Source organism: Microvirga subterranea (genome assembly GCF_003350535.1).
GTDB classification, from domain to species: Bacteria; Pseudomonadota; Alphaproteobacteria; order Rhizobiales; family Beijerinckiaceae; genus Microvirga; species Microvirga subterranea.
In genome coordinates, this window is sequence record NZ_QQBB01000004.1 from 1 (window position 1) to 55,394 (window position 55,394).

General features: G+C 66.5%; 55 protein-coding genes (1 of these 55 running past the window's edge). 32 read left to right on the plus strand and 23 right to left on the minus strand.

The annotated features are described in order from the left end of the window. Positions 1 to 138: 138 nt before the first annotated feature. The 5 genes from DES45_RS10675 to DES45_RS10695 all read right to left on the minus strand — a co-directional run bounded on the left by DES45_RS10675 (position 139) and on the right by DES45_RS10695 (position 5,286). Positions 139 to 1,026 (minus strand): NAD(P)-dependent oxidoreductase, encoded by an 888-nt coding sequence (locus DES45_RS10675; RefSeq protein ID WP_114770463.1) that lies wholly within the window; start codon positions 1,024 to 1,026, stop codon positions 139 to 141. Between the two features lie 80 nt (positions 1,027 to 1,106). Further along, on the minus strand, positions 1,107 to 2,621 hold the full coding sequence (locus tag DES45_RS10680; RefSeq protein WP_114770005.1) for a tripartite tricarboxylate transporter permease: 1,515 nt from the start codon (positions 2,619 to 2,621) through the stop codon (positions 1,107 to 1,109). Between the two features lie 25 nt (positions 2,622 to 2,646). Continuing rightward, on the minus strand, positions 2,647 to 3,126 hold the full coding sequence (locus DES45_RS10685) for a tripartite tricarboxylate transporter TctB family protein (RefSeq protein WP_114770006.1): 480 nt from the start codon (positions 3,124 to 3,126) through the stop codon (positions 2,647 to 2,649). An 81-nt stretch (positions 3,127 to 3,207) separates the two neighbouring features. Further along, positions 3,208 to 4,203, minus strand: a complete 996-nt coding sequence (locus tag DES45_RS10690; RefSeq protein WP_114770007.1) for a Bug family tripartite tricarboxylate transporter substrate binding protein — start codon at positions 4,201 to 4,203, stop codon at positions 3,208 to 3,210. Between the two features lie 57 nt (positions 4,204 to 4,260). Further along, positions 4,261 to 5,286, minus strand: a complete 1,026-nt coding sequence (locus tag DES45_RS10695) for a 4-hydroxythreonine-4-phosphate dehydrogenase PdxA (protein WP_114770008.1) — start codon at positions 5,284 to 5,286, stop codon at positions 4,261 to 4,263. A 207-nt stretch (positions 5,287 to 5,493) separates the two neighbouring features. On the opposite strand from DES45_RS10695, the gene DES45_RS10700 reads away from it, so the two are divergent. The 7 genes from DES45_RS10700 to DES45_RS10730 all read left to right on the plus strand — a co-directional run bounded on the left by DES45_RS10700 (position 5,494) and on the right by DES45_RS10730 (position 12,356). Next, a complete protein-coding gene (locus DES45_RS10700; RefSeq protein WP_114770009.1) occupies positions 5,494 to 6,195 on the plus strand; it encodes a GntR family transcriptional regulator in 702 nt (233 codons plus the stop codon). Between the two features lie 43 nt (positions 6,196 to 6,238). Next, entirely contained in the window at positions 6,239 to 6,949 is a 711-nt protein-coding gene (gene otnC, locus DES45_RS10705; protein ID WP_114770010.1) for a 3-oxo-tetronate 4-phosphate decarboxylase, read from the plus strand. Between the two features lie 4 nt (positions 6,950 to 6,953). Further along, on the plus strand, positions 6,954 to 7,763 hold the full coding sequence (locus tag DES45_RS10710; RefSeq protein ID WP_114770011.1) for a hydroxypyruvate isomerase family protein: 810 nt from the start codon (positions 6,954 to 6,956) through the stop codon (positions 7,761 to 7,763). Further along, positions 7,760 to 9,025, plus strand: a complete 1,266-nt coding sequence (gene otnK, locus DES45_RS10715; protein ID WP_114770012.1) for a 3-oxo-tetronate kinase — start codon at positions 7,760 to 7,762, stop codon at positions 9,023 to 9,025. Before DES45_RS10710 ends, otnK begins: the two co-directional genes overlap by 4 nt. A gap of 71 nt (positions 9,026 to 9,096) precedes the next feature. Further along, the gene (locus DES45_RS10720; RefSeq protein WP_114770013.1) at positions 9,097 to 10,485 is read left to right on the plus strand and encodes an NAD(P)H-dependent oxidoreductase; all 1,389 of its coding nucleotides are present in this window, start codon (positions 9,097 to 9,099) and stop codon (positions 10,483 to 10,485) included. Positions 10,486 to 10,520: 35 nt separating this feature from the next. Beyond that, a complete protein-coding gene (locus DES45_RS10725) occupies positions 10,521 to 11,498 on the plus strand; it encodes a bile acid:sodium symporter family protein (protein WP_114770014.1) in 978 nt (325 codons plus the stop codon). 99 nt (positions 11,499 to 11,597) lie between these two features. Continuing rightward, entirely contained in the window at positions 11,598 to 12,356 is a 759-nt protein-coding gene (locus DES45_RS10730) for a bestrophin-like domain (protein ID WP_114770015.1), read from the plus strand. Between the two features lie 25 nt (positions 12,357 to 12,381). On the opposite strand, the gene DES45_RS10735 is transcribed toward DES45_RS10730, so the two are convergent. Further along, positions 12,382 to 13,566, minus strand: coding sequence for an adenylate/guanylate cyclase domain-containing protein (locus tag DES45_RS10735; RefSeq protein ID WP_245571681.1), 1,185 nt, complete (start codon positions 13,564 to 13,566; stop codon positions 12,382 to 12,384). A gap of 166 nt (positions 13,567 to 13,732) precedes the next feature. Between DES45_RS10735 and DES45_RS10740 the strand changes: the two genes are divergently transcribed. Next, positions 13,733 to 14,353: a TIGR02466 family protein gene (locus tag DES45_RS10740; protein ID WP_114770016.1), complete on the plus strand. Its 621-nt coding sequence runs from the start codon at positions 13,733 to 13,735 to the stop codon at positions 14,351 to 14,353. A gap of 5 nt (positions 14,354 to 14,358) precedes the next feature. On the opposite strand, the gene DES45_RS10745 is transcribed toward DES45_RS10740, so the two are convergent. Further along, complete coding sequence (locus tag DES45_RS10745) at positions 14,359 to 15,018, minus strand: Fe2+-dependent dioxygenase (RefSeq protein WP_114770017.1); 660 nt, start codon at positions 15,016 to 15,018, stop codon at positions 14,359 to 14,361. Positions 15,019 to 15,142: 124 nt separating this feature from the next. Here DES45_RS10745 and DES45_RS10750 point away from each other — a divergent pair, with 124 nt between their 5' ends. After that, positions 15,143 to 16,006, plus strand: a complete 864-nt coding sequence (locus DES45_RS10750; RefSeq protein WP_114770018.1) for a hypothetical protein — start codon at positions 15,143 to 15,145, stop codon at positions 16,004 to 16,006. A 4-nt stretch (positions 16,007 to 16,010) separates the two neighbouring features. Continuing rightward, positions 16,011 to 17,357, plus strand: coding sequence for a cytochrome c peroxidase (locus DES45_RS10755; RefSeq protein WP_114770019.1), 1,347 nt, complete (start codon positions 16,011 to 16,013; stop codon positions 17,355 to 17,357). 4 nt (positions 17,358 to 17,361) lie between these two features. Here DES45_RS10755 and DES45_RS10760 read toward each other — a convergent pair whose 3' ends face one another. Then, entirely contained in the window at positions 17,362 to 18,588 is a 1,227-nt protein-coding gene (locus DES45_RS10760; RefSeq protein WP_114770020.1) for an MFS transporter, read from the minus strand. 251 nt (positions 18,589 to 18,839) lie between these two features. Here DES45_RS10760 and DES45_RS10765 point away from each other — a divergent pair, with 251 nt between their 5' ends. From DES45_RS10765 to DES45_RS10775, 3 genes are read left to right on the plus strand one after another with little or no spacing between them, the layout of a single operon-like run. Continuing rightward, positions 18,840 to 20,912, plus strand: a complete 2,073-nt coding sequence (locus DES45_RS10765) for an FUSC family protein (protein ID WP_114770021.1) — start codon at positions 18,840 to 18,842, stop codon at positions 20,910 to 20,912. Then, positions 20,909 to 21,109, plus strand: a complete 201-nt coding sequence (locus DES45_RS10770) for a DUF1656 domain-containing protein (RefSeq protein ID WP_114770022.1) — start codon at positions 20,909 to 20,911, stop codon at positions 21,107 to 21,109. The genes DES45_RS10765 and DES45_RS10770 overlap by 4 nt, the downstream gene beginning before the upstream one ends. Positions 21,110 to 21,121: 12 nt before the next feature. Beyond that, entirely contained in the window at positions 21,122 to 22,009 is an 888-nt protein-coding gene (locus DES45_RS10775) for an efflux RND transporter periplasmic adaptor subunit (protein ID WP_114770023.1), read from the plus strand. A 6-nt stretch (positions 22,010 to 22,015) separates the two neighbouring features. Here the strand turns inward: DES45_RS10775 and DES45_RS10780 are convergent, their stop codons facing one another. The 3 genes from DES45_RS10780 to DES45_RS10790 all read right to left on the minus strand — a co-directional run bounded on the left by DES45_RS10780 (position 22,016) and on the right by DES45_RS10790 (position 24,864). Then, positions 22,016 to 22,492 (minus strand): YkgJ family cysteine cluster protein, encoded by a 477-nt coding sequence (locus DES45_RS10780; RefSeq protein ID WP_114770024.1) that lies wholly within the window; start codon positions 22,490 to 22,492, stop codon positions 22,016 to 22,018. A gap of 28 nt (positions 22,493 to 22,520) precedes the next feature. Continuing rightward, on the minus strand, positions 22,521 to 23,522 hold the full coding sequence (locus tag DES45_RS10785) for a cation diffusion facilitator family transporter (protein ID WP_114770025.1): 1,002 nt from the start codon (positions 23,520 to 23,522) through the stop codon (positions 22,521 to 22,523). Positions 23,523 to 23,595: 73 nt separating this feature from the next. Continuing rightward, the gene (locus DES45_RS10790) at positions 23,596 to 24,864 is read right to left on the minus strand and encodes a dicarboxylate/amino acid:cation symporter (RefSeq protein ID WP_245571682.1); all 1,269 of its coding nucleotides are present in this window, start codon (positions 24,862 to 24,864) and stop codon (positions 23,596 to 23,598) included. 314 nt (positions 24,865 to 25,178) lie between these two features. Between DES45_RS10790 and DES45_RS10795 the strand changes: the two genes are divergently transcribed. Further along, positions 25,179 to 26,447: an MgtC/SapB family protein gene (locus DES45_RS10795; RefSeq protein ID WP_114770027.1), complete on the plus strand. Its 1,269-nt coding sequence runs from the start codon at positions 25,179 to 25,181 to the stop codon at positions 26,445 to 26,447. 5 nt (positions 26,448 to 26,452) lie between these two features. On the opposite strand, the gene DES45_RS10800 is transcribed toward DES45_RS10795, so the two are convergent. After that, positions 26,453 to 27,262, minus strand: a complete 810-nt coding sequence (locus DES45_RS10800) for a DeoR/GlpR family DNA-binding transcription regulator (RefSeq protein WP_245571683.1) — start codon at positions 27,260 to 27,262, stop codon at positions 26,453 to 26,455. A gap of 418 nt (positions 27,263 to 27,680) precedes the next feature. Between DES45_RS10800 and DES45_RS10805 the strand changes: the two genes are divergently transcribed. The 7 genes from DES45_RS10805 (at position 27,681) to DES45_RS10835 (ending at position 34,748) form a co-directional block, all read left to right on the plus strand. Then, positions 27,681 to 28,682, plus strand: coding sequence for an ABC transporter ATP-binding protein (locus tag DES45_RS10805; protein WP_114770028.1), 1,002 nt, complete (start codon positions 27,681 to 27,683; stop codon positions 28,680 to 28,682). A gap of 189 nt (positions 28,683 to 28,871) precedes the next feature. Further along, positions 28,872 to 30,155: an ABC transporter substrate-binding protein gene (locus DES45_RS10810; protein WP_114770029.1), complete on the plus strand. Its 1,284-nt coding sequence runs from the start codon at positions 28,872 to 28,874 to the stop codon at positions 30,153 to 30,155. Positions 30,156 to 30,225: 70 nt separating this feature from the next. After that, positions 30,226 to 31,143, plus strand: a complete 918-nt coding sequence (locus DES45_RS10815; protein ID WP_245571684.1) for a carbohydrate ABC transporter permease — start codon at positions 30,226 to 30,228, stop codon at positions 31,141 to 31,143. After that, positions 31,140 to 31,949, plus strand: a complete 810-nt coding sequence (locus DES45_RS10820; RefSeq protein ID WP_114770030.1) for a carbohydrate ABC transporter permease — start codon at positions 31,140 to 31,142, stop codon at positions 31,947 to 31,949. The genes DES45_RS10815 and DES45_RS10820 overlap by 4 nt, the downstream gene beginning before the upstream one ends. Positions 31,950 to 32,142: 193 nt before the next feature. Then, positions 32,143 to 33,072 carry an ABC transporter substrate-binding protein gene (locus DES45_RS10825; protein ID WP_425374282.1) on the plus strand — a complete coding sequence of 310 codons (930 nt, stop codon included), beginning with the start codon at positions 32,143 to 32,145 and terminating at the stop codon, positions 33,070 to 33,072. A gap of 111 nt (positions 33,073 to 33,183) precedes the next feature. Continuing rightward, a complete protein-coding gene (locus DES45_RS10830; protein ID WP_114770032.1) occupies positions 33,184 to 33,960 on the plus strand; it encodes an ABC transporter permease in 777 nt (258 codons plus the stop codon). Then, positions 33,957 to 34,748: an ABC transporter ATP-binding protein gene (locus DES45_RS10835; RefSeq protein ID WP_114770033.1), complete on the plus strand. Its 792-nt coding sequence runs from the start codon at positions 33,957 to 33,959 to the stop codon at positions 34,746 to 34,748. Before DES45_RS10830 ends, DES45_RS10835 begins: the two co-directional genes overlap by 4 nt. 3 nt (positions 34,749 to 34,751) lie before the next feature. On the opposite strand, the gene DES45_RS10840 is transcribed toward DES45_RS10835, so the two are convergent. The 6 genes from DES45_RS10840 to DES45_RS10865 all read right to left on the minus strand — a co-directional run bounded on the left by DES45_RS10840 (position 34,752) and on the right by DES45_RS10865 (position 42,228). Next, positions 34,752 to 35,042 (minus strand): hypothetical protein, encoded by a 291-nt coding sequence (locus tag DES45_RS10840; RefSeq protein WP_114770034.1) that lies wholly within the window; start codon positions 35,040 to 35,042, stop codon positions 34,752 to 34,754. A gap of 137 nt (positions 35,043 to 35,179) precedes the next feature. Then, entirely contained in the window at positions 35,180 to 36,307 is a 1,128-nt protein-coding gene (locus DES45_RS10845; protein WP_114770035.1) for a hypothetical protein, read from the minus strand. Between the two features lie 336 nt (positions 36,308 to 36,643). Next, positions 36,644 to 38,854 carry a coiled-coil domain-containing protein gene (locus DES45_RS10850; protein ID WP_114770036.1) on the minus strand — a complete coding sequence of 737 codons (2,211 nt, stop codon included), beginning with the start codon at positions 38,852 to 38,854 and terminating at the stop codon, positions 36,644 to 36,646. A gap of 428 nt (positions 38,855 to 39,282) precedes the next feature. After that, positions 39,283 to 40,578 carry a TRAP transporter large permease gene (locus DES45_RS10855; protein WP_114770037.1) on the minus strand — a complete coding sequence of 432 codons (1,296 nt, stop codon included), beginning with the start codon at positions 40,576 to 40,578 and terminating at the stop codon, positions 39,283 to 39,285. Continuing rightward, complete coding sequence (locus DES45_RS10860; RefSeq protein WP_170151463.1) at positions 40,575 to 41,078, minus strand: TRAP transporter small permease; 504 nt, start codon at positions 41,076 to 41,078, stop codon at positions 40,575 to 40,577. The genes DES45_RS10855 and DES45_RS10860 overlap by 4 nt, the downstream gene beginning before the upstream one ends. A gap of 145 nt (positions 41,079 to 41,223) precedes the next feature. Continuing rightward, positions 41,224 to 42,228 (minus strand): sialic acid TRAP transporter substrate-binding protein SiaP, encoded by a 1,005-nt coding sequence (locus DES45_RS10865; RefSeq protein WP_342633520.1) that lies wholly within the window; start codon positions 42,226 to 42,228, stop codon positions 41,224 to 41,226. Between the two features lie 174 nt (positions 42,229 to 42,402). Between DES45_RS10865 and DES45_RS10870 the strand changes: the two genes are divergently transcribed. From DES45_RS10870 to DES45_RS10880, 3 genes are all read left to right on the plus strand, one after another. Then, positions 42,403 to 43,296 (plus strand): dihydrodipicolinate synthase family protein, encoded by an 894-nt coding sequence (locus DES45_RS10870; protein ID WP_114770040.1) that lies wholly within the window; start codon positions 42,403 to 42,405, stop codon positions 43,294 to 43,296. 12 nt (positions 43,297 to 43,308) lie between these two features. Beyond that, a complete protein-coding gene (locus tag DES45_RS10875; RefSeq protein WP_114770041.1) occupies positions 43,309 to 43,989 on the plus strand; it encodes a GntR family transcriptional regulator in 681 nt (226 codons plus the stop codon). Positions 43,990 to 44,057: 68 nt separating this feature from the next. Next, positions 44,058 to 44,252 carry a hypothetical protein gene (locus tag DES45_RS10880; protein ID WP_114770042.1) on the plus strand — a complete coding sequence of 65 codons (195 nt, stop codon included), beginning with the start codon at positions 44,058 to 44,060 and terminating at the stop codon, positions 44,250 to 44,252. Between the two features lie 101 nt (positions 44,253 to 44,353). Here the strand turns inward: DES45_RS10880 and rpoD are convergent, their stop codons facing one another. Then, complete coding sequence (rpoD, locus tag DES45_RS10885; RefSeq protein ID WP_114770043.1) at positions 44,354 to 46,348, minus strand: RNA polymerase sigma factor RpoD; 1,995 nt, start codon at positions 46,346 to 46,348, stop codon at positions 44,354 to 44,356. 191 nt (positions 46,349 to 46,539) lie between these two features. Next, entirely contained in the window at positions 46,540 to 48,432 is a 1,893-nt protein-coding gene (dnaG, locus tag DES45_RS10890; RefSeq protein WP_114770044.1) for a DNA primase, read from the minus strand. Between the two features lie 197 nt (positions 48,433 to 48,629). Here dnaG and DES45_RS10895 point away from each other — a divergent pair, with 197 nt between their 5' ends. Further along, positions 48,630 to 48,902: a hypothetical protein gene (locus tag DES45_RS10895; protein ID WP_147282386.1), complete on the plus strand. Its 273-nt coding sequence runs from the start codon at positions 48,630 to 48,632 to the stop codon at positions 48,900 to 48,902. A gap of 49 nt (positions 48,903 to 48,951) precedes the next feature. Here DES45_RS10895 and DES45_RS25380 read toward each other — a convergent pair whose 3' ends face one another. Next, entirely contained in the window at positions 48,952 to 49,356 is a 405-nt protein-coding gene (locus DES45_RS25380) for a hypothetical protein (protein WP_173949325.1), read from the minus strand. A gap of 580 nt (positions 49,357 to 49,936) precedes the next feature. On the opposite strand from DES45_RS25380, the gene DES45_RS10905 reads away from it, so the two are divergent. From DES45_RS10905 to DES45_RS10920, 4 genes are all read left to right on the plus strand, one after another. Then, complete coding sequence (locus tag DES45_RS10905) at positions 49,937 to 50,146, plus strand: cold-shock protein (protein ID WP_114770046.1); 210 nt, start codon at positions 49,937 to 49,939, stop codon at positions 50,144 to 50,146. Positions 50,147 to 50,253: 107 nt separating this feature from the next. Beyond that, positions 50,254 to 50,445, plus strand: coding sequence for a hypothetical protein (locus DES45_RS25675; protein WP_114770047.1), 192 nt, complete (start codon positions 50,254 to 50,256; stop codon positions 50,443 to 50,445). Continuing rightward, a complete protein-coding gene (locus DES45_RS10915) occupies positions 50,442 to 50,819 on the plus strand; it encodes a DUF6481 family protein (protein WP_114770048.1) in 378 nt (125 codons plus the stop codon). Before DES45_RS25675 ends, DES45_RS10915 begins: the two co-directional genes overlap by 4 nt. Then, a complete protein-coding gene (locus tag DES45_RS10920; protein ID WP_245571685.1) occupies positions 50,816 to 51,637 on the plus strand; it encodes a lysophospholipid acyltransferase family protein in 822 nt (273 codons plus the stop codon). Before DES45_RS10915 ends, DES45_RS10920 begins: the two co-directional genes overlap by 4 nt. 294 nt (positions 51,638 to 51,931) lie before the next feature. Here the strand turns inward: DES45_RS10920 and DES45_RS10925 are convergent, their stop codons facing one another. Continuing rightward, the gene (locus tag DES45_RS10925) at positions 51,932 to 52,372 is read right to left on the minus strand and encodes an Lrp/AsnC family transcriptional regulator (RefSeq protein WP_210272291.1); all 441 of its coding nucleotides are present in this window, start codon (positions 52,370 to 52,372) and stop codon (positions 51,932 to 51,934) included. Between the two features lie 107 nt (positions 52,373 to 52,479). Here DES45_RS10925 and DES45_RS10930 point away from each other — a divergent pair, with 107 nt between their 5' ends. Continuing rightward, positions 52,480 to 53,055: a cysteine hydrolase family protein gene (locus tag DES45_RS10930; RefSeq protein ID WP_114770050.1), complete on the plus strand. Its 576-nt coding sequence runs from the start codon at positions 52,480 to 52,482 to the stop codon at positions 53,053 to 53,055. A 176-nt stretch (positions 53,056 to 53,231) separates the two neighbouring features. On the opposite strand, the gene DES45_RS10935 is transcribed toward DES45_RS10930, so the two are convergent. After that, on the minus strand, positions 53,232 to 53,690 hold the full coding sequence (locus DES45_RS10935; protein WP_114770051.1) for a GatB/YqeY domain-containing protein: 459 nt from the start codon (positions 53,688 to 53,690) through the stop codon (positions 53,232 to 53,234). A gap of 142 nt (positions 53,691 to 53,832) precedes the next feature. Here DES45_RS10935 and carA point away from each other — a divergent pair, with 142 nt between their 5' ends. Together carA and DES45_RS10945 are read left to right on the plus strand one after the other, a co-directional pair. Beyond that, a complete protein-coding gene (carA, locus tag DES45_RS10940; protein ID WP_114770468.1) occupies positions 53,833 to 55,035 on the plus strand; it encodes a glutamine-hydrolyzing carbamoyl-phosphate synthase small subunit in 1,203 nt (400 codons plus the stop codon). Between the two features lie 171 nt (positions 55,036 to 55,206). Beyond that, positions 55,207 to 55,394, plus strand: the 5' portion of a protein-coding gene (locus DES45_RS10945; RefSeq protein ID WP_114770052.1) for a hypothetical protein. Its footprint extends 187 nt past the window's final position; the window shows 188 of its 375 coding nt (coding positions 1-188); it begins with the start codon at positions 55,207 to 55,209; its stop codon lies beyond the right edge, outside the window.

Sequence of the window (55,394 nt, forward strand, 5' to 3'; positions counted from 1 at the left end):
TCGAACTGGTCCTGGGGGAAGCCGCTGTTCTTGAGGAACGAGCGGTAATAGAACCCCATCTTGTCCTGGCGCCCGAACCAGGCCTGGCTGCGCAGTTCCTTCTTCTTCGTCATTGTCGGGTTCTCTCTGAAAGGTCGATCAGGCCGCGATGCCGTTCAGGCGTTCGAGCTCGACCAGCAGGCCGCTGTGGTCGAGGTCGCCCGCATGGTCGATGAGGCCGCGGAACAGGTCCGCCGTGAGGGCCGTGTAGGGCACGGCATTGAGGGTGAGCCGCTCCGCCGCATAGAGCGCGTTGTCGAGGTCCTTCAGATGTGTGACGGAGCGCCCCTTGGTGACGAAGTCGCGCTCGACCATACGCTGACCGTGCAGCTCGAGGATCCGGCTTTCGGCGAAGCCTCCGCGCAGCGCCTCCCGCACCTTCGCGGGATCCGCCCCACCCCGTTCGGCCAGCAGAAGCGCCTCGGCGACCGCCCCGATGGTGACGCCGACGATGATCTGGTTGGCGAGCTTGGCGAGCTGCCCGGCGCCATGAGGTCCTACATGAACCGGGCGCCCCATGTGCTCGAGGATCGGCTTCACACGGGCGAAGGCCAGCTCGTCGCCGCCGGCCATGATGGCGAGCGTCCCCTGCTCGGCCCCGACCGTGCCGCCGGACACGGGTGCATCGATGTGCTGCACCCCACCCTCGGCGAGCCGATGCGCGTGGTCCTGGGCTTCGGCCGGGTTGATGGAGCTCATGTCCACCAGGACGGTGCCCGGCCGCAGGGCCTCCGCCACGCCCTGGGAGAACAGCACGTCGGCGACGATCCGGCCGTTCTCGAGCATGAGCACGACCACATCCGCCTCGCGGACCGCTTCGGCCGCCGTCTCGACCACGCGCGCGCCGAACGGCGCCAGGGCCTCGGCCTTCTCGCGCGAGCGGTTCCAGACCACGAGCGGGATGCCTGCATCGAGCAACCGCTTGGCCTGGCGCGAGCCCATGAGGCCGATGCCGAGAAACGCGACTGCGCCCGAACCGGATGACATGACGACGAACTCCTTCACTGGCCCGACCGTGCGGTCAGGACCTCACACGAGGATGGACGGGATGCTGCGCCGACAGCCCCTCATACGGCTGCGGATGTCGGCTTCGGACGAACCAGCTTTCCGACAGTGCCGCTGAGGAGCGGGCCGAGCGCGAGAGCAAGGCCGAGCACCATGAGGGTCGCCACGAGCCCGTTCGACCAGAAGATCGAGAGCGAGCCGCGCGACATGATCATCGACTGCCGGAAGGCATCCTCGGCCTTGTCGCCGAGCACCATGGCGAGCACCAGCGGGGCGATCGGATAATCGAGCTTCTTGAACAGGTACCCGGCGACCCCGAAGGAGAGCGCGAGCCAGAGGTCGAACGGACGGCCTGCGACCGTGTAGGCGCCGATGAAGCACACGATCACGATGACCGGGCCGATGATCGCGAAAGGGATCCGAAGGATCGAGGCGAAGAGTGGGATCGTCGCGAGCACGATGAGCACGGCCACGATGTTGCCGAGATACATGCTGGCGATCAGGCCCCACACGAAGTCCGGGCGCTCGATGAACAGCATGGGCCCGGGGTTTAGCCCCCAGATCATCAGGCCGCCCATCATTACGGCCGCCGTGGCGGAGCCCGGAACGCCGAGGGCGAGCATCGGCAGGATGGCGCTGCTGCCAGCCGCGTGATCCGCGGTCTCGGGCGCCACGACGCCCTCGGGCGCGCCGTTTCCGAATGCTTCCTTGCGGCGGGAGAGGCGCTTGGCGATGCCGTAGCTCATGAACGAGGCGGCCGTCGGCCCGCCGGGCGTGATGCCCATCCAGCAGCCGATGGCGCTGCTGCGCAGGAGCGTCAGCCAGTAGCGTGGCAGCATCCCGATCGTCTTGAACACGTCGCGCGCCTTCACGCGGGCCTTGATGCCGTCGAAGCGGAGCCCCTCCTCCATGGTCATGATCAACTCGCCGATGCCGAAGAGGCCGATGACCGCGATCAGGAAGCTGATGCCGGACAGAAGCTCGTTGAAGCCGTAGGTGAGGCGCAGGCCGCCCGATACCGTGTCCATGCCGACCGCCGCGAAGGCGAAGCCCAGCCCCATGGACACGATAGTTTTGAAGGGAGACGCGGCTCCGAGCCCGATGAAGCTGGCGAAGGCCAGGAAATAGACCGCGAAATATTCCGGCGAACTGAACCGCAGCGCGAACTTCGCCACCCAGCTCGACAGGATGGTGATGAGGATCACGCCCACCAGCGCGCCGAAGCCGGCCGACAGGAACGCGAGGGTCAGGGCCTGCGTCGCCTGCCCCTGTCGCGCCATCGGATAGCCGTCGAATGTGGTTGCGACCGAGGATGGTTCACCCGGAATGTTGAACAGGATGGACGTGGTCGATCCGCCGAACAGCGCGCCCCAGTACATGCTGGTGAGCAGGATGATGGCCGCCACCGGGTCCATGGTGAAGGTCAGGGGCAGCAGGAGCGAGACGCCGTTGGGCGCGCCTAGTCCCGGAAGCACGCCGACGAGGATGCCCAGAAGGACGCCCACCATCATCAGGGCGACATGGTACGTCGACAGCGCGACGCCGAATCCATGCATGAGGGATGCGAAATTTTCCACGGCCTGTCTCCGTCAGGGTTGGAGGCTAGTAGAGGCCAAGAGCGGCTTCGAGCGGGCCCTTCAGGATCGGAACCTGGAAGGCATATTCGAGGACGAAGTAGAAGGCGACGGCGGCCGCGACGCCGGAAGCCGCGGAGACGAGGATCCGGTAGCCTCCCTGGAACCACATGACGAAGGTCAGATAGAGCGCCGAGGCCACATACAATCCGAGCAGGCGTGCAACGATCACGAAGACGACCATCGGGATGAAGAACGATGCGACCCGCTTCGCCTGCTCATGGTCCAGGAACGTGGAGCGCAGCCCCTCGCGCCCGACCGTCGCCTGAACCAGATTGACGAGACTCGCGGCAACCACGAGAAGTCCAATATAGAAGGGAAAGGCGCCGGGCTCCGGTCCCGCATCTCCCCAGCCGATGCCGAACTCGAGAGCACCGACGACCGCCGCAAGCCCAAGGCCTGCCGTCAGTGTCGCAGTGGCGATCTCAGCCGAAAAACGAGAAATCATGGCGTCTGTCCCGGTCTCGCGAATGCCGCATCGGATTGGCCGGTGCGAGGATCCTCGCACCGGCCATCAAGAATGTCGCGATCAGCGAACGATCCAGCCTTCCTGCTCGAAGACCTTGCGGTTCTTGGCATCGTCCGAGGCGATGAAGGTCTTGAGCTCCTCGCCGGCGAGGAAGCGGTTCGTCTGCGACGTGCGCTCGATGTATTCCTTCCACTCGGGCGTCTCGCTCACCTTCTTCATCAGGTCGGCGTAGAAGGCGACCGCCTCGGACGGAACGCCGCCCGGGAGCCACACCGTCCGCGGCATCTGGAACTGGTCGATCGGGATGCCGGCCTCCTTGCAGGTCGGGATGTCGGACCAGCCCATGGTGGCCGTGACCTTCGGACCTTCCTGCAGACGCGTCGGGCTGAAGACGCAGAGCGGCGTGACCGCCCCGGCCTTCCATTGTCCGGCATTCTCGTTCGGATTGTTGGTGTTCGAGTCGATGTGGCCGCCGGCGAGCTGCACGCCTGCCGCGCCGCCGCCCTGGAACGGGACGTAGATGAACTTGGCGCCGGTCGCATCCTGAATCAGGCTGGTGAGCGTCTGGTCCGTGTCCTTCGACTGGCTGCCGCCCATCTTGAAGGTGTCGGGCTTCGCCTTCACGGCGTCGATGTAGCTCTTGGCATCCTTGTACGGCGCATCCGCCTTGACCCAGAGCAGGAACTCGTCGAGCGCCATGGCGGCGACCGGCGTCAGTTCGTCGGGCTTGTAGGCCAGCTTCGCTACGTACGGCAGAAGATAGGCGTTGTTGGTGCCGAAGGTGAGCTTGTGAGAGTCGCCCGCCGCGACCTTCGTGTAGATGAAGCCTTCCGCGCCGCTGCCGCCGCCCTTGTTGGTGACGACGACCGGCTGCTCCATCAGCTTGTGCTTGGAAATGATCGACTGCACCACGCGGGCGAAGTTGTCCGTTCCGCCGCCGGGGCTCGACGTGACGACGAACTCGACTGGCTTCGTGGGCTTCCAGTCCGCATAAGCCGCTCCGGAAAAGGCCACCGCGACGGCGGCCGTGATCATCCATGAGGTCTTCTTGAGCATCGTTCTTCCTCCCTTTGGTGTATCCGACCGATGGCGTCGGTCTTGGCGATGGATCTTTTAGGAATTCACGGCTGCCGCGAGGCTTGTCTCCGTCTCTGTCGCAGCCCGGCGGGCACGCACCTCGGCACCCATGCGGATCGCGAGCGACAGCGCCTCGCGGCTCGCGCCGAGATTGGCGATCCCGCGCCCGGCGATCTCATAAGCCGTGCCGTGGGCGGGGGTGCAGATCGGGAATTCGAAGCCGCCGATCAGCGTGATGCCGCGGTCGAAGCCCATGAGCTTCATGGCGATCTGGCCCTGGTCGTGATACATGGTCAGGACTGCGTCGAAGTCGCCGTTCTTGGCCCGCAGGAAGACCGTATCGGACGGGAACGGACCCTCGACCGCAAAACCCTTGGCGATCGCCTTGCGGACGGCGGGCTCGATCACCTCGATCTCCTCGCTGCCGAAGTTGCCGCCGTCGCCCGCGTGGGGATTGAGACCGGCCACGGCGATCCGCGGCGGGTTGAACCCGGCGGCGCGCATGCATGCATCCGCCAGCGTTAGGGAGCGCAGGATCGCCTCCTCCGAGATCACCGAAGCCACCTTCGACAGCGGGATGTGCGACGTGACGCGCGCATTCCAGAGCTTGCCCAGCACATTGAACTCGCTTGCCGCCACGGACGTCTTCAGAACGTCGCGTACGAAGCGGATCTCGTCGTCGTACCCATCGTAGGCCAGGCGCATGGCCTTCTTGTTGAAGGGGGTGAAGAACACCGCATCGGCCCGCCCCGATTGGGCCAGCAGCAGGGCGCGGCGGAAGTTCTCGGTCGCAAACTGGCCGCCCTCGAGGGTCGCCGTCGCGAGCTTCACCTGATCGGGGCCGAGATTCTTGAGGTCGACGAAGACCGGACGAGAGACCTGCTCCGGAATTCCGTCTTCCGAGCCGACCACGTCCACGTCGACCACCACACCGGCGACCTTAGCACCCTGCTCCAGGATCCGGAGGTCGCCGAAGATCACGAGGCCGGCTCCCGCGCGGAAATCCTCGGCGGCGATGAGCTTGGCGGCCAGCTCCGGACTGATCCCGGCCGGATCGCCCATCGCAAACGCGACCGTGGGCTTGCCTGAAGAATTCGATGAAGAACGAGTGCTCACAGCAACCTCTTCCTGAGTGACGTAAGGACTCTAACAGGGCAAAATTCAGCACGCAAGCATGCTGCATACAGAATTTTGTTTGCGCGTGCTCAATGCGAGGCTATATAGATCAATATATTGTCCCCCGGTTTCGTGGACTCACAGGCGGCACCAATGGATCAATCAAGAACGGACGGATCGTCCGACCTGCTGACCGAAGACCTGGACGGTCGCGGGCGCATCGCGCGGCCGAGCCTTCACGACGCCATCGTGGCTCGGGTGCGGGACATGATCATCGAGGGCGAACTCGCCGCCGGAAGCCGGATCCACGAGGGCAATCTGGGCCTCAAGCTCGGCGTGTCGCGGACGCCCCTGCGCGAGGCGTTGAAGTTCCTGGCAAGCGAAGGCCTGCTCGAACTATCCCCTGGCAAGGGGGCCGTCGTGCGCCAGTTCAGCGCGAAGGACGTGCACGACAGCCTGGTGGTGCTCGGCAGCCTCGAGGCGCTGGCGGGCCGCCTCGCCTGCGAGAATGCATCGGATGCGGAAATCCGCGAGGTGCGCGAGCTGCACGACCGCATGATCGAGATGTACGAGAAGCGGGACCGCCTTCCCTACTTCAAGCTCAACCAGAACATCCATTCGGCGATCCTCCGGCTCTCCAAGAACGAGGCTCTCGCCTATGTGCACGGCACCCTGCAAGCACGGCTGCGGCGGATCCGCTACATTGGCAACGAAGGGCCGGAGAAATGGTCCGGCGCGGTCGCCGACCACGAGGCCATCATCACCGCCCTCGAGGCACGGGATGCCGATCGCCTCGCGAAGGTGCTGGCCCATCACATGGACAGGACCTGGGAGCGCGTCAGGAACGCCATCTGAGAACCGATCCGATTCCTCAAACCAGAGGCTCCGAGGGCCCGACATGAGCAACGAGAGCGACCTTCGCGAGTCCATCTGCCTGTTCGGGCGCTCCCTGTTCGACAGGGGGCTGACGGCGGGCTCGTCGGGCAACATCTCGGTGCGGCTGAGCGATGGCGGCTGGCTGACGACGCCGACCAACAGCTCCCTCGGCTTTCTCGACCCGGCGCGCCTGAGCCGCCTCGACGCGGACGGCAGGCTCGTCTCGGGCGACGCGCCGACGAAGGAACTGCCGCTTCACTCCGCCCTCTATGCCACCCGGAAGGATGCGGGCGCGATCGTGCATCTGCACTCCACCCATTCGGTCGCGGTGTCGATGCTGCCGGACGTGAACCCGGCCGAGGTGCTGCCGCCGATGACCGCCTATTACGTCATGCGCGTCGGGCGCACGGCCCTCGTGCCCTATTATCGCCCTGGCGATCCGGCGGTCGTCGATGCGATCCGCGGGCTGGCCGGCAAGTACAGCGCGGTTCTCCTCGCCAATCACGGGCCGGTGGTGGCCGGCAAGGATCTCGAGGCTGCGGTCTATGCGACCGAGGAGTTGGAGGAGACCGCCAAACTGCGCCTGCTCCTGCACGGCCTCAATCCGCGCCTTCTCACCCGCGCGCAGGTGCGCGATCTCGTGACCCACTTCAAGCTGGACGAGGCCATCGGCGAGGACATGCACGATCACGACTGCTCGAATCCGCACAACTGCTCCCACAAGGGTGAATGACGCCATGCCGCGCTTCTCGGCCAATCTCGGCTTCCTCTTTACGGACCTTCCCGACGTCGAGCGCATCGCGGCCGCCGCCGCCGCAGGCTTCAAGGCCGTGGAGATGCACTGGCCCTATCAGGTACCGGCCGCGGAGATGCGCGCCGCTCTCGAGCGCAGCGGCGTCGCGATGCTCGGCCTGAACACGCCCGTCGGGAATGCCGCCGCGGGCGATTTCGGTCTGGGGGCTCTGGTCGGCCGTGAGGAGGAGTTCCAGCAGGCCTTCGAGCAATCGCTGTCCTATGGCGCCGCCATCGGCGCGTCGGCGGTTCACTGCATGTCGGGGATCGTGCCGTCGGATCAAGTCGCGGCGGCCGAGCGCGTCTTCGTCGAAAGCCTGATCCAGGCCGCGGACAAGGCCGAACGGGCCGGGATGACGATCCTGATCGAGCCGATCAACCACCGGGACAAGCCGGGCTATTTCCTGCACCACATCGAGCAGGCCGCTTCCATCATCGAGAAGACCGGCCGGGCGAACGTGCGCATCATGTTCGACTGCTACCACACGCAGATCATGCAGGGCGACCTGACGCGTCGGCTGGAGACCTATCTCGACGTCATCGGGCACGTGCAGATCGCCGCCGTGCCGAGCCGCGCCGAGCCCGACGAGGGCGAGATCGACTACCGCGACATCTGCCGGACCCTCGACCGCATCGGCTATGCCGGCTGGATCGGTGCCGAGTACAAGCCGCGCGGACGCACGGAGGACGGTCTCGGCTGGCTCGCCGCCTGGTCGGACGAGCATTCCACCAACCAGACCAGGACCACGCCATGAATCTCGGATGCATTGCGGACGATCTGACCGGGGCCACTGATCTCGCCCTCATGCTGGCCCGCGAGGGAATGCGGACCGTTCAGACGATCGGCGTCCCCGGCCAAGATCTCGACCTGTCGCAGGCCGACGCGGTCGTCGTTGCGCTCAAGTCGCGCACCATCCCGCCCCGCGAGGCCGTCGCACAGTCGCTCGCGGCCGCCGAGGCCCTGCGGAAGGCGGGCGCGCAACACCTCTTCTTCAAGTACTGCTCCACCTTCGATTCGACCGACGAGGGCAATATCGGTCCGGTGACGGAGGCGCTGCTCGCCTTCACGGACAGCGATTTCACCCTCGCCTGCCCGGCGTTCCCGGCGAACGGCCGCACGGTCTACAAGGGGCATCTGTTCGTCAACGGCGTGCCTCTGCACGAGAGCAGCATGAAGGATCACCCGCTCACGCCCATGCGGGACTCGAACCTCGTTCGCGTGCTGCAGCGGCAGACGGCGCTTCCGGTCGGCCTCGTGGTCTTCGAGGACGTGAATGCCGGCCCGGACGCAATCCGCAAGGCGTTCGAGCGCGAGAAGGCAGCCGGCCGCAGGATCGTCATCGTCGACGCGCTGACGGACGACCACCTGCGGGCAATCGGACACGCCGCCGCGGATCTGCCCTTGATCACCGGCGGATCGGGCGTCGCCATGGGATTGCCCGCAGCGTATCGCGGCGACGTCTCTCCGGCCGCCTCATCGTCCATCACCACTTTCGACGCGCCAAGCGGTCGGGAGATCATCCTGGCCGGCTCCTGCTCCAGCGCCACGCAGCGCCAGGTGCAGGTCGCCACGGAGACCGGGGTCCCGGCATTCCGTCTCGACCCGATGGCGCTCGCATCGGGCGAGATGACGGCTCAGTCCGCGCTGGCGTGGCTCTCCGAGCAGTCGGCGGATCGGCCCGTTCTGATCTACTCCACCGCTGCGCCCGATGCGGTGCAGGACGTGCAGCGCCGTCTTGGTCGCATGAATGCGGGCGAGGTCGTGGAACACGCGCTGGCCGACATCGCCCGGGCACTGCCGGCTGCCGGCTTCACGCGCATCATCGTGGCCGGCGGCGAGACCTCGGGCGCCGTCGTCAACGCGCTCGACGTGAAGGCGCTCTCGATCGGACCGGAGATCGATCCGGGCGTTCCGTGGACCCGGACTCTCGCCGGCACCGATCTCGCGCTTGCGCTCAAATCCGGAAATTTCGGCGCGCCCGACTTCTTCCTGAAAGCCTGGGCGATGCTGCGCTGAAGCCTGACCGGCGGCCCCACTCAACGACAACATGCTGACGGCGCCTGGCGCAGCCGTCGGGAGGACACGCCATGAACTACCACACCTATTATGCGAAGGCCGACCGCCCGGTTGAGACCTGCGTCGTCGGCACCGGAGGCTTCGGCCAGAGCTATCTCGCCCAGGCTCAGCGCGTGCCGCTCATGAACGCGCGCATCGCCGTCGACGTCACTGCCGAGAGCGCCGCCGCGGGCCTCAAGGCCGCCGGGATCGAGACCCGGAGGATTCAGGTCTGCACGACGGCTGGCGATGCAAAGGCCGCCTGGGATCGCGGCGACTACATCGCGGCGGGAGATCTCGCTGTCGTGGCCGACCTTCCCATCGACGTGATCGTGGAGGCGACCGGACAACCCATCGCCGCAGCCCGACACGCCCTCATCGCCGTCGAGGCGGGGAAACATCTCGCTCTGGTCACGAAGGAGCTGGACAGCGTGGTCGGACCGGGGCTCGCCGCGCTAGCGCGAGACCGGGGCCTGATCGTCACAACCGTCGACGGGGACCAGCCCAGTCTGCTCATCGGCCTCGCCACCTGGGCGGAGGTGATGGGCTTCGACATCGTGGCCGCCGGCAAGTCGAGCGAGTACGACTTCGTGTTTGATCCCTCGACGCGCCGGATCAGCAGCAACGGGCGCGTGGCGGACGACGTGGATCTTGCGCCGCATTGGGATCTGGGCGTGCGCCCCGTGGCAGGCATCCTCGACGCGCGTCACGCCGCGATCGCGGGCTTTCCGCAGCGCGCGGTGCCTGATCTGTGCGAACTCATGGTGGTGGCTAACGCCACCGGCCTCCAGCCGGACCGGCAGGATCTCCACGCCCCCCTCGCCCGCATCGGGGAAGTGCCGACGATCCTGTCGCAGCGCCTGGACGGCGGCATCCTGGACGGCACGCGACGACTCGACGTCTTCCATTGCCTGCGCAAGCCCGATGAGGTCAGCTTCGCGGGTGGCGTGTTCGTGGTCATCCGCTGCGAGGACGCGAAGAGCTGGGAGATGCTGGCCCAGAAGGGGCACGTCGTCAGCCGCAGCGGCGCAACCGCGATGGCCTATCTGCCGCGACACCTCCTTGGCCTCGAAGCCGCGACCAGCATCCTCGATGCGGCCATCCACAAGGTCTCCGGATACGGGACCGACTACCGGCCCCGCTACGATCTCGTCGCCGTGGCAACCGAGGACCTTCCGGCCGGAACGTTGCTGACCATGGGCGGTCATCACCATACCATCTCGGGCGTCACCGCTGAGTCCAGGCCGGCCGCGCCGCTGACGCCCGAGGCGCCGGCACCGTTCTATCTTGCGGCGGATTGTCGGCTGGCAATTTCCGTCCGCAGGGGCGAGGAGATCCGCATTCGGCATCTGGAGCTGCCCGGCGAATCCCCGCTTCTCCGGCTGCGCCGCAGTCAGGACGAGCGGTTCTTCGGGCGCTGAATACGGGCCGGCAGCCCGGCGAGCACGACGAGATCATGGCCCTCCTCTCCTCTTTGAAACCCGACCGCTTCACCCTTGCGCTGCTCGCGACGGCGACGGCGGGCACCTTCATGCCAGCGACGGGAGCGGCGCTTCCCGTCCTCAAGGTCGTCATCGCCTGCTCGATCGCGGTCCTGTTCTTCCTTCAGGGCGCGCGCCTGTCGCGGGAGACGATCATCAGGGGCGCCATTCACTGGCGCCTGCACCTGACGGTGTTCGCCGCCACCTTCATCCTGTTCCCCCTGCTCGGCCTCATGCTGAGCATGAGCCTCGAATCGGTCCTGGCGCCCGGGATGGCCATGGGCGTGCTCTACCTGTGCCTGCTGCCCTCCACGATCCAGTCCTCCATCACCTTCACGTCGATCGCGGACGGGAACGTCGCGGCCGCGGTCTGCAGCGCCTCGGCCTCGAACGTGATGGGCGTGTTCCTGACCCCGCTGCTCATGAGCTTTCTCATGAACACGCAAGGCTCGATTCCGCTGAGCTCCATCGGGGCGGTGGTGGGGCAGCTGCTCGTGCCCTTCGTCGTAGGGCATCTCTCGCGCCCATGGATCGGCGCTTTCGTCGAGGGGCACCGTCGGCTCACCAGCGCGGTCGACCGCGGCGCGATCCTGCTCGTGGTCTACTATGCGTTCGGCGAGGCCGTCGCGGAAGGATTGTGGCGCCAGCTGGGACTGCGCGACCTTGCCGTGCTCATGGTCATCAGCAGCGTGCTGCTCGCCCTCGTGCTCGTGATCACGACGGCTGCCAGCCGCCTGCTCGGCTTCTCGCGCCGGGACGAGATCGCAATCGTGTTCTGCGGCTCGAAGAAGAGCCTGGGAAGCGGCGTCCCCATCGCCAGCATCCTGTTTCCGCCTGCCATGATCGGCGCGGTCATCCTGCCCCTGATGCTCTTCCATCAGATCCAGCTGATCGTCTGCGCGATCCTGGCCCGCTCCTATGCGAGCCGCCCGACCCCGACGCCTGGAGAGTAGAAGGAACGGCCGGCCCGGTCAGAGCCCGCCTCATGCTTGACCGGATCGCCCGTCCGCTCCGATACTCCCAGGCCGCGACGGCAGACATGAAGGCTGTTCATGGGTTCGGTGCTTGCAAGCCTGTTCACGTTCATTGCCGTGTTCTGCGGCGCCATGATCGGCATTGTGCTCTCCGGCCGGCTCCCGGCGCATCACATGAGTCCCGAGACGCGAACCGCAGTCTCCGTGTCGATGGCGGTCGTCGGCACCCTCTCGGCCTTGGTCATCGGCCTGATGATCAGCACCGCCAGCACGGCGTTCAACGAGCGTACAAACGCCATCGAGGCCCTGGCGGTGGATATCGTCAAGCTCGACCGCGCGCTGCTGCGAATAGGCTCCGATGCCGCATCCATTCGCAAGGAGCTTCGAAATTACGCCGAGGCCAAAGTCGAGGAACTGTCCAGCCCGCCAAAGGTGGGCGACCTGTCGATCTCAAAGCTCGCCAATCTCGAAACGATCAGCGATCAGGTGGTTGCCCTGCAGCCCCACGACGACCGTGGCCGTCAGATCCAGGAGCAGGCCCTCCAACTGCTGGGCGCCATCGCGGACGCACGATGGCTCCTGGTCGAGAAGTCCGGCGTGACGATGCCGGCGCCGTTCCTGCTCCTCGTGATCTTCTGGCTGACCCTGCTCTTCGCCAGCTTCGGCCTCTTCGCGCCGAACAACGGTACGGTGATCGCGATCCTGTTCCTGTGCGCCATGGCGATTTCCGGAGGGATCTTCATGATCCTCGAGCTGGGCGCTCCGACGCGCGGGCTGGTCAGAGCCTCCGTCGCTCCCCTGCACTATGCTCTCGATACGATCACCACGGCGGACTGACGGCATGCGGAGCGCTCGCTGAACGTCAGGGCTTATAGACCTCGATCATCTCCTCAAAGCCCTCGACCGCATGTGCGCCGAGCGGGGACGGGTTGCCCCAGAGGTGCTCGACGAAGGACTTGGACATGAGCAGCGGCTCGCCCAGGCGCTTGTTCAGGTCGGCAATCCGGCTGGCTAGGTTCACGTCGCGCCCGATGACCGTGAAGTCGAGGCGCTGGCCGGACCCGACATTACCGTAGGCCGCATCGCCGTGGTGCAGGGCGATGCCGATGTTGATCGGGACCGGGAAGCGGCCCTCGTTGTTGGCGGCTTGGATCCGCCGCAAGGCGTTGGTGGCGGCGGTAAGCGCCGATTGCGGGGCGCCGCCGGTGTCGTCGCCCCGATCGCGCACGATCGCCAGGAGGCCGTCGCCGAGATACTTGAGCACCTCCCCGCCCTCCTCCTCGATGGGCGGCACGAGGCAGTCGAAGTAGTCGTTCAAGAGTTCGACGGCGCTTTCCGGGCTCAGGGTCGAGGAAATGCGCGTGTAGTCCCGCATGTCGGCGAACAGGATCGCCGAGCGGATCCGCGTCACCTGCCCGCGCAGGATCGCTCCGGACAGGATCGCCCGGTGCGGCTCGTCCCCGACATAGATCCGCAGCACCTCGTCGAGCCGGTTGCTGGTGGCTCTGAGTTCCGTGATGAGCGCGAAGGACGGCATGACGAGGCGTAGGATCGTCAGGCCCCGCTCGCCGAAGCCCTCGGGATCGCGGGTCGCGAAGGAAATCCCGTTTTCGGCGCCGTTGATGAAGCGGATCGGAACCGTCAGGTAATGGCGATAGCCTGCTTCCTTCAGTTCCGGGATGATCGGGAAAAGATCGTCGGGCGTCTCGTCGAGGTCGAGGAAGAGCCACTCGCCCGTCTGGTTCACATGGGCGAAGGGACTGGCCCGGTAGACGAGGTCGCGGCGCTCGCCATGAGGGAGATAGCGCACGACCGTCCCCTCCTCCGGGGTCCAGAACCGGCCAATGCCCGCATATTCGGAGTGAAGGGTCTCGATGGCCGAGGCAGCCCGGTCGATGCGCAGCCCCAGTTCGATCAGCCGTTCCACGAAGCCGGTCAGGACGAGGTTGGAATCCTCCATGTGGGCCGCCACCGTCACCAGCCAGTCCCGCAGGGCGATCACCTTCGGAAGGGTGTCGGCATCGAGGCTCCGTGCAAGCACGAGCATGTCTCCGGAGGAGGCTGTAGGGGCGGTCGGCGGCATCATAAGGCCAAGGTGGGTCGGGCCTCGCGATCCTGCAAGCGGGACGGCGGGGCGGGCGGCAAAAACCTTGCCGGTGTTGTATCGACCGCAGAGTTCTGACAGAACGGCATCCCACCTCCAGGGCCGAGCCATGGCAAATATCGATACATTCTTCGTCACCAAGGTTTACCGGGCCGAACTCACGGGGCCGAAAGCCGAGACCCTCAATCAGGAGCTCGAAGCCGCCTGCCTGTCCCTGGCCGAGGACGACGAGGCCGGCCAGCGCTGGTGCGAGAAGAACGCCTATCCGGGCTACACCTCCTACGCGTCCCTGAACGACCTGCCCTGGCGCATCCCGGTCTTCGGCCAGCTCCTGAAGAACCTCGATTCCCACGTGTCGGCCTTCGCCAAGGAGCTGGAGTTCGACCTCAAGGGGCGCAAGCTCGTCATGGACAGCCTCTGGGTCAACATCCTGCCGCCGGGCGGGGTCCATACCTCGCACATCCACCCGCATTCCGTGATCAGCGGCACCTATTATGTGACGATCCCGGAAGGGGCGAGCGCGCTCAAGCTCGAGGACCCGCGCCTCGGCTTCATGATGGCAGCGCCCCCGCGCAAGGCCAAGGCCAAGCCGGAGAACCGGCAATTCGCCTACATGAAGCCGAACCCCGGCACGATCCTGCTCTGGGAGAGCTGGCTGCGCCACGAGGTTCCGCTGAACGAAGCCGAGAGCGAGCGCATCAGCGTGAGCTTCAACTACGCCTGGCAGTAGGAGGCTTACACCTCCGCCCACATGCGGAACAGGTTGGCGCTGGTCTTCGCCAGCAGGTCGAACTCCGGCGTCTTTCCGGCTCTGGCGAACAGGCCGCGCTTGGCGTTCTCGAGATCGAACAGCAGCTCGCGCTGCGCGGCATCCCGCAGGTAGCTCTGGGCCCAGCCCACGGCGACGAGCCGCTCGCCGCGCGTGACCGGGGCGACCCGGTGCAGGCTCGTCGACGAATAGGCCACGAGATGGCCGGCCGGAAGCTTGATCTCGTCCTCGCCCGAGACGGATTCGATCACGAGCTCGCCCCCGTCGTAGCTATCCGGATCGGCCAGGAAGAGCGTGAAGGACACGTCCGTGCGGATCCCGTTCATGAGCGGGTTGTCCACATGGGTGCCGTAATGCTGACCGCCGCCGTAGCGGCTGAAGAGCAGCGGGGTCAGCGTCTTAGGGCGCACGGCCAGGCTGAACACCTCGTTGGCGAGGATCGCCTTCGAGACCCGCTCGCGCAGGAGGTCGAGGGCCGCGCCCTCCCTGGCTTGCTCGTTGTCCTTGACGAGCTTGGCGCTCCAACCGGCCGTCGTCCGCCCGTCCTCGAAGCGCATGGCCTGCAAGGTGGAGCGGATGTCCTGCAGCTCCGCGTGCGACAGCACGTCCGCGATTGTGATCAGCATCAGACGAAGACCTTGTTGCTTTCCGTCGGCATAAAATGTAGCTAAGTGACTGTAAAGACTTATAGTTTTTAATTATTCCAAACTGGCTTTCCGGCGATCTTGGCTCGCCGCGGGGGATATGTCGATGAAGAGACGGAAGATCTGGGCAAATCTGGGCACTGCGGTCCTGATGACGACGCCCGCCGCCACCCAGGCCGGGATGCTGCCGGCGCAGCCGGCGGGAATCGAGGCGCCGGCGGGCCAGGGCACGATCCATCTCGCCCAGCACCAGGGCCACGGAAAGGCCGTCAAGGCCGCGCCCGATGGCGAAGGCGGTGAAGGCGGCGGCGAAGGCGGCGGTGGCGCACAGCTGCCGGCAGGCCTGCATCTCGCCCGCGGCATCGAGATGATCCGCGGCCACCTGATCGTCGGCGGAGAGTTGGTCGAGGCCGGGCGTTGGGCCGACGCCCTCCCGCACTTCCTCCACCCGGAGGAGGAGATCTACGGCTCCCTGCGCGACGACCTGAAGGCCTTCGGCATCGGCCCGTTCCAGACCGCCCTAAAGTCCCTGTCGCAGACCGTGAAGGCCAAGAACAAGGAGGCCTACGCCCGCGCCCGTGCAACCGTCGAGGAGCGCCTCGCGGCAGCCGAGAGCGCCGTGCTCGCCAAGGAGGAGAACAAGTCCTACTTCGTGCTCGAAGCAGCCCTCGAGACCTTGCAGCAGGCGGCCGACGAATACGAGGAAGCGGTCGAGAAGGGCCGCATCGCCAACGTGGTCGAGTACCAAGATGCGCGCGGCTTCGTATTCGAGATCGACCGCCTCGTCGGCACCGTGGCGGATGCGCTGGCGGCCAAGAACGCCGACGCCGCCAAGGCGATCCGCGCCGGCCTCGACGATCTGAAGGCGACCTTCCCGGCTGTCACGCCGCCGCAGAAGCCCGCGAAGGATGCGAGCCAGTTCCTCGCGTCTGTCGCCAAGTTCGAGCTGCAGGTCGGAAACTTCCGATAGGTCCATGGAACGCGCGAAAACCCCGCGTCTCGTCCAAGCGGCGGCAGGGCTCGGCCTCGTCACCGTCCTGGGCGGAGCCAAGGCCGGCCCCGATCCGTTCGATGCGGCTCACTGGCGGCAGGTCTTCGCGCGTCCCGACCACGCGCCGATGCCGGACGGCAACCCGACCACGCCCGACAAGGTGGCCCTGGGCGCTAAGCTCTTCGACGATCCGCGCCTGTCGGGGGACGGCACCGTCGCCTGCTCGACCTGCCACCAGGCCGAGCTGTCCTTCACGGACGGGGTTCCGCGCCACGGCGGCCTCGACGGGCAGCCGCTCGACCGCCGCACCCCTCCCCTGTGGAACATGGCCTGGGGCCTGTCGTGGTTCTGGGACGGTCGCGCCGCGAGCCTGGAGGATCAGGCGGCAGGCCCGATCGAAAACAAGCGCGAGATGGCCGGGGACCTCGCCGGCGCCGTCAGGACGCTGGCGGCCGACACCGAGACCGTCCGGTCCTTCGCCAGGGCCTTCCCCGAAGACCCGGCCGTGACCCGCTCCAACCTGCTGAAGGCGCTGGCCGCCTTCGAGCGCACTCTCGTGTCGCCCGAGACCCGGTTCGACCGATGGGTGAAGGGCGACGACGAGGCCATCGATTCCGACGAAAAGGCCGGGCTGAGGCTCTTCGTCGGCAAGGCGGGATGCGTGAGCTGCCACACGGGCTGGCGCTTCACCGACGAGGCGTTCCACGACGTCGGCCTTCCCGGACAGGACCAGGGCCGCGGTGTCGTGCTGGGCCTCAAGGCCGCAGACAATGCCTTCAAGACGCCTAGCCTGCGCGAGCGGGTCTGGACCGCACCCTACATGCATGACGGATCGCTCGCGACCTTCGAGGACGTGGTGGATCACTACGCGGAGCGCGTGGTCGAGCGTCCGACGCTCTCGGCCGATCTGCCCCGCCGGATCGCGCTGAGCCCGAAGGAGCGCGCGCAGCTCGTCGCCTTCCTGAACACTCTCTCAAGCGAGGATCCACCCCGTCCCGCGAGCTTGCCAGCCAGGACCATGGTGCTCGGCGCCGACGTTCCGGCCATTGCGGCGACGACGGTGGGACAGAAGGACCGGCGTTTCACGCCCGGCGCGATCCTGTTGAAGGTCGGCCAAGCCCTGAAGATCGTGAACGACGACACCCGCACCCACAACGTGCGGATCGATGGGCCGGGCCTCAGCGTGAGCTCCGACGCGCAGAACCCGGGCGACGCGATCACCATTGGGTTCGACCAGCCGGGCCAGTTCCAGGCGATCTGCGGCATCCACCCGGACATGCGGCTCGCCGTCACCGTCGAGCCGATGACCAAGGCTGCCGCGCAGCCCTGAGCCTTCAGGCCGCGAGGGCCTTTGGCTTCTCGTGCGGCAGGAAATAGGTCAGGAGGCCGATGGCCGGAAGGAACGAGCACACGCGGTAGACCGTCTCGATGCTGGTCCAATCCGCGAGCTGGCCGAGCACCGCGGCGCCGAGGCCGCCCATGCCGAAGGACAGGCCGAAGAACAGGCCCGCCACCATGCCCACGCGCCCGGGGACGAGCTCCGTCGCATAGACCAGGATCGCCGAGAAGGCCGAGGCCAGAATCAGGCCGATCAGCACGCTCAGCACCCCCGTCCAGAACAGGTTGGCGTAAGGCAGGGCCAGGGTGAAGGGCAGCACGCCGAGGATCGAGAACCAGATCACGTATTTGCGCCCGATCCGGTCGCCGATCGGCCCGCCGAGCACCGTCCCGGCCGCAACGGCCCCGAGGAAGATGAACAGGTGGAGTTGCGCATCCTGCACCGAGAGCTGGAACTTCGAGATCAGGTAGAAGGTGAAGTAGCTGGTGATGCTGGCCGTATAGAAGTTTTTGGAGAAGACCAGCAGCATCAGGATGGTGATCGAGACCGCGACCTTCGCCCGCGAATGGGGCGACGCAGCCGGCGCCGCCTTGGGCTTGGAGCGAAGCGCCACGACCTTGGCCTGATACCACCGCCCCACGTTGAACAGGATGATCATGGCCAGCAGCGCGACGACCGAGAACCACGCGATGCTGGACTGCCCCATCGGGACGACGATGAAGGCCGCGAGCAGCGGCCCGACGGCCGTGCCCGCATTGCCGCCGACCTGGAACACGGACTGCGCAAGACCGTGCCGGCCGCCCGATGCCATGCGGGCCACCCGGGACGATTCCGGATGGAACACGGAGGAGCCCATGCCGACGAGCGCCGCCGCCAGCAGGAGCATCGGGAACGACCCGGCGCGCGAGAGGGTGAGCAGGCCCACGAGCGTGAAGCCCATGCCGACCACGAGGGAGAAGGGCTGGGGCTTCTTGTCCGTTGCGTATCCGACCAGGGGCTGCAGCAGCGAGGCCGTGATCTGGAAGGTCAGGGTCAGAAGGCCGATCTGGCCGAAATCGAGGTGGAAGTTCGTCTTGAGGATCGGGTAGATCGCCGGGAGCAGCGACTGGATCAGATCGTTGAGGAGATGCGAAATGCTGATCGCCGCGAGGATCGGCACGGCCACTCCCTCCGCCACGGTGCGGGCAGGCGTGGCGGTCACGGCTGGCGATTTCATGTCCATTGGTCGTTTTTCCCGGGATTCCCGACCGGAATCCGATCCGGCGTTTTCGGGTTGCCTATATACCAGAACATCCGCCCCATCCTCATCATGTCGTGCAAAGCTGGGTTGTGAGGTGCACATTTCACCCGGTCGTCCCAGCATGGCACTTGAGGCCGCGCCTGGGCGTTCCCCCCTCAGGCCCTAGGTAACCTCACGAGGCCGCGCCGGGTTCGTTCCGCAGGCGGCCATCCAGGATCGAGAGACCCGAAACGATGCCGCAGCCGAGCTGGCGAGAGGTGATGTTCTCGATCAAGACCTTCGGTGCGGCTGTCCTCGCTCTCTACATCGCCTTCGCGCTCGACCTAACCCAGCCGAGCTGGGCCATGCTGACCGCCTTCGTGGTCGCGCAGCCCATCGCCGGCATGGTCGTGGCCAAATCCCTCTTCCGCGTCACCGGAACGGTCGTCGGCGCCACGGCGGCCCTCGCCCTGGTCGGCGCCTTCGCCCAGGCGCCCTCCCTTTTCCTCCTGGCGCTTGCGCTCTGGATCGGGGCCTGCACCTTCACGTCGGTGCTCCTGCGCGACGCACCGGCCTCCTACGGAGCGATGCTGTCCGGCTACACGGCCGCCATCGTGGGCATTCCGGCCGCGCTCGCGCCGGAAACCGCCTTCGACTACGCCGTTGGCCGCTGCATCGAGATCACCCTCGGCATCGCATGCGCCACCCTGGTCAGCCAGATCGTCTTTCCGAAGCGCGCGGGCGAAGCCCTCAAGGCCTCCGTCGATGCGACCCTGACGGCTTCGGTGCAATGGCTGGGCGACGTGCTCCGCGGAGAATCGGGGGAGGAAAAGGCCCTCGCCGACCAGCGCCGGATGGTGGCGGATACGATCGGGCTCGATGCGCTGCGGGTCTTCGCCTCCTTCGACACTCCCTCCGTCAGGGCAGCCGGCGACGCGGTGCGCCACCTCCAGGGTCAGCTCCTTACCCTCCTGTCGCTCCTGGTTTCCATCAACGACCGCCTCGAGCTTCTGCGAAGCCATGCGACCGGCAAGCAGGACATGGTTCAGGACCTGCTGGACCGCTCGGCAGCCCTTCTCGACCGGCCCGATCCGCTCGCGCCCGACGCGGAGATGGACCGGCAAATCCGCAGGCTTCAGGAGGAGACGGCAGCGCGGATGCCCTCCTTCGGGGACATGGTGCGCGATCACGAGACGATCCTCGTGCGCAACATCCTGCTGCGCCTGAGCGATGCGCTGGGCACCTGGCAGCGACTGCTCGACCTGCGCGCCGCCATTCTCTCAGGACGGCGCATCGCCATCCCCGAGGAAGCGCCGTCGACCGCGCGCTACCGCGACGTGGTGCTCGCGCTCGTGGCCGGCGCGACCTCCACCGGGGCGGTCCTGCTCACGGCCGCGTTCTGGATCGCTTCGGGATGGACGCATGGGAGCTCCGCCGTCATCTTCAGCGGCGTGATCTGCAGCATCCTCGCGGCCCTCGATGAACCGGCGGCCGCCGCCGCGAACTTCCTGCGCATGACGATCCTGTCCGCCGTCATCGCGGCTTTCTACATGTTCGCGGTGCTGCCGATGATCGACGGCTTCGCCTCCCTCGTGATGGTGCTGCTGCCCTTCTACCTGCCCTTCGGCATCCTGCTCGGCCTTCCGGGCATCGGCATCCGGGTGACGCCGCTCGGGCTCAATCTCGTGGCTCTTCTCGGCCTGACGAACACGCCGACGCAGCCGGACCTTGCCTCCTTCATCAATTCGAGCAGCGCTCTCATCGTTGGCATCGGGGCCGGTATCCTCATGTTCCGGCTGTTCCGCCCGCTCGGGGTCGAGTGGACGATCCGCAGGGTGCGCGGCGGCGTGCTCCGCGACCTGGAGCGGCTCGCGGGCCCCGACGCCAATGTCAGCCGCACCCGCTTCGCGAGCCGCATGTTCGATCGCATCAATGCCCTGTTCGCCCGTCTCGACATCGCCCAGCCCGACCAGCGCGCCACGATGCGCAGCGCGCTGGCGGCCTTGCGCATCGGCTTCAACATCATGACCCTCAAAGCCGTGCGCGGGGATCTGACCCATGACGCGGCACGCGCCGTCGACCGAGTTCTGGCGGCCCTTACCCGTCACTTTGGCCGCCTCGCGGCAGGACAACCCGTCTCCGAACCTCTCGGTGAAATCGACGACGCCGTCGCCCTTCTGCTCGAGCGTCCCACTGGGCCTGCCGACGAGACGCTGACGGCCCTCGTGGCGATCGGAAGCGCTCTCCACCGGCATGCGGACCTCTTCGGACAGGCCCGAACCGCTCCGGTGCCCTCCGTGCTGAGGAAGGAGGCGGTTCCCGCATGATCAAGGAAGTCGACCTGTTCGGCATCTACGCGCCGCCCATGTTCGCCTATGCGGCCGCGGCCGCCGTCATCTGGATCGTCCTGCGCTGGGTCCTGAGGGAAATCGGCTTCTATCGTCTCGTCTGGCATCAAGCCCTGTTCAACGTCGCGCTCTATGTGCTCGTGCTGTCCGCCTGCATCTCGCTCGTGTTTCGTTAGGATCTCAATCCCGTGGCCGTTTCCCGCACCGTCAAATTCGTCGTCACAACCTTCGTGGTCGCAGGAGCTGCGGCCGCCGCATGGTTCGCGTGGCAGGACTACACGCGCAACCCATGGACGCGCGACGGCCGGGTCCATGCGGACATCATCGAGATCGCGCCCGACGTCTCCGGTGCCGTCGCCCAGGTAAGAGTGAAGGACAACCAGGCGGTGAAGAAGGGCGACGTGCTCTTCACGATCGATCCGGAGCGATACCGCTTCGCGCTGAGCCAGGCCGAGGCCAACGTCCAAGGACGCGAGCAGGAGCTCGAGCAGCGGCGGCGGGAACTTGAGCGGCGCACCCGGCTGTCCACCGCAGCCATCACGGTGGAGGCGCGTGAGCAGGCGGAGACCGCGGTCGCGACCGCCGCGGCCGAGTACGACCAGGCGCTCGCCGCGCTCAACACGGCCCGCCTCAACCTCGACCGCACGGAGCTGCGCTCACCCGTGAACGGCTTCGTGACGAACCTCCAGGTCAATGCGGGCGACTATGCCACGGCCGGCCGGGCGCTGCTCGCCATCGTCAACAGCGACTCCTTCCATGTGGCCGGCTATTTCGAGGAGACGAAGATCCGCAACATTCGCGAGGGCGACCGTGCGACCGTGCGGCTGATGGGCTTTCCGGACGAGATCCCGGGGCATGTGGAGAGCATCGCCCGCGCGATCGCCGACCGGGAGACGGCGCAGACGTCCGACGGCCTCATCGCCAACGTCAACCCGACCTTCAGCTGGGTGCGCCTCGCGCAGCGCGTTCCCGTGCGCATCGCCCTGGATCGCGTGCCGGACGATATTCGCCTGAGCGCCGGCATGACCGCGACCGTGATCGTGACGCCGAACGGCGGCGGTCAGAACCGCCCCTGAGGCGCCTCAGCGCTCCTTCTCGCCCCACTCGTAGATCCGCTCCGGACCGTCCGCGTTGTCCACGACCTCCTCCTCGACGTCGTGGAACGTGATCTTGACCTGCGGCACGACACTCTCGTCGCCCTGCTGGATGCGCTCGAAGCGCAGCAGATCGTAATAGGCGCAGCGCGACCGGTTGGGATAGGACCTGCATACCTCCGGGCGTGCGTGATAGATCGTGCAGCCGCGTGTCTTCTGGTCGAGGAAGGCGCAGGTCTTCTCGAAGATCACGTCCTTGACGCGCTTGAGCACGCGCTCGCCTTCCCAATCGGCCGTGTAGCGTTCGCGCGCCTCGTCGGGCGTCACGCCGAAATGCTTGGCGAGCCGGTTGATGTCGCGCTTCGTGACGCCGACACGCTCGTAGATCGAGCAGCAGAATGCCGGGCACTTGTTGCAGTCGAAATAGACGCGAGGCTGATCGTCCTTGATTACCCGCCCGGCCATACGCACTCCTGTCGCCCCATCCAGACTATCATGGGGAGTCGGGTGCGTCTTTCAATAGATGACCGGAATCGTCAACCGTGTAGTCGGCCAGATTGATCGCGGCGCGCCGCTTGCGGTAGGTGCCGGCGCTCTGCGGCTTGATGAACAGCATGGCGATCTCGGGATGAGCCGCCTTCACCTTCGCCTCCAGCCTCGTGACGCAGGCCTCGATCTCCGGCGTCGTCAGGTCGTCCGCGAATTCGGCGCTGAGCGCCGCAACGATCTGCTGAGGCGCGAGGTGCACCGTCAGCACGCCGTTGGCGCGCTCGACCGCCGGATCATCCTGGGCGATGGCGAGGATCGAGGCTTGGAGCCCGGCATGAGCCGCCTCCCCGATCAGGAGGCCCTTGGTTTCCCGCGCCAGCACCATGGCGGTCGCAGCCAGCACGAGACCGATGCCGACGGAGGCGAGACCGTCGAGTTCCGGAATCTCGAAATACTGCGCAGCCGAGATTCCCACGAATGCGATGACAAGCCCCGCGAGGGCCGCGCTGTCCTCGAACAGCACTGTGAAGGTCGTCGGGTCCTTGCTCTCCCGAACGGCTTGGTAATACCCGCGCTGCCCCTTGGCGCGCCTGAACTCCTTGAGCGCCACCCACCAGGAGCCGCCCTCGAACAGGAACGAGAGGCCGAGCACCACGTAGTTCACGACAGGGCTCTCGACGGGCTCCGGCTCGCGCATGTGCATGATGCCCTCGTAAATCGAGACGCCGGCCCCGAGAGCGAAGATCAGCAGGGAGACGATGAAGGTCCAGAAATAGAGCTCGCGCCCATGGCCGAGCGGATGGGCGCGGTCGGGCGGCAGCGCGGAGCGGTGCAGCCCGTAAAGGAGGAGCAGTTCGTTGCCGGTATCGACCAGGGAATGCACGCCCTCGCTCAGCATGGCCGAGCTTCCGGTCCACGCAGCGGCGGCAAACTTGGTGACCGCGATCAGGAAATTGCCCAGGAGCGCGGCATAGATGACTTTTCGGGACGAACTCTGTGACGCCATGGCCGACCTGCTTCCGTGAAGAGCAGAACGGCCATGGCCTGGTTCAGTTGCAGCCGGGGAGCCGGCCGCGTCTCTACTCGGCCGCTACGAGTACCGTGTCGGCGGCGGGCTCGCGGGTTTCGGCGGCACCGTCGTAGACGGCTTGGTCGAGGATCCCCTCCTCCTTCGCCACGAGCACGGGCACGAGGATCTGGCCGGTGACGTTGGTGGCGGTGCGCATCATGTCGACGACCCGGTCGATGGCCACGATGTAGCCGATGCCCTCGAGCGGCAGCCCCGCGGTGCTGAGCGTGAGGGTCAGCATCACGATGGAGGTTCCGGGAACGCCCGCCGTGCCGAGGGAGCCGAGCACCGCCGTGAGGCCAATGAGCACGTACTGCGTCAGCGAGAGGTCGAGCCCGAAGTACTGCGCGATGAAGATTGCGGCGATCGCCGGATAGATCGCGCCGCAGCCGTCCATCTTCACGTTGGCGCCGAGCGGAACCGCAAAGCTCGCGTAGCTCTGCGGAACGCCGAGCTTCTCCACTGCGACCCGCAGCGTCATCGGCAGTGTCGCGAGGCTCGACGAGGTCGCGAAAGCCATCTGCTGCGCCGGCAGCGCGCCGCGGAAGAAGCGGCTGGGCTTGAGGCCGTGCAGCTTCAGCAGTCCGCCATAGACCACGATGATGTGGAACAGGCAGGCGAGATACATGGCGCCGATGAACTTACCCAACGGCAGAAGCGAGGAGAGGCCATAGCGGCCGACCACCCAGGCGATGAGCCCGAAGGTGCCGATCGGGGTGAGCTGCAGCACCCAGCGGGTGATGCGGAACACGAGGGCCGATCCCTGATCGACGAGGCCGCGCAGGCCCGCGGTCTTCTCGCCGAGCGACACCAGCGCCGCGCCCACGATGCCGGCGAAGAACAGCACCTGCAGCACGTTGGTGTCGGCCATGGCCTTGATCGGATTGGTCGGCACGATGCCGATCAGCACCTCGAGCGGCGTCGGGATGGTGCGCGGCTTCACCTCGCCGAGCGGCAGGTTCGACAGGCCAAGGCCCGGATCGATCAGATGCCCGAAGGCGATGCCGACCAGCACCGCGATGGCCGAGGTGGCGATGAACCAGAACAGGGTGCGGGCGCCGAGCCGCGCGACGTTCCCGGCCTCCGCGAGCTTCGCCACGCTGGACGCGATGGTGAAGAACACCAGCGGGATGACGATCATCCGCACGAGGTTCAGATAGACGTCGCCCAGCGGCTTGAACCATACGGCGGCCTGCTCGCCGGCGAGGGTGCCGGCCAGGATGCCGAGCGCGAAGGCGACGGCGACCCGCTGCCAGAGCGGACGGGTAAACCACGTCATAACCATGTAGTTTTCTTTCTATTCACTAGATTGAGCGGAAATATGCAGGAAGAGGGCCGGACACAATTGCTGCAGGCGCAGGAAGGGACCGCCGCCGCCGCATGGCTCTCCCGGTGTTCCGCCGTTCCTCATAACCGTGTGCGTCCGTCGCCCGGTCGGATCGGCATCACCCTTGATCGATCCGTCGATACGAGCCGGCCGATGAGGCCTCCGGGGATGCAGTATTGTCCTCCTGACGGCCATGCTAATGAACCGGCAAAAGATCCGGGGTTCGTCTCCGTATGGACGCGCCCCCAAGAACGCCGGGGCTCCACATGACCGACTCGCCGCTTCTCCTGCGCCTCGCCGTCGCCCTGGCGATCGGGCTGATGATCGGCCTGGAGCGTGGCTGGAAGCAGCGCGAGGAGCCCGAGGGCGAGCGCGCGGCGGGGCTGCGCACCTACACCCTCACGGCCCTCCTCGGCGGCCTCTGCGCGATCCTGTCGGGCCAGACCCATCCGGCCTTCCTGGCCCTGTCGTTCTTCGGCTTCGCGATCGCGTTCAGCGCCTTCTCGTGGCTCCAGGCGAAGGCCGAGAGCAATTTCAGCGTCACGGGAGTCGTCGCCGGCCTCCTCACCTTCGTGCTCGGCGCCTATGCGATCCTCGGCGACCTGCGGATCGCGGCGGCTGCGGGCGTGACCGTCATGGCGATCCTCGCCCTCAAGCAGCCCCTGCACAGCTGGCTCAGACGCATCACCTGGCTGGAGGTCCGCTCCGTTCTCATCCTCCTGGCCATGACCTTCCTGGCGCTGCCCCTGCTGCCCAACCGGGCCGTCGATCCGTGGGGGGCGATCAACCCGGCGGAGATCTGGCTTCTCGCGATCCTGATCGCGGCGATCTCGTTTGCGGGCTACATCGCCGTCCGGATCATGGGCAGCCAGGTGGGCGTGGCGCTCGCGGCCGCGGCCGGCGGCCTCGCCTCCTCCACCGCCACGACGGTGACGCTGGCGCGCATGGCGCGCGAGCATCCTGCGGCCAGTCCCCTCCTCGCGGCCGGCATCCTCCTGTCGGGGGCCGTCATGGTCGGGCGCGTCTTCCTCGTGGCGAGCGCCCTCAACGGCGCCCTGCTCCTGCCGATGGCGTGGCCCCTCGGCGCGGCGGGCCTCGTCCTGCTCACGGTCGCGGGCCTCCTGTTCCTCACGAACCGGAGCGGAGACGAGGAACACCCGGACCTGCAGATCCGCAACCCCTTCGACCTCGGCATGGCCCTGAAGCTCGCCGGCCTGATCGCGCTGATCAGCCTGCTGACCAAGTGGGTGGGAGCGGGCGCGGGCGATTTCGGCCTGACCGCCCTCGCAGCTGTCTCCGGCATCGCGGACGTGGACGCCATCACCCTGTCGCTCGCCCGCGAGTCCCGAAACGGCATCGCGCTGACCTCCGCGGCCCTCGGCATCTCAATTGCGGTGGCCGTGAACACCCTGGTGAAGGCGGGCATGAGCTTTGCCTTCGGCACGCGCATAGCCGGCTGGATCGTCGCGGCCGCCAGCGTCGCGGCGATCGGAGCAGGCGCCGCCGCCTTCGCGTTCGCCGGCTTTTCGGAATGATCCCGTTACGCGGGATCGACATGCTCCGGCTGCGTGACGCTCGACGCCACGTGCAGCGTGACGCCGCCGCGAGTGAGCCGGACGGCGAGACCCCCTTCGGGATGGCGATCGGTGACCACGTCCGATAGCCGGTCCAGGGGACAGACGAGCTCGAGATGCCGTCGGTCGAACTTCGTGCCGTCCAGCAGGAGCACGCCCCGTTCGGCGCGATCGAGCATCGTCCTCTTGATCCAGCAGGCCTGCGTCTCGACGTCGGTCGGCCCCTCGACGGTCAGGCCACTCGCGCCGATGAAGGCGATGTCGGCGTTGAAGCGCTGCAGGAATGCGCAGGTCTCGGAGCCGTAGACGCCGCGCTCGCGCACCGAGAAGTCGCCGGGACAGAACAAGACGCGGACGCCGCTGCCCTGAACGAGCGAATGGGCCACCGCGAAGCAGTTGGTGATGACCGTGATCTGCTCCACGGCCTGCGCCAGGATCCGAGCGAAGCGTGCCGTCGTCGAACCGGAATCGATCATGAGAACGTCCCCCGGCTTCACCAACTCGACGGCTTTCCGGGCAATCGCATCCCTCTCTTCGACCGCGAGCGAATCCCGATCCTGGAATTCCGGCTGCAGCCCCAGCTGGCGCCCGGCCGCGCCGCCATAGGTGCGGCTGACGAGCCCGAGCCTGGTCAGCTCCTCGATGTCGCGCCTCACCGTCTCCGTCGAGACGCCGAGCCGCCGAGCCAGCGCGGACGTGCGCACCGCCGGATGAAGACCGAGTTCGGCGATGATCAATCTCTGGCGCGCGGCCTTCTTTCCCTCAGGCAGGAACACTCGCACATCCTCCGCAAGGCGACGAAGTATCGTAGGTTGGTCATAAAACTTGGAACATCCCACATAAGTATGCTTGATATCGCAGATTCCCCGTCATAGCCTTCAAAAAAACAAATGATCCGAACTCGAAGGAAACGCCGGGGAGGCGCCTGCCCATGCACAACTCCGCTCCACGCCAGACGCGCTCTCATCCCGACGCCAGGCTGAACGGATCTCCGCTTTTCCGGCCCGGCGTCTGTCGTGCGGACGCAACATTGCGATGACAGATTGACGAACTGCCATTGAGTCAGGCTCTCAGGCGGTCACATCGGGTCGGCTCCACCTGAGCCCGACAGACGAAGGGCGCGCCCGAGCACCGTTTCTTGCATCAGACCCATTCGAAAACTCGGACCTCCGAGAACTGCCAGGTTGGAAATTCATGTCGGAGATCGTTGTCAGCGCAGTGTCCAAAACATGGGGCGGCGTGGGAGGAGTGAACCGCATCAGCTTCAAGGCCGACGCGGGCACGCTGCTTGTGCTCCTCGGCCCTTCGGGCTGCGGCAAGTCCACGACCCTGCGGCTCATCGCGGGTCTGGAGGAGGTCGATTCCGGCACGATCACCATCGGCGGACGCGACGTGACCCACCTGTCGCCGGCCGAGCGGCGCATCTCGATGGTATTCCAGTCATATGCGCTGTTTCCGCACCTCAACGTCGCCGAGAACATCATCTTCGGCTTGCGCGTCCGCGGCGTCGGACGCGCGGAGCGGGACGAGCGCCTGAAGCGCGTGGCCGACATCGTGGGCCTGAGCCACCTGCTCGACCGCAAGCCGTCCCAGCTCTCCGGCGGCCAGCGCCAGCGCGTCGCGCTCGGCCGCGCCATCATCGCGGAAGCGCCCGTCTGCCTCATGGACGAGCCCCTGTCGAACCTCGACGCGAAGCTCCGCCACGAGATGCGAACGGAGATCCGAAGCCTGCAGCAGCGCCTCGGCATGACCATGGTCTACGTCACGCACGACCAGACCGAGGCCATGACCATGGCCGACCGGGTGATCCTGATGCGCGACGGCGTCATCGAGCAGAACGGCGCGCCGCACGAGCTCTACAATCATCCTGCGAGCGACTTCACGGCCCGCTTCATCGGCACCCCGCCGATGAACATCATCTCGTGGCGCGACGGGTCCCTGCTGGGCGTGCGCCCCGAGCATGTGTCGATCGTGGAAAGCGGCGGGGTTCCGGCCACCGTCAAGGCGACCGAGTATTTGGGCGCCGACAGCATCGTCCTCTGCGAGGTGGAGGGAGAGACCATGGCGATCCGCCAGCCCGGCTTCTGCCAGCTGCATGCCGGCGACAAAATCGGGCTTGGCTGGCAAGACCGTCACATACATCTGTTTGAAAGGACCAGCGGAAAGCGCCGGGACGCGGGAGCCCCGCGTCACTAGAGCACCGTGCGGAAAAGTGGATCCCGGTTTTCCGCACAGACGATGCTCTCTCTAAAGAGAAAGCATCGGATGGATCCCAAAAGTGCAAATCCACTTTCGGGTCCGATGCTTTAGGCGTTGCCGCATGAGAGAACGCGGGCAGCCGGCCGGCTGCAGGCGTAAACGTCCAAAACTCCGGAGGGGAGGACAATGAAGGTGAACACGAAGTCGCTGCTCACGGCAGGCCTTATGACCGTGATGAGCTTGGGGGCGAGCGTCGCGCACGCCGTCGACCTGACGATGTATTACCCGGTCGCGGTCGGAGGCCCGGTCACGAAGATCATCGACGACATGGTGCAGCGGTTCCAGAAGGAGAACCCGGACATCAAGGTCGAGGCGGTCTATGCGGGCAACTACACCGACACCATGACCAAGGCGATGACGGCCATGAAGGGAGGCCAGCCGCCGCAGCTCTCCGTTCTGTTCTCCACCGACCTGTTCACGCTGATGGACGAGAAGGCGATCGTCCCGATCGACGAGATCGCCGGCGCGGACGGCAAGGCGTGGCTCGAATCCTTCTACCCGGCCTTCATGGAGAACGGCCGCGTCGAAGGGAAGACCTGGAGCGTTCCGTTCCAGCGCTCGACCATCGTGCTCTACTACAACAAGGACGCCTTCAAGGAGGCCGGGCTCGATCCCGAGAAGCCGCCGACCACCTGGGCCGAGATGGCCGAGATGTCCAAGAAGCTCGTGAAGAAGGACGCGTCGGGCAACGTCTCCCGCTGGGGCGTCGAGATCCCGTCCACCGGCTACGGATACTGGATGCTGCAGGCTCTGGCGATCGAGAACGGCCAGAAGCTCATGAACGAGGCCGGCAACAAGGTCTTCTTCAACGAGAAGAAGTCGGTCGAGGCGCTGCAATACTGGGTGGATCTCGCTGCCAAGGACGGCGTGATGCCGAAGGGAGCCATCGAGTGGGGCACCCTGCGCACCGACTTCCTCGAAGGCAAGACCGCCATGATGTGGCACACCACCGGCAACCTGACGGCCGTCAAGGAAGGCGCGAAGTTCGACTTCGGCGTCGCCATGCTGCCCGCCAAGGAGCGGCGCGGCTCCCCGACCGGCGGCGGCAACTTCTACGTCTTCAAGAGCGCGACCCCGGAGCAGCAGAAGGCCGCCGTCACCTTCATCCGCTGGATGACCGCGCCCGAGCGCTCCGCCGAGTGGAGCATCAAGACGGGCTACGTGGCGGTGACGCCGGCAGCCTACGAGACGCAGGCCATGAAGGACTACGTGAAGGGCTTCCCGCAGGCGGTCGTGGCCCGCGATCAGCTGGAGCATGCCGTGGCCGAGCTGTCGGTGCACGACAACGGACGCATCTACAAGATCGTCAACGACTCGGTGCAGGCCGCCGTGACGGGCACCCAGAGCCCGCAGGAGGCCCTCGACAGCGCCCAGAAGCAGTCCGAGCGCGTTCTGAGCCGCTACAAGTAGGATCACTCCGGACGTGCCGCGGCGGTTCTTCTGCCGCGGCACGTCGTTCGAGGTCATGCAGGAGAAACCGATGGTAGCCGCCGTCATGAGCGCCGCCGCGCCCGGAACCGCCCGGCGCAGGACTTGGCTGACGAACGTCAATGCATGGCTGCTGCTGCTGCCTGCGCTCGTTCTCCTGGCCGCCTTCACGCATTACCCCATCCTGGCGACGCTCTATCACAGCTTCTTCTCGCTGGGCCGGAGCGGCCCGGCCGAGTTCGTGGGCCTCGACAACTACACCTACATGCTCGAGGACGACGTCTTCTGGCAGGTACTTCGCAACAACCTCTTCTTCGCCCTGGCGACCGTGCCGACGAGCATCGCGCTCGCGCTCCTGATGGCCGTCTGGGTCGACCGGAAGATCGCCGGGCGGACGTTCCTGCGGCTCGCCTTCTTCACGCCGACGGTCCTGCCGATGATCGCCGTGGCGAATATCTGGCTCTTCTTCTACACGCCGGATTACGGTCTGCTCGACCAGTTCCTGAAGTCGCTCGGCTTCTCCGGCCACAACTGGCTGGGCGATCCCTCGACGGTCATGAACTGCATCGCCGTCATGGTCGTGTGGAAGGAAGCCGGCTTCTTCATGATCTTCTACCTCGCGGCGCTGCAGACCATCCCGCCGGAGCTGAAGGAGGCCGCCATGGTCGAAGGCGCGAGCCGGTGGTACTTCTTCCGCCGCGTGACGCTGCCTCTCCTGATGCCCACGACCCTATTCATCTCGATCAACGCGCTGATCAACTCCTTCAAGCTCGTCGATCAGCTCGTCATCATGACGAAGGGCGGCCCCAACAACGCGAGCTCGCTGCTGCTCTACTACATCTACGAGGTGGCCTTCACCTTCTGGGACACCACCTACGCGGCCACGCTCACGGTGACGCTCATCACGATCCTGGCGGCGGTCGCGCTCACCAAGTTCGTCTATCTCGATCGCAGGATCCACTACCAATGAGACAGAACCATCCTTCGGTCGAGACCGTCGCCGCCTGGGTGCTCGCGCTCCTGTGGCTCCTGCCGCTCGCCTACAGCCTGTGGAGCGCCTTCCACCCGGCCGAATACGCCACGCGGTTCGACCTCACGGCTCCCCTGACGCTCGACAATTTCGCGCGCGCCTGGCGGCAGGCTCCCTTCGCCCGCTACTACCTGAACACGGCGCTGCTGGTCACGATGGTGCTCGCGGGCCAGATCGTGATCGCGACGCTGGCGGCCTACGCATTCGCGCGGTTCCGCTTCGTGGGGCGCGACGTCCTGTTCGCGCTCGTCCTGGTCCAGCTCATGATCATGCCGGACGTGCTGATCGTGGAGAACTACCGCGTCATCAGCTGGCTCAACCTGCTCGACACGATCCCGGCCATCGCCCTCCCCTACATGGCCTCGGCCTTCGGCACCTTCCTCCTGCGGCAGGCCTTCAAGAGCGTACCGAACGAGCTGGTGGAGGCGGCCCGCGTCGAGGGCGCATCCTCCTTCGGGGTCCTGTGGCGGGTCTTCGTCCCCCTCGGCAAGACCACCTACATCGCGTTCGGCCTCGTCTCCGTGAGCTACCATTGGAACAACTTCCTCTGGCCGCTCATCGTGACGAACTCGGTCGAGAGCCGTCCGTTGACGGTCGGGCTCGCGGTCTTCGGCGCGCCGGAGACCGGCGTCGACTGGTCGGTGATCACGGCCGCGACCGTCATGACCATGGCGCCGCTGCTCCTGGCCTTCCTCCTGTTCCAGCGTCAGTTCGTGCAGTCCTTCATGCGCGCCGGCATCCGCTGACGGCGCGACGTCGCCGTGCGCGCAGGCCGGTCATGCCGGCCTGCGTTCATGTATAGACATTTGACATCCGAAGGCTGGCGTGTTGGCATTCGCCACCTGCACAGGACGACAGGCGCGCAGCAACAGAAATTCCAGAGGGCGCGTCGGATCGGCACGGCGATTTGACAGGATGGAGGCGACATTGAAGGCGATCATTGGTGGTTTCGCGCTGCTGGCGCTGGCGGCAGGCTCGGCCTCCGCCCAGGAGACGAAAGTGGCGATCGGCATCTCGGGCTGGACCGGGTTTGCGCCTCTGACGCTCGCGAAGGAGGCCGGCATCTTCAAGAAGAACGGCCTCGACGTGACGATCAAGAAGGTGCCTCAGGCCAGCCGCCACCTGGCGATCCAGTCGGGCGACATCCAATGTGCCGCGACCACGGTGGAGACGTGGATCGTCTGGAACGCGAACGGCGTGCCGACGAAGCAGATCTTCCAGCTCGACAAGAGCTACGGCGCCGACGGCATGGTCGTCCGCAACGACGTGGCGTCGATCAAGGACATCAAGGGCAAGACCGTCGCGGCCTCCGCTCCCGGCACGTCGCCGTATTTCGCCCTCGCCTGGATGCTGAAGAAGAACGGGCTCACCGTGAAGGACGTCACGGTCGTCAACATGGAGCCCGGCCCCGCCGCGCAGGCCTTCATCGCCGGCCAGAACGACGCCGCGATGACCTACGAGCCGTACCTCTCGTCGGTCCGCGCCGCGCCGCAGGCCGGCAAGATCATCGCCACCACGCTCGATTATCCGATGGTGATGGACACGTTCGGCTGCACGCCGAAATTCCTGTCCGACAATCCGAAGGCCGCCAAGGCTTTCGCGGACAGCTATTTCGAAGCGCTCGACATGATCGCGAAGGATCAGGCCAAGGCCTACGACATCATGGGCGCCGACGTGAAGCAGACGGGCGAGGCCTTCGGCAAGTCCGCGCAGTTCCTGCGCTGGCAGGACCGGGCGGCCAACAAGAAGTTTTTCGACAGCGAGTTCAAGACCTTCTCCGAGGAGGCCGCCGACCTGCTGCTCGAGATCGGCATCATCAAGCAGAAGCCCGACATGGGCGCCCTTGCCGATACGAGCTTCATCCAGTAGTGCGGCTCGTCGGCGGTGGTCCGCGCCCATGCGGACCATCGCCTGAACCTTCGCCATCCCGTGCCGACCCGACCGTGCCGCCCTCGGTTCGGGCGACAGAACAGATCATTCATGCCTCGTCCTCTCGAACCTGTCGGCCAGGGTGCACGCATCGCCCTCGGCATCTCCTTCTTCGTCGTCTTCGTGGTCGCTTGGTCGGTGGCGACGCTCGGCGGCTTCGTGTCGAAGACCTTCCTGGCCGATCCCGTCACCATGATGCAGGACGGCTGGCTTCTCCTCACCCGGTTCGGCTTCATGGGCGATATCGGCGTGACGGTCTGGCGGGTGGTCGGCGGATTCGTGATGGCCGCCCTCATCGCCGTGCCGATCGGCGTGATGATGGGCGCCTACAAGCCCTTCGAGGCGTTTCTCGAACCCTTCGTCTCCTTCGCGCGCTACCTGCCGGCCTCCGCCTTCGTGCCCCTGCTGATCCTGTGGGCTGGCATCGGCGAGCTGCAGAAGCTCCTCGTCATCTTCATCGGCTCGTTCTTCCAGATCATCTTGATGGTCGCTGTGGCCGTCGGCAACACGCGCCGCGATCTCGTGGAGGCCGCCTACACGCTGGGCTCCACCGACATGGGCATCGTCAGGCGCGTCCTGCTCCCGTCGAATGCGCCCGAGATCGCCGAGATCCTGAGGCTCGTGCTCGGCTGGGCCTGGACCTACGTGATCGTGGCGGAGCTCATCGGCTCCTCGTCCGGCATCGGCCACATGATCATCGACAGCCAGGCCCTCATGGCGACGGGTCAGATGATCTTCGGCATCATCGTGATCGGCGTCATCGGGCTGATCTCCGATTTCCTGTTCAAGGCCCTCAACCGGGCGCTCTTCCCCTGGCGACTCGCATGACGAACACGATCCTCAGCGTCGAGAACGTATCGCGCGTGTTTCCGGGCATGCGCGGCGGGGAGCCGGTGCGGGCGCTCGAGCCGACGAACCTCGCGGTCGCGCGCAACGACTTCATCACCATTCTCGGGCCGTCCGGCTGCGGGAAATCCACCCTTTTGCGCATCGTGGCCGGCCTCGACCGCCCGAGCGCGGGGCGCGTCCTTCTCGAAGGCCGCGAGATCAAGGGGCCCGGCGCCGACCGGGGCATGGTGTTCCAGTCCTACACCCTGTTCCCCTGGCTGACGATCGCCGAGAACATCGCATACGGCCTGAGCGAGAAGGGCGTTCCGAAATCCGATCGGGCGGACATCGTCGCGTCCTACACGGAAAAGGTGGGCTTGCGCGGCTTCGAGCACCACTACCCCAAGCAGCTTTCCGGCGGCATGCAGCAGCGCACCGCCATCGCCCGGGCGCTGGCGAACGACCCGGCCATCCTGCTCCTCGACGAGCCGTTCGGGGCCCTGGACAACCAGACCCGCTCGCTCATGCAGGAATTGCTGCTCGGCATCTGGGAGCGCGAACGCAAGACCGTGCTGTTCGTGACGCACGACATCGAGGAGGCGATCTTCCTCGCCTCGCGGGTGATCGTCATGACGGCGCGGCCGGGCCGGATCAAGGCGGACATCCCGGTCGACCTGCCGCATCCGCGCCACTACAGGATGAAGACGAGCCCGGAATTCTCCGGCCTGAAAGCGCAGCTCACGGAAGAGATCCGCGTCGAGGCCATGCAGGCCCAGGAGGGACATTAGGGATCAGGGCTCGACCGCGACCAGGACCTCGCCGGACGTGATCTCGGGCTCCCCCTGGATCAGGTCGGCGAGGCTCGCACGGATCCAGGCAAGCGCCTTGTCATTGGCCGCGACGGCTGTCTCGCGGCTCTCGAACAGGGTGATCGACCCGGCGACGCCGTTGCCTGCGTCGAAGACGTAATAGCCGTGGAAGCCCGGCGCCTGCCTCATCAATTGTCCGATTCCGCTCTCGGCGCGGCGGGCCGCCTCCGGCACCGAACGCATGTGGGCGAACTTCCGGATCACCACGTACATGTCTGCCTCCCGGCATGGTCGAGAGCACGTCGCCGATCATATCACGCGCACCCGGCCGGAAACAGCGCGGGACAAGGCTGTGTGATCGGCGGGCATGGACGATCGCGCAGGCCCGGAAGATCGACCGCGCGCATTCGTCACCCGCGCAGAGCCACCACGGCGCCGGCGGAGTTCAGCTGGCACGCGATGCGGGACTGGCGCGTCTGACTCGTATTGGCCCGGGCATAGACGACCCTGACCGTGATGGGCGCCGTGAACCCGCCGTCGCGCGTGCGGTTCGCCGTCCCGGCGCTGGCCGCATCCACCCGGACGGCCCCATAGGGAAGCGCCGCCATCACGATGGATGTGCGGCAGGCCTGGACGATCTCGAGAGGCGTTCCGCTCCTAGGGATCAGGGGAGCTGCGGCAACCGCGGACGCCCTCGGTGATCTGGTCGTAACGACGCCCGGCGCCGTCTCTGATCCTCCAGGCAGAGGGATCAGTGTTGCCGGCAGCTCCACGTCGGACGCTCTCCCGGGGCTGAGCGAGGCCGGTGCCGGCCTGACGGTGGCGACCGGCACATTCGATGGCGCCTGCTGGGCTGCGGCCGGAGCGGCACCGTGTGCCGCGGACGTGCCCGACATGCTCGGCGATGCCGCGGCCGGCGAAGCAGGCGACGGGGCCGTTGCCGATGCCGGAGTACCCGAAACGGCCGAACCGCCGTTCCTGCCGGGCGCGCTGCCACCGGCAGCGCCGGGCCCGCCCCCGCTTGTGGTGCCAAGGCTTCCACCAATGGCTCCGGGGCTTGCATTTCCGTTCCCGCCGTTCCGGCCGCCGGAGCCGCCCCCGATGCTGCCGCCGGCGGACCCGCTCCCCTTTCCGCCGCCCGGCCCACCGCCGAGGCTTCCGCCCAGACTTTCGCCCAGTCCGCCAAGAGCGCCCCCCAGCGCGCCGCCCAAGGCTCCGCCGAGACCGCCGCCGGACGCCCCGGCTCCCTTGTCGCCTGCGCCATCCGGCCCACCGCGTCCGCCTGGACCGTTGCCGCCGCCGCCTTTTCCGTCGCCCTTGCCGCCGCCGGCATCGCTGCCGCTGTCGCCCTTCCCGCCGCCCTTGCCGCCGCCATCGCCGGGACCGCTATCGCCTCCCCCCTTCCCGCCGCCTCTGCCGCCGCCGTCGCCGGCACTGCCGCCGCCATCGCCTCCTCCGTTCCCGCCGCCCTTGGACAGGACGGGCTGAACGGACAGCAGGACGACCGCGAGGACCGATATCAGTGATAGCCGATGCATGATCCCTCCAGACGACCGCTGCCCAGTCCGTGTGTGCAACCGGTTAGGGGCTTGGGCTCCGGTTCCTTCCGCCCAGGCGACGCAACGCTGGCGTGATATCGAGCGGAGCGGACCTGGGCACCCCCCTCAGGGCGTCCAGGATCGGGCTGCGCCCGGGTGCCTGCCGCGAACGGCAATAGGCGAATTCAAGCGTCTCGTGATCGAGCATCGGGTCGGGTGACCGGACCGTCAAGGCAAAGCAGGTCGTATCGACTCCGGGAGTAGTCCGAAGTCGCAGCCTGTCGGATCGTCCGTCGGTCAGGTCGAACCGCTGTGCACGCGGCCGGAGCTCTCCCGTCACTCGTAGTCCCAGAACTCGCCGGCAGGCAGAAGAACCGCCGGCAGCCGGATGTTGCGCGCGGTCGGAACCGCGTCGGGCTCCCGCGCCGGCGCCCGGCGAGGTGGGCTGATCCTGTCAGCCGCCCTGGCCTGGCTATCGGCCGTTCCTCTCGCAGGGCTGACCGGGGGCTTCGGCGGCTCTGGCTTTATCGGCTCGGGCCTCATCTGCTCTCTCGTGGTCCGCGGAAGAGCGGCTGTCGCTTTGCCGGGCGTCGCGGCGGGCGCCTCCGCCTTCGGGGGCGCCGGAAGAGGTGCAACGTTTGGAGGCGCCTCCCTGCGCTTGTCGTCACGCAGGCGAGGCTCCAAGCCCTCCGGGCGCCGGGGAAGCAGCATCGGCACCTGGAACAGAAGCGTGGCCGGCGTGGCATCCGACCGGTTTCCGAGAACCGCGATCTGCCTGTTCGCAGCTTCGAGCTGGCGGGCAAGGGCTTGGGTCTGCGCCTTCTCCCGGGCGAGTGCCTTGTCCAGCTCCACTGCCGCTCCGTCGTCGGACCTGACCACGCTCAGCAGCCTGTTCAAGGCCTCCACATCCCGGGCGGCGGCTGCGGCCCTTTCGGTCTCGCGCTGAAGCGCCACTTTCAGGTCCGCCGCCTTGGCATCACTGGATTGGACGGCGGCCAGTTGCGCCCGTGCCGCGCTCAGCTCGCGAAGAGCCGTGTCGGCCCTGCCCTTCTCCTGCTCCAGCGCCGTCCGAAGCTCGCCGGCTCTGGATACCTGCGCCCTGAGCGCCGCAAGCTGGTCCTGCAGGGCAGCCGACTGCCGGACGGCTGCGTCGGCTCTTTCCTTTTCACGCGCCGCCGCGCGCTCGGCCTCGACCGCCCTCGCGTCGCCGGCCTTCAGCGAGGCGAGTTGTGCCTTCGTGGCGTCCAGGTCGCGCGCCAGCACGGAGGCTCGCTCCTGTTCGCGCACGAGGTCGGCTTTCGATTGGGCCGATGCCGCCGCATCGGTTCTGGCCTGCGTCAGCTGCGCCTGCGCGGCGTCGCGTTCCCGCAGCGCCGCCTCGGCCCGTCCCTTTTCGCGCTCGACGGCATCCTTGAGCTGAACGGCCTTGATCTCCGACGCCTTGAGGAGAGCGAGCTGCCCCTTCGCGGCTTCCAGCTCCCGGGCCGCGTCCGCCCCCTTGGACTCGCTCGTCCTGACGGTCATGAGCTGCTCGCGGGCCGCCTGCAGGTCCTGAGCCAGGGAAGCGGACTGCGTCCTTTCCTGGTCCAGGGCGGCTTGAAGTTCGGTCGCGCGGGAATCGGCGGCGCGCAGCGACGAGAGCTGCGCCTCCACGCTTTCCGCCTGGCGGGCCGCCGCGGCCGTTTTCTCCTTTTCCTGCTGCAACGCATCCTTGAGGGCGGCGGCTTCCGAAGCAGCCGCTTCCGCGGACGCGAGGCGGTTCTGAAGAGCCGCCAGCTCGGACTGCATGGCATCCGCGCGCTCCTTCTCGCGCAAGGCGGCGCTCTCGAACCCGGCCGCCCGCGCCACGGCGTCCTTCATGTCGGCGAGTTGTCCTTGCAGGTTCTCCCGCTCCCGGACGGCGGCGTCGGCCCGCTCCACTTCCGAACCCAAACGCTTCTCAAACTCGGCGGCCCTCGCCTCGCCTGCTTTTGCGGCGGCGAGCTGCTCCTGCGTGGACCTCAACTCCTGCAGCGCCGTCTCGGCCCGGCTGCGCTCCTGCTGAAGCGCCTCGTTCAGCTCGGCCCGGTCGTCCCCGCTGCTTGCCGGCTCCTCGGACGATTGCGGGCGGGGGGCAGCGCCCTGTCCTTCGAGGGCCAGAGCCTTCAGCGCGTCGCGCAGATCCGGATCGTCCACGTGGTCGATGATCGTGACGGCGAGAGCGCCCATCTCGATCGCCGTCGACAGCAGGCGCTTCGCACCCGCCCGGTCATCCTGCCGGACCAGCTCCCGCAGCTCGTCCATGAGCTGCCGTCGCTCGTCGGAGGTCATCATGGCCTGGAGCATCGCGCTCCAGTTCCGATCGAGCTTGTCGGGCTGAGTGTCGGTCGTCGCCGGCCGCGTTTCCGACGCCTCCGCGGCAATGGCGGCCGATGGTGAGCCGAGCAGCATCCCGGCGAGAGCGGCCGCCCAGGCCGTCCGACGCCAGTCGTCCCGGCCGATGGCGGAAGGCAGGAGATGGCGCCACGAATGGCTCACGTCACGATGGTCTTTCCTCGGCTCGATCATGGCGAGTGCACCTTGGCTGCATCGTCGAACGCGACGGGCGCCGTTGGAGGAATTTTCGATTCCGATCAGGTACGCACGGTCGGAAGCGCGAACGCGACAAGCAACGGGAGGGACCTCAACAGACAATTCCGGCAACAATCGGCCAGGGCCAAAGTTCTGCCACGTCCGGTGACAGCGGTCCGGAAAGTGGATGCGCGGCGGCAAAGAGCGTAGGATGGAGACGAAGCGTCGCTGCGATATTCCCTGCGGGAGGAAACCGGCCATGTCGCGGAAACACAGGGTTCACGTGCAGAGGCAGCATGAGAGGCCTCAAGCGATCCTCCTGGGGGTGCTCGTCTCATGCGCCGTCCTGATGCTCGCAGCCGTTCTTCTGACGATGCCGATGGGATGAGCGCATTCCGGGGTACCCCGATGGGACGGGCGCTCCCCTATCCCTTGTACCCAAAGTACTTCGGCAGCCAGAGCACCACGTCCGGCACGAGGATCATCAGCAGAAGGGCGGCGATCAGGATTGCGATAAAGGCCCAGATCTCCCGGATGATGTCGCGCAGGGGGATGCCGGTCAGGCCGCTCATGACGAACAGCAGCACCCCATAGGGCGGCGTGATGAGCCCGATCATGATGTTCACCACGATGACGACGCCGAAATGCACCAGGTCGATGCCGAGCGCGCGGGCCGCGGGCAGGAACAGCGGAACGATGACGAGCAGGAGCGTTGTGGCGTCGAACAGGCAGCCGAGCAGCAGGAACAGCAGATTGACGAGGAGCAGGAAGACGAGCGGGGAGACGTCGAGGCCATCGAGAAGGCGCGCGACCTGTTCGGGCAGGCGCTCCGAGGCGACGATGTAGTTGAGGATGAGCGCACCCGCGATGAGGAGCGCCACGACGCTCGTCGCCCGGCTCGATTCCACCACGACCTCGAAGGCCTGCTTCCAGGAGAATTCCCGATAGAAGAAGACCGCCAGGATGAGCGCGTAGGCGGCCGCGATCGCCGCCGCCTCGGTCGGCGTCGTGGCGCCGCCGTAGATGCAGTAGAGCAGGATCACCGGCATGAGCAGCGCCGGGAAGGCGCGGTACGTCGTCCGCGGCAGCTCGCGCAGGGGGATGCCCTCGCCGCGCGGGAAATTCCGCGTCCGGGCCACGAAACCGACGAGCGCCATCTGGGCTAGTCCCATGATGAGCCCCGGGATGATGCCGCCGAGGAACAGGTATCCGACGGACGTGTCCGACACGACCGCATAGATCACCATCGGGATCGACGGCGGGATGATCGGTCCGATCGTGGCGGAGGATGCCGCTACCGAGGCCGCGAATCCCGGCGGGATGCGGCCCTGCTTGATCATCATCTGCGTGACGAGCTTTCCAGGCCCGGCCGCGTCCGCGATCGCCGAGCCCGACATGCCCGAGAAGATGATGCTGACGAGAATGTCGACCTGCGCCAGACCGCCCCGGAACCGGCCGACGAGCGCCTGGCAGAACATGAAGAGGCGGTCGGACACGCCGCTGGCGTTCATGATGTTGGCCGCGAGGATGAAGAGCGGGACGGCAAGGAGCACGAAGGAATCGTAGAGGCCGTTGAGGATCTGCTCGCCGAACAGGCCCATGTCCCGTCCGGTCGCCAGCAGGTATCCGATCGACGCGACGAACATGGCGAACGCGACCGGCATGCCCAGCAAGGCGAGCCCGAAGAACGCGACCAGCGTGAGAATGAAAACGGTGCTCACGGCTCGATCTCCCCTTCGGTCTTGAGCTCATCCCGCCAGGACCGGCCGAGAAGGCGCCGCAGACGCATCAAGGCGCCGACGGCCACCGCGATCGCGAAGACGGCGAAGATCGAGTAGAGCAGATCGAAGCGTATGCCCATGACGGGACTTTTCTCGATCTTCATGAAGCTGATGTAGTCGACCGTTCCGGGCAGGGCGGCGACGAAGGCCGCCAGCGTGATGAGCGTCAGGATGACAGCAAGCACGCGCCGTGGGCCGGGAGGCAGGGAGACGAACACCATGTCGAACGTGATGTGCTCCCGCTCGCGCAACAGGAACGCCCCGCACCAGAACACGATCCAGATGTAGACGATCAGCACGAATTCCTGCGTCCAGGCGACGGGGCTGTTGAGGACGTAGCGCGTGAAGACCTGGAGCAGGAATGCGGCGAACATCGCCACGAACAGGATCGCCGTGACCCATTCGGCCAGAAGACGCAGACGGGAGCGAAGGGACTGCATGCAATGAAGCTCGCGGTTTCGACGTGGCGCGCAGGGCGACGTCCGGTGCGGCCGCCGCATGCGCGCCGGCGGCCGGATGGCGATGTTTCCTCGAACGTGTCCCGCACGAGTCATGCGGGACACGGCTCGGTGACCGGAGACGGCCCTACTTGATGGCGTTCACCCGCTCGACCATGCCCTTCGGCCAGGCCTTCGACAGCTCCGACTCGAGGTAGACCTTCTGAACGTGGCTGCGGAAGGCTTCGACGTCGGGCTTGTAGACCTTCAGTCCCTGCTCCTTGAAGAAGCTGGCGAGCTCGGCCTCCTCCTTGATCCGGTTCTCGTTGTTGTAACGGACGGCCGCCTTGGCGGCGCTCATCACCGCGTCCTTCTGCTTGTCGTCGAGCTTCTTCCAGGCGGAGCCGGACATGGAGAGGAAGATCGCGTCCACGAGATGGTCGGTCAGCACGATCTGCTTGGTGACCTCGTAGAACTTCGCCGCGCGGACCGTGGGCAGCGGATTGTCCTGACCGTCGATCGCGCCGGTTTGCAGGGCCGTATAGATCTCGCCGAAGGCGACCGGCAGCGGGTTGGCGCCGAGCGCCTTGCCGAGGAAGAGCCAGGTGTCGGAGCCCGGCATGCGCAGCTTCACGCCGGCGAGGTCCGCCGGGGTCTTCACCTCCTTCTCGGTCCGGAGGTTGAGCTGGCGCGTGCCCAGATAGCCTACGCTGAGCACCTTGATGTTCATCTTGTCCTCGACGAGGCCATACATCTCCTTGCCGATGTCGCTGTCGAACACCTTGGTCTGATGCTCGGGATCGCGCAGCAGGTAGCCCGCCGTAAAGATGGACCATTCGGGGATCTGCTTGGAGATGTCGAAGGCCGAGATCATCGCCATCTCGAGGTTGCCGCGCTGCATGGCGGCTGGCTCCGTGCCCTGCTTGAACAGGGTGCCGTTCAGGTGGATCTCCACGTCGAACTGGCCCGGCGCGAGCTTCTCCAGCTCCTGCTTGAACACCGGCAGCATCTTGGCGTGCCAGTCCGCCTCGACGGCCGGCGTCGAGATGCGGAGCTTGACCGGATCGGCCGCGAGGGCCGGCGTCAGGCCCGTGATGGCGGCGGCCGCAGCCGCCCCGATGAGCAGGCGCCTCGTAAATGTATCGAGCATCATTGTCCTCCCGTGTCCCGTTGGCTGATCCGGGGCATTGTCGAACCCGCCCCTGTTTCCACCATACTGCCCTGACGTCATCGCGCTTGTAAATATCTGAACGCATACTAACATGTCAGCGCTGCCATCAGCAGGGCCTCACCATGTGCAGGAGGCCCGAAGCCAGGGATTTCTCGCGTGACCGCCTCCACCGACCGCTTCGGCCTCTCGGCCGCCATGACTACCCCCTTCCGGTCCGACGGTGCGGTCGATCTCGCCAAGCTTGGCGATCATGCCCGCTGGTGCCTGGAGAACGGCTGTTCGAGCGTGACCGTGTTCGGCACCACCGGGGAAGGCGCGTCGATCGCGACCTCGGCCCGTGGACGGATTCTCGAAGCCCTCGCGGCCGCCGGGGTCGAGGGCCGCGACGTGGTGTTCTGCATGGCGGCGTCCGCCGTGGAGGAAGCCTTGGATCAGGGGCGGCTGGCGCATGATTTCGGCTGCCGCAGCCTGCTCCTGACCCCGCCCTTCTATTTCAAGGGCGTGAGCGACGAGGGCCTCTTCTCGTGGTTCAGCCAAGTTCTGGAAGCGCTGGGCCCGGCGGCGCGCGGGGTCATCCTCTACAACATACCCTCGGTGACGCAGGTCGGCCTTTCGATCGAGCTCATCGGCCGCCTCAAGCAGGCCTTTCCGGGCATCGTCACGGGCGTGAAGGACTCGTCGGGGGATTGGGACTACACGCAGCGCCTGCTTGCGGCCCACGGCGATCTTGCGATCCTGATCGGCGACGAGCGCTACCTCGCCGAGGGCGTGCGCCGCGGTGGCCAGGGGGCCATTTCCGGCCTCGCCAATGTGTGTCCGGGCACCCTCCTGCCGCTGGCCAGGGACGGAAACGGGGACGAGCGGATCAACCGGCTCGTGGACGACGTGCTCCGGCATCCGGTCATCCCGGCGGTGAAAACCCTGGTGGCGCACCGCACCGGGGACGCGTCGTGGCTCACGGTCCGGGCTCCCTTGGCGACCTTGCCGAAGGCCGGCCAGGATCGGCTTTGTTCCGCCTTCGACGGATTGTTCGCCGCGAAGACGCATTGACGGGGCGACGGAATGGAGAAGGCCGAACCGGCAGCGGACGGGACCAATCTACGGGAGAAGGCGTACGACCGCTTCACGCGTCATCTCCTGGCGCGCGACATCCGGCCGGGGCAGTTCATCTCGCAGCGCCAGCTCGTCGAACTGACCGGCCTGCCGCTCGGCGCCATCCGCGAGCTCGTGCCCCGGCTCGAATCCGAAGGCCTCATCAAGACCGTGCCGCAGCGGGGGATGCAGATCGCCCATGTGGACCTGAGCCTGATCCGGGACGCGTTTCAGTTCCGGCTCTTCATGGAGCGGGAGGCCGTGGCGATCTTCACGGCGGAGGCCAGCGACGCGACCCTGGCGCGGCTGAGGCAGGAACACGAAAGCGTCGCCGCCGCCAGCGCGGCGCATCAGGGCGGCGACATCGCCGACCTGGTCGCCCGGGCGCAGGCCGTCGACTGGGACCTGCACTGGACCATCATCTCGTCCCTTGGCAACGCCATCATTGCCGATGCCTACCGGGTGAACTCCATCAAGGTGCGCCTGATCCGTCAGGAGCAGACGCTGCTGTCCGAGGCACTCGTCATGCCGGTGATGCGGGAGCACCTGTCCATCATCGAGGCGATCGAGACGCGCGACCCCGCCCGGGCCATCGCGGCGATGGATGCGCACATCACCAGCGCCAGAAACCGCGCCCTCGGGCTTCGGTAAGGGAACCGCCCAGGCAACCGGGCGAACGAGCACCGCGTTGTGACCCTGGACAAGCATGGAGCGAGGTCATGGCCAACGAAAAGCCCGGGAAGACCCCTTCCGAGAAGCCGAAGCTCAACCCTGGCGATCAGGCCGAGGTCGGAACCCCCGGGGCCGGCGAGAACATCTGCCGGGAATGCAACGGCACCGGTAAGCTCGGCGAGAAGGAATGCCCGATCTGCGGCGGAACCGGAATCGTCATCGAAGAGATCGGCGGCGGCTAGCACGGCCACGGATCGATGGGCCGGGATTCCGGCCTGACGAAGTCGGCGCGCAACCGGCCCTTAAATGAAAAAGGCGGGCCCGAGGCCCGCCTTTCGTGTTCCTAGTTGTCCAGGAAGCTTCTGAGCTTCCGGCTCCGCGACGGGTGCTTGAGCTTGCGCAGGGCCTTGGCCTCGATCTGACGGATGCGCTCGCGGGTCACCGAGAACTGCTGGCCGACCTCCTCGAGGGTGTGGTCGGTGTTCATGCCGATGCCGAAGCGCATGCGCAGCACGCGCTCCTCGCGGGGCGTGAGGGACGCCAGCACGCGGGTCGTGGTCTCGCGCAGGTTCGACTGGATCGCCGCGTCGATGGGCAGGATCGCGTTCTTGTCCTCGATGAAGTCGCCGAGGTGCGAATCCTCCTCGTCGCCGATCGGCGTCTCGAGGGAGATCGGCTCCTTGGCGATCTTGAGGACCTTGCGGACCTTCTCCAGCGGCATGGCGAGCTTCTCCGCCAGTTCCTCCGGGGTCGGCTCGCGGCCGATCTCGTGCAGCATCTGGCGGGAGGTGCGGACGATCTTGTTGATCGTCTCGATCATGTGCACCGGGATGCGGATCGTGCGGGCCTGGTCGGCGATCGAGCGGGTGATCGCCTGCCGGATCCACCAGGTGGCGTAGGTCGAGAACTTGTAGCCGCGCCGGTACTCGAACTTGTCCACCGCCTTCATGAGGCCGATGTTGCCCTCCTGGATCAGGTCCAGGAACTGCAGGCCGCGGTTCGTGTACTTCTTGGCGATGGAGATCACGAGACGCAGGTTGGCCTCGATCATCTCCTTCTTGGCCTGACGGGCCTCGCGCTCGCCCTTCTGCACCATCATGACGATGCGGCGGAACTCCTGGATCTCCAGGCCCGTCTCGCTCGCCAGGTTGTGGATGTTCTCGCGCAGGTCGTGGATCTGGTCCTTGGCCTTGGCGACGAAGTCCTTCCAGCCCCGGCCGCCGAGCTTGGAGACGCGCAGCACCCATTTCGGGTCGAGCTCCCAGCCCTGGTAGTGCCTGAGGAACTCGTCGCGGGCGACGCCGTGGCTCTCGGCCAGACGCATCAGGCGGCCCTCATGGGAGATGAGCCGCTTGTTGATGTCGTAGAGCTGCTCGACCAGGGCCTCGATGCGGTTGTTGTTCAGCGACAGCGACTTCACGGCCGTGACGATGTCGCTCTTGAGCGTCTTGTACTTGCGCTCCTGGGCGGGCGTCAGCTGCTTGTTCTGCATGCGCTGTTCCACATGCTCGACCTGCAGGCGGCGCAGCTTCTTGTAGTTGTCGGCGATGGAGTCGAAGGTCTCGAGGACGCGCGGCTTGAGCTCGGCCTCCATGGCCGAGAGCGACACGTTGTTCTCGAGGTCGTCGTCGTCCATCTCGCCTTCAGGCGGGGTCGGCTCCTCGCCCTCGGCGGCGGCGACGGGCTCGTCCTCGCCGTCGGGCATGTCCTCGCGGGGCGCGCCCTTGCCGTCCGGGCCGGCATAGGTCGCCTCGAGATCGATGATGTCGCGCAGGAGCACCCGGCCCTCGACGAGCTCGTCGCGCCAGATGATGATGGCCTGGAAGGTCAGCGGGCTCTCGCAGAGCCCCGCGATCATGGCCTCGCGGCCGGCCTCGATGCGCTTGGCGATCGCGATCTCGCCCTCGCGGGAGAGAAGCTCGACCGAGCCCATCTCGCGCAGGTACATGCGGACCGGATCGTCCGTGCGGTCGGTCGGCTCCTTGGCCGTGGTCTCGCGCACCGCGACGGCGCGGGTCTGGGAAGCCTCGACGAGGTCGCCGCCTTCGACTTCCTCCTCCTCGGCCTCCGCCGGCTGGCCCTCTTCGGCCTCTTCCGCCTCGACGACGTTGATGCCCATCTCGGAAAGCTGGCCGAGCACGTCCTCGATCTGCTCCGAGGAGAACTCCTCGGAGGGCAGAACCTCGTTCAGCTCGTCGTAGGTGACATAGCCACGCTTCTTCGCGAGCTTGATCATCCGCCGAACAGCGGCATCGGTGAGGTCGAGAAGAGGCCCGTCGCTCTGTTGCTCCGGTGCCGTCGTCTCGCCGTCGTCCCGTTCGGTTGTCTTGGTTGCCATGCTTTTGCTCTACTCCGGCGCCCCGCCGACGTCCCTCAAAACACCATCGATGCGCGAATGGGCGGCAAAGCCACGAGGCCTTACCACCCGAACGTCTTTCCAAACCATAAAACAGTAAGTCGCTTGACTAACCGTTAACCATCCCCCGCTCAACCGCAGCGCTCCACCTTTGCCGCGCCCACCATGAAATGTCAGTGGTCACGGTGGACAACACCGTTGTCCAGGTCGGCCTCGGCACCCTCGACGGAGGACAGCTGGTTTTGGACCTCCCGCAGCCAGGCGAGATTGGCCTCATTGTCCTCTTCGGCGAGCGCGCGCTCGGCAGCCCGAAGTTCGCTATGTAACGTGCGGGCGCGGCGATGCAAGGTGATCGCCTGCCGCAATGCGTCCTCAAGCCGCAACGGATCCGCGTGGGGCTCCAGCATCCAGCGGTCGCCGGGGCGGACGAGCGCCATCAGCCGCTCCGCCGCCTGGGTCAGGCCCGCGCGTTCGAGACGGGCCTGCATAACGGCGGCATCTGTGGGGTGTCCTGCCGCCGCGCCATCGAGCAGCAGGCTCCTCAGCATCTGGGAGGCCCGACCCTCGATGTCAAGCTCAGCAAGGGTTTCGACGTGATCATGCAGCAGTTCCGGGTGCACCAGGAAGGTGCACAGGATCATAGCCTCGCGGGGCGTCTCGGCCGTCGTGCCGGTGAAGAGCGGGCTCCGGGCGAGCAGCGGCGAGACGCTCATGCGGGCGCCCGGGGACATGGGGGCGGGCCCCTTCCGGTCCCGCCGGGAGCCGCCCCCCTGGCGGTTGAAGCGGCCGCCGCGGGGCTCGGGGCTCAGGGCCGAAATTCGGCTCTCGATCTCCTCGCGGTAGTAGCGCTTGAGGGTTTCGTCGCGAATCAGCGCCAGTGATTCGCGCAACCTCTGCTCCAGGCCGGCCCGGCGCTCGGGGGTGTCGAGCGGGCCCGCCTCGACCTCCCGGCCCCACAGCACGTCCACCAGCGGGCGCGCCGAGGCGAGCACGCGCTCGACCGCCTGGGCGCCGCCGTCGCGGGCGAGGTCGTCCGGGTCCTGACCCTCGGGCAGGATGGCGAAGCGCAGGGACTTGCCGGCGGTCAGGTTCGGCAGGGCGATGTCGAGGGCCCGGTAGGCCGCCCGCCGCCCGGCCTTGTCGCCGTCGAAGCACAGGATCGGCTCCTCGGCCATCCGCCACAGGAGCGCGAGTTGGTCCTCGGTCAGGGCGGTGCCCAGCGGCGCGACCGCGTTGGGAAAGCCCGCGACGCTCAACGAAATCACGTCCACGTAGCCCTCGACCGCGATCACGGTGCCCTTGTCGTGGGCCGGCTGGCGGGCGAGGTGGTGGTTGTAGAGGAGCCGTCCCTTGTTGAAGAGCGGCGTGTCCGGCGAGTTCAGGTACTTGGCCGGAACGTCGGCGCTCATGGCGCGCCCGCCGAAGGCCACCACACGGCCGCGCATGTCGCAGATCGGGAACATGATCCGGTCGCGGAAGCGGTCGTAAGGGACCTTCACGTCGTCGCCGGTCACGAGAAGCCCGGCCTCGACCATCATGTCGATGGCGACGTCCTTGGAGGCCAGGTGGTCGCGTAGGGCGAAGCGGTCCGGCGGCGCATAGCCGATGCGGAAGCGTCCTTGCGTCTCGCGGCTCAGGCGGCGGCCGGCGAGGTAGTCCCGCGCCTTGGCGCCGAACCGGCCCTGGAGCGAGGATTCGAAGAACTCGGCGGCCAGCTCCATCACGTCGTGGAGGCTCTTGCGTTTGATCTCCTCGGCCCGGTCCTCCCGCGACGGCTTCGGCAGCGCCACGCCGGCCTCGCCCGCGAGCCTCTCGACGGCTTCCGGAAAGGACAGCCCCTCCGTCTCCATGAGGAAGGTGAAGATGTCGCCGTGCTTGCCGGAGGAAAAGCAATGGTAGAACTGCTTCTGGTCGTTCACGTAGAAGGACGGCGTCTTCTCGGCGTTGAAGGGCGAGAGCCCGCGCCATTCCCGCCCCGCTTTCTTAAGACGCACGCGCTTGCCCACGACAGCCGAAACCGGCAGCCGGGCGCGGATCTCTTCAAGGACTTGAGGCGGGTAGCGCACGAGGCGGGGTCTCCAAACCTGCTCCATAAACTAGGGCGCGAGCGGTAAAGAAAGAAACCGAACGGCCCCGCTTTTCTGTGCCCACAATCCACAGGGCGACTGCCCGGCGGCCCGGCCGCGCCGGGATGCCGCGCCAGGAACGCGTCTCCGCCGAGCCCGTTGATCCCGGTCTTCCCTTGAAGCCCTGCGAGGCACCCATGACCAACACTAGGCGCTTATCGTTCATCCTTGCCGGATGTGTCGTCTTCAGCAGCCTTGCCGGAGCGGCCTCTGCGCAGCCCTGGATGGACCGGGACTACGACCGCGGCTGGCGCGACCAGGATCGCGGCTGGGACCGCGGCCGCGATTACGACCGCGGCCCACGCTGGCGCGGCCGCGACAGGGACCGGGACTGCTACTACGAGACCCGGCGCGAGCGGAACCGCTACGGCGACATCATCACCCGGCGCTACCGCGTCTGCGAGGACTGACGGAGGGACCGGGCGGCGGGCGTCATCCCGTCCGCCACCCCTTCCTCAGCTATTGCGATGAGGGCGGCGTCGACGGCGCGGGCGACGAGGTCGACGAGCCCGAGCTCTTCGCCTGCGACTGCACCCGGTCGAACATGGTCAGCGCCGCGTCCACGCAGGCGCGCGTCGACTCGTTCTCTCCGCAGACGACGCGAAGCAGCGTATCGCCGCTGCGCAGGAAGAAGCGCGCGCCGCGTCCCGAACGGTCGCCGTCCTCGTCATCGTCGCGCATGGCGCGCCCGCGGCGGTCGTCCCGGTCCCGATCCCGGTCGTCGTCCCGGTCGCGGTCCCACCGGCTGTAGCCGTCGTGCCAGCGCCCGCGTGGATAGTCGTCGCGGTCCCGCGACGAGCTCTGGCTCCAGGCCGACGTTCCGATGAGAGCCAGTCCGGCTGCGAGTAGAAGAGCTTTCCGCATGGGGGTTCTCCGCTGAAGCGACGCCCCGGGAATTCGCGCGACCATTCCTCGAGGGGCGTCTTGAAAACGTGGAGCAAGGGCGCACGGGTGAACCGGGCGCCGGGGTTCAAGGTTCCACGGAGCGGTTGTTCATGCCCCCGCCGCGGCCGGCAGCGTGCCCTGCGGCATCTGTCTCTCCCCGTCTCCCCCATCGCCCGCACCCTTTCCATGGCTCGCGCACCTCGGGCGTGCGGTAGACCGCATGGAGCGGAAAGCCCTCGGGCTTGGCCGCCAGGAGCCAGAGCGCCCGGATGAGCGGCGGCGCGGTGCGGATCTTGCTGGGCCAGCAACAGGCCATCGCAATGGAGAAGGTAAGTTTTTCCCAAATCAACAGGAAAGACTGACAGCACTTGTTAATGCCCGGCGAAGGACGTATATAGTTTTTATCGGATTTTGGCCGGACAATCGGGTCGTTTCGCTTTTGACGCTGTCAGGCGCACGTTCGGACTTCCTTACCATTACATCGACGAACCGGGTTGAGGTCGCGCTTCTTGGCGCCTTCACTCACGTGCATCTACAGCAATCGCGAAAGGCTATCCCCATGATCATGGGCACAGTGAAATTCTACAACGACACGAAGGGCTTCGGCTTCATCCAGCCGGACGATGGCAGCAAGGACGTGTTCGTCCATGCGACCGCTCTCGAGCGCGCCGGCATCCGCGGCCTCGTCGAAGGCCAGAAGGTCTCCTTCGACACGGCCGAGGACCGCCGCTCCGGCAAGGTTGCCGTCAACAATATTCAGGCTGCATAAAACAGCCTCTTCGGCGCAGACGCATTTGTGCCGAGCCCTTTAGGCCGCTCCTTGTGGGGAGCGGCCTTTTGTTTGAACCCGTGGCGCTGCCACATTGGAGGGCCAACATGTCCCATAAATACAAGATCCGACAAATGGTGCGCCTCATCCGCGCTCCCGTCTCCGACAGCCGTGCCGATGGCAGTGGCATTTACGAGGTCGTCCGCCTCATGCCGGCCGACGAGACAGGCGAAGTTTCATACCGGATCAGATCAGGCATGACGGAGCGCGCTGTCCGAGAGAGCGAGATCAGAGCATGAGTGGCTTTAAGGACAAAGGCTTCGCTGACCGGCTGGGCACAGCCGATAAGGCTCGCAAAGCCATGCTGGAGCGCGTTCGGGCGATGCCGAGTGCCGACGACCCCGCCGTTATCGAGCGCAAAGCAGCGCGCCAAGCGATCAGTGCCGCTCGTGAGGCACGCCGGGCCGAGCGCGAGAGCGATAGGATCGCCGCGCAGGCCCGCGAGGCTGAGGAGCGGTTGGCGCGCGAGGCGGATGAACAGGAGCAACGCCTCGCCGAGGAAGCGGCGCAGGCTGCCGAAAGAGCGGATGAAGCTGAACGTGGGGCCGCTTTGGAAGCAGCGCAGAAAGCGGCACGCGATGCTCGTTACGCCGCTAGAAAGGCGCGCAAGTGACAGGATCATCGTATGTCAACGCAGGCGCGCTGGTGCAACGGGCCGCTCCCGAAGCAGCCGGTCAGCAGCGGTCGAAAACAGCCTACCCAGCTCGACCTGTCGGGCCGTGGCAGTGGGCGCGATCGAAGCTGTTTGATCTCCTTCTCGCGTTCTGGACCGCTCTTTTCGGGCTAGCCGTCCCCATCCTATGGCTCTTCGGCTCCCCTGAAGTCCCAATTCGACTCGCGACCCGGATCTGGGTACGCGGCGTCTTGTTCGGCCTAAAGCATGTTGTGGGCTTGAATTACATGGAGCGTGGTCGGGAGCATGTTCCAAACGAGCCCTGTCTGATCGTTGGCAACCACCAATCGACCTGGGAGACGTTGGCCTCGCTGGTGCTCTTTCCCGATGTTGCGATCGTGGCCAAGCAGGAACTGCTCTCGATTCCCGTCTTCGGTTGGTATCTGCGGCGATCCCCTATGATCATCATCGATCGTGAGGCCGGCACCAAGGCATTGCGGGACATGATCCTGCAAAGCCAAGCGGCTCTCGACAAAGGACGATCCGTTCTGGTCTTTCCCGAGGGGACGCGGCGGCCCGTCGACCAGCGTGTGGAGTTCAAGCGCGGAGCGGAGTTTCTTTATACGAAACTCGGAGTGCCGACGCTGACAATGGCCGTTAACTCCGGACGCTTCTGGAGTCCCGGCGCCACAAGCAAAGGCAACGGCACGATCACGGTCATCTACGGCTCTCCGATTGCTCCCGGATTGTCAGGAAGCGAGTTCACCAGGAAAGCCGAAAGCACCTTAGAGGCCGATAAGAATTCCATTCCGCATTGAGGCAGGATCGGACATCTCGGCTGCTTGAGCCCGGCAGAGAGACGGTCCGCTCACTGGGCGATCGCAGAAATTCGGCTTCATCGTAGATCTTCGAGACAAGAATGGCCGAGCCCAGTCGGCGGATCAGGTCTAAGGACGCCCCCCACGGGCCCGCATTTGTTTCTTTTTCGTTCCTGACAGGCATACCGAGCTAGGCTATATCGTGGTGGTCCGGTCCACCAAGGGGGGCGCTCGCGAGGCGTCGTGATTTGTGGGAGCGGACGGCGGCCGTGACGGGGCGATCCCGCTGAAGAGCTAGTCCCGCGCGAGCGGCGTATCGAGCACGATGTGGGTCGTGGCAGTGGCGACGCCCGGCGTCGCTGCCACCGCGTCGCGGATCCGGTCGAGGTCGGCGTTGGACGCACAGGCCACCATCACCATGAGGTCGATGGCGCCGGTGAGCGAATGGCAGGCGGCGATCTCCGGAATGCCGGCGAGCCGCGGCACCACCTGCTTGCAGCGGAAGCCCGGCTCGAACGTGACGGCGATCATGGCGCGCACGGCGGGGTCGTGCCCGTGGCCGAGCGCGACCGTGTAGCACCGGATGACGCCCTCGCGCTCCAGGCGGCGCATGCGCTCCTGGGTGGCGCTGCGCGACAGCCCGACGCTGCGGGCGAGCCCGACGAGGCTCTCCCGCGCGTTCTTGCGCAGGGCGCCGACGAGAATCCGATCCTTGTCGTCCAGGGTGATGCTCATGGGGCCGCCGTGAGGTCTTCCGCCGGCATTTCGCCGGCGCAACCGTCGTCTTGTCGAGTGAAACCGGCACGGACACAAGCGACAGATGGGGAAATGGAGGATTTCCCATGGACTACGCGAATTCTGTGCTCCTGCCGGTCGACATGCAGCAGGCCTTCGACCTGCCCTCGTGGCCGCGCCGCTGGAACGAGGCGGTCGACCGCAACGGCCTGGCGCTTCTCGCCGCGTGGCGCGCACGCGGCCTGCCGGTCATCCACGTGCGGCACGATTCCGTGACGCCGGGCTCGACCCTGGCGCCGGGCCAGACCGGCAATGAATTCCGGCCGGGCTTCGGGCCGCAGGGCGGCGAGGCGCTGGTGACAAAAGGCGTCAACTCGGCCTTCATCGGCACCGACCTCGACCTGAGGCTGAAGCGGCTCGGTGTGCGCAGGGTCGTGGTCTTCGGCATCACCACGGACATGTGCGTTTCGACCACCGTCCGGACCGGAGCCAATCTCGGCTACGATATGGTGCTGGTCGAGGACGCCTGCGACTGCTTCGACCTGCCCGACGGCGCCGGCGGCACGATCTCGGCGCGGGAGAGCCACCGGGCCCACGTGGCGACGCTGCGCTTCGAGTTCGCGACGGTGGCGACCACGCGGGAGGTTCTGGCCGCGATGGATGCGGGAGCCGAGGCTGCTTGAGGCGTGGATATCTCTACACCCTGGCCGAATGTGGCGCGCTTTTCCCTCCCCCTTGTGGGGAGGGACCAAGGGTAGGGGTGTGAGCGATAGCCTATCAAGGTCAGGCGCCGGCACCCCACCTCCATCTCCTCCCCACAAGGGGGAGGAGGGTTCTGTCGCGCCTCCCGCGCGTAATCTCACCCCTTCGGCAGCATGTCCTTCACGAGGCCGCTCGCCTTGCCGAAATCCATGCGGCCGGCGTACTTGGCGCGGAGCGCCCCGACGACCTTGCCCATGTCCTTCATGGAGGCGGCGCCGGTCTCGGCGATGGCGGCCTCGATGGCGGCCTTGGTCTGGGCCTCGTCCATCTGCTGCGGCAGGTAGGAGGTGATGACCGCGACCTCGTCCTTCTCCTGCTGGGCAAGTTCGGTGCGGCCGCCCTGCTCGTACATGGCGATCGATTCCTGGCGCTGCTTCACCATCTTCTGCAGGAGCGCGAGGATTTCCTCGTCGGAGAGCGGCTCCTTGCCGGCGCCGCGGGCCTCGATGTCCTTGTCCTTCAGGGCCGCCTGGATCAGGCGCACGGCGCCGAGGCGGCTCTTGTCGCCGGCCTTCATGGCCTCCTTCATGTCGGCGGTGAAACGTTCGCGCAGCATCGGTATCTCCTTGTGTTTTAAAGTCCTTAAGCGTTGACGGAACGCGAACGGCCCCTTAAGTCACGGGGATAGTTCAAAGGCGGCCCGGCGTGGCCTGCTCAAGCACGGCCCGTTGGCCCCGGACTTACAAGAGATCATGACGATGCTGCAAGACAAAGACACCGCGGGTGGCTGGGAAGAGCCGCGCGCAACCGCCGTTCTCGTGCTCCAGGACGGCACGGTGCTGGAAGGCTTCGGCATCGGCGCCGTCGGCGAGGCCACGGGCGAGGTCTGCTTCAACACGGCGATGACCGGGTACCAGGAGATCCTGACCGACCCGTCCTATGCTGGGCAGATCATCACCTTCACGTTCCCGCATATCGGCAACGTGGGCGCCAACGAGGAGGACATCGAGAGCGTCAACGCCGCCTCGTCCTCCGGGGTGCGCGGTGCGATCCTCGCGGCTTCCGTCACGGACCCGTCCAACTGGCGCGCCTCCCGCCACCTGGACGCCTGGCTCAAGAGCCGCGGCATCGTCGGCCTGACCGGCATCGACACGAGGGCGCTCACCGCCCTCATCCGCGAGAAGGGCATGCCCAACGCGGTCATCGCCCACGACCCCAGCGGGATGTTCGACCTCGAGGCCCTCAAGGCCCGCGCCGCCGCCCTGCCCTCCATGGACGGGCTCGACCTCGTGCCGATGGTGACGAGCTCCCAGCGCTTCGACTGGGAGGAAGGCACCTGGACGCTCGGCCAGGGCTTCGAGAAGCAGGGCGACGCCAAGTACCACGTGGTCGCCATCGACTACGGGGTGAAGCGCAACATCCTGCGCCTTCTGGCCCGGGCCGGCTGCAAGGTGACGGTGGTGCCCGCGACTGCCTCGGCCGAGGACATCCTGGCCCTCAAGCCCGACGGCGTGTTCCTGTCCAACGGCCCCGGCGACCCGGCCGCCACGGGCGAATACGCGGTTCCGGTCATCCGCAAGGTGCTGGAGGAGAAGATCCCGACCTTCGGCATCTGCCTCGGCCACCAGATGCTGAGCCTGGCGGTGGGCGGCAAGACCCGGAAGATGCACCAGGGCCATCACGGCGCGAACCATCCGGTGAAGGACAAGACCACCGGCAAGGTCGAGATCACGTCCATGAACCACGGCTTCGCGGTGGACCCGGAAACCCTGCCGGCGAACGCGGTGGAGACCCACGTGTCCCTGTTCGACGGCTCGAACTGCGGCATCGCGCTCACCGACCGGCCGGCCTTCTCGGTCCAGTACCACCCGGAGGCCTCGCCCGGCCCGCAGGACAGCCACTACCTCTTCGACCGCTTCGTGAAGCTGATCGAGGAGGAGAAGGCCAGGCGCCACGCCTGACGACCCCGGCCGGCGGGGCCCTCCCCGCCGGATTGTCCACAAATCCGCGATCTCAAGAACAATATTTCATTTCTGCGACAAACCGGCCATTGCCCCCGTCCCCCAAATCACGTTAACCGATCAGTAACCATAAAAACTGACGATGATTCTTTGATTTTGGGGGTTCTTCCGATGACGTTCGACGACGAGTCCGGCGAGTTCAACCGCCTGCATTCCCTTTTCACCTTCCATCTCGGCGTCGCCGTCGGCCTGTCGTGGCTGACCTCGCTTTACGCCTCGATCTATGCTCCCTGGGTGCGCAACATCCGTCCCCTGATCGACCCGTCCTACGCGGGTCAGGTGGAGAGCACCTGGTCGTT

Excerpts from the sequence above, each read along its gene's own strand:
- DES45_RS10755 (WP_114770019.1), top strand. The coding sequence starts at position 16,011 with ATGGAACGCGCGAAAACCCCGCGTCTCGTCCAAGCGGCGGCAGGGCTC.
- DES45_RS10745 (WP_114770017.1), bottom strand. The coding sequence starts at position 15,018 with ATGCTGATCACAATCGCGGACGTGCTGTCGCACGCGGAGCTGCAGGAC.
- DES45_RS10835 (WP_114770033.1), top strand. The coding sequence starts at position 33,957 with ATGACGAACACGATCCTCAGCGTCGAGAACGTATCGCGCGTGTTTCCG.
- DES45_RS10795 (WP_114770027.1), top strand. The coding sequence starts at position 25,179 with ATGACCGACTCGCCGCTTCTCCTGCGCCTCGCCGTCGCCCTGGCGATC.
- DES45_RS10935 (WP_114770051.1), bottom strand. The coding sequence starts at position 53,690 with ATGCTGCGCGAACGTTTCACCGCCGACATGAAGGAGGCCATGAAGGCC.
- carA (WP_114770468.1), top strand. The coding sequence starts at position 53,833 with ATGCTGCAAGACAAAGACACCGCGGGTGGCTGGGAAGAGCCGCGCGCA.
- DES45_RS10740 (WP_114770016.1), top strand. The coding sequence starts at position 13,733 with ATGGCAAATATCGATACATTCTTCGTCACCAAGGTTTACCGGGCCGAA.
- DES45_RS10880 (WP_114770042.1), top strand. The coding sequence starts at position 44,058 with ATGGCCAACGAAAAGCCCGGGAAGACCCCTTCCGAGAAGCCGAAGCTC.
- DES45_RS10915 (WP_114770048.1), top strand. The coding sequence starts at position 50,442 with ATGAGTGGCTTTAAGGACAAAGGCTTCGCTGACCGGCTGGGCACAGCC.
- DES45_RS10830 (WP_114770032.1), top strand. The coding sequence starts at position 33,184 with ATGCCTCGTCCTCTCGAACCTGTCGGCCAGGGTGCACGCATCGCCCTC.
- DES45_RS10840 (WP_114770034.1), bottom strand. The coding sequence starts at position 35,042 with ATGTACGTGGTGATCCGGAAGTTCGCCCACATGCGTTCGGTGCCGGAG.
- DES45_RS10850 (WP_114770036.1), bottom strand. The coding sequence starts at position 38,854 with ATGATCGAGCCGAGGAAAGACCATCGTGACGTGAGCCATTCGTGGCGC.
- DES45_RS10770 (WP_114770022.1), top strand. The coding sequence starts at position 20,909 with ATGATCAAGGAAGTCGACCTGTTCGGCATCTACGCGCCGCCCATGTTC.
- DES45_RS10765 (WP_114770021.1), top strand. The coding sequence starts at position 18,840 with ATGCCGCAGCCGAGCTGGCGAGAGGTGATGTTCTCGATCAAGACCTTC.
- DES45_RS25380 (WP_173949325.1), bottom strand. The coding sequence starts at position 49,356 with ATGCGGAAAGCTCTTCTACTCGCAGCCGGACTGGCTCTCATCGGAACG.
- DES45_RS10865 (WP_342633520.1), bottom strand. The coding sequence starts at position 42,228 with ATGATGCTCGATACATTTACGAGGCGCCTGCTCATCGGGGCGGCTGCG.
- DES45_RS10685 (WP_114770006.1), bottom strand. The coding sequence starts at position 3,126 with ATGATTTCTCGTTTTTCGGCTGAGATCGCCACTGCGACACTGACGGCA.
- DES45_RS25675 (WP_114770047.1), top strand. The coding sequence starts at position 50,254 with ATGTCCCATAAATACAAGATCCGACAAATGGTGCGCCTCATCCGCGCT.
- DES45_RS10820 (WP_114770030.1), top strand. The coding sequence starts at position 31,140 with ATGAGACAGAACCATCCTTCGGTCGAGACCGTCGCCGCCTGGGTGCTC.
- DES45_RS10895 (WP_147282386.1), top strand. The coding sequence starts at position 48,630 with ATGACCAACACTAGGCGCTTATCGTTCATCCTTGCCGGATGTGTCGTC.
- DES45_RS10810 (WP_114770029.1), top strand. The coding sequence starts at position 28,872 with ATGAAGGTGAACACGAAGTCGCTGCTCACGGCAGGCCTTATGACCGTG.
- DES45_RS10730 (WP_114770015.1), top strand. The coding sequence starts at position 11,598 with ATGGGTTCGGTGCTTGCAAGCCTGTTCACGTTCATTGCCGTGTTCTGC.
- DES45_RS10720 (WP_114770013.1), top strand. The coding sequence starts at position 9,097 with ATGAACTACCACACCTATTATGCGAAGGCCGACCGCCCGGTTGAGACC.
- DES45_RS10860 (WP_170151463.1), bottom strand. The coding sequence starts at position 41,078 with ATGCAGTCCCTTCGCTCCCGTCTGCGTCTTCTGGCCGAATGGGTCACG.
- DES45_RS10675 (WP_114770463.1), bottom strand. The coding sequence starts at position 1,026 with ATGTCATCCGGTTCGGGCGCAGTCGCGTTTCTCGGCATCGGCCTCATG.
- DES45_RS10760 (WP_114770020.1), bottom strand. The coding sequence starts at position 18,588 with ATGGACATGAAATCGCCAGCCGTGACCGCCACGCCTGCCCGCACCGTG.
- DES45_RS10875 (WP_114770041.1), top strand. The coding sequence starts at position 43,309 with ATGGAGAAGGCCGAACCGGCAGCGGACGGGACCAATCTACGGGAGAAG.
- DES45_RS10845 (WP_114770035.1), bottom strand. The coding sequence starts at position 36,307 with ATGCATCGGCTATCACTGATATCGGTCCTCGCGGTCGTCCTGCTGTCC.
- DES45_RS10695 (WP_114770008.1), bottom strand. The coding sequence starts at position 5,286 with ATGGGCGATCCGGCCGGGATCAGTCCGGAGCTGGCCGCCAAGCTCATC.
- DES45_RS10780 (WP_114770024.1), bottom strand. The coding sequence starts at position 22,492 with ATGGCCGGGCGGGTAATCAAGGACGATCAGCCTCGCGTCTATTTCGAC.
- DES45_RS10785 (WP_114770025.1), bottom strand. The coding sequence starts at position 23,522 with ATGGCGTCACAGAGTTCGTCCCGAAAAGTCATCTATGCCGCGCTCCTG.
- DES45_RS10790 (WP_245571682.1), bottom strand. The coding sequence starts at position 24,864 with ATGACGTGGTTTACCCGTCCGCTCTGGCAGCGGGTCGCCGTCGCCTTC.
- DES45_RS10815 (WP_245571684.1), top strand. The coding sequence starts at position 30,226 with ATGGTAGCCGCCGTCATGAGCGCCGCCGCGCCCGGAACCGCCCGGCGC.
- DES45_RS10805 (WP_114770028.1), top strand. The coding sequence starts at position 27,681 with ATGTCGGAGATCGTTGTCAGCGCAGTGTCCAAAACATGGGGCGGCGTG.
- DES45_RS10905 (WP_114770046.1), top strand. The coding sequence starts at position 49,937 with ATGATCATGGGCACAGTGAAATTCTACAACGACACGAAGGGCTTCGGC.
- DES45_RS10735 (WP_245571681.1), bottom strand. The coding sequence starts at position 13,566 with ATGCTCGTGCTTGCACGGAGCCTCGATGCCGACACCCTTCCGAAGGTG.
- DES45_RS10710 (WP_114770011.1), top strand. The coding sequence starts at position 6,954 with ATGCCGCGCTTCTCGGCCAATCTCGGCTTCCTCTTTACGGACCTTCCC.
- DES45_RS10725 (WP_114770014.1), top strand. The coding sequence starts at position 10,521 with ATGGCCCTCCTCTCCTCTTTGAAACCCGACCGCTTCACCCTTGCGCTG.
- otnC (WP_114770010.1), top strand. The coding sequence starts at position 6,239 with ATGAGCAACGAGAGCGACCTTCGCGAGTCCATCTGCCTGTTCGGGCGC.
- otnK (WP_114770012.1), top strand. The coding sequence starts at position 7,760 with ATGAATCTCGGATGCATTGCGGACGATCTGACCGGGGCCACTGATCTC.
- DES45_RS10925 (WP_210272291.1), bottom strand. The coding sequence starts at position 52,372 with ATGAGCATCACCCTGGACGACAAGGATCGGATTCTCGTCGGCGCCCTG.
- DES45_RS10690 (WP_114770007.1), bottom strand. The coding sequence starts at position 4,203 with ATGCTCAAGAAGACCTCATGGATGATCACGGCCGCCGTCGCGGTGGCC.
- DES45_RS10930 (WP_114770050.1), top strand. The coding sequence starts at position 52,480 with ATGGACTACGCGAATTCTGTGCTCCTGCCGGTCGACATGCAGCAGGCC.
- DES45_RS10700 (WP_114770009.1), top strand. The coding sequence starts at position 5,494 with ATGGATCAATCAAGAACGGACGGATCGTCCGACCTGCTGACCGAAGAC.
- DES45_RS10750 (WP_114770018.1), top strand. The coding sequence starts at position 15,143 with ATGAAGAGACGGAAGATCTGGGCAAATCTGGGCACTGCGGTCCTGATG.
- rpoD (WP_114770043.1), bottom strand. The coding sequence starts at position 46,348 with ATGGCAACCAAGACAACCGAACGGGACGACGGCGAGACGACGGCACCG.